The following is a 46,761-nucleotide window of genomic DNA, read 5'->3' as shown; positions in this document are numbered from 1 at the left end:
CGGAGTGAACCCACCATCCGCGGGATTTATCTCCAATAGCACCCAGCTTGCCAAGCTCTTCGGCGACCTGGTGGCGATAACTCAAAGAAGTGGTGTCCTCAATGGCCAGCAACTCGGGAAACTCCTGAGCCAACTTGACGGTTTGCATGGCGCCAGCCTTTCTGATCGCCTCGGCAGAGACGTTGGGATTGCGGATAAATCGGTAAGCGCCTTCCTGCATGGCTTCACTACCCTCTGATGAGATGGTTATTGATTTACCAGAATGTTTTGCCAATTGGGCGGCGACGTTAACCAAGCGGGCAGTACGGCGAGGATCACCCAGCGCCGCCGAAGAGAACACAGATTTAGCCCAGTCAGCCGCACGATGAAGAGCAGAAGTTATCATGATCGTTACCATGTTAGGAGGTCACATGGAAGATCAGATCCTGGAAAACGGGAATGGTTCCGTTCAGGGCGCTACTTGTGTATAAGAGTCAGTCTACACCCAGCGCGGCACACGTAACCGCAAGGCGGACGATAACCAGGATCGCAAGTGCTTCGATAACCAGTACTGGCGGATGGAAGGCTATGCCCTGGGCGAACACCTGGCCTATGGCGGCTTCGAAGAGGCCGACATTGTGATCGGTGCCGACCCGGCCAAGGTCGTCTAAGCCATGAGTTCACCCGGTCAGCGCCACAAGCAGCGCGTGCAAGCCATGCAGGGGGCCGAACAGGCTGCCTGCTCCGGCATCGCTACCGGCGCGGTGGCCGACAGCCTGCACCTGCAGCTGATTGCCCTGGAACAGGACATCGTTCGCCTGCGCAAGCTGGCCCGCATCGGTGACCGGGTGAACCTGAAACGCGATGAGCTGATGCCCAAGTATCGCCCCTATGTGGAGCGCTATTTGGCCGCCGTCAGCGAGTCAGGCGAGCCCTATCAGAACGAGCTGTTCCAGCGCCTCATCATCTGGGCTTTCGATGTGGGCGACTTCGACGCCGGCATCGCCTGGGCGGATCTCGCCATCGCCCAGGGCCAACGCACCCCGGCCAACATCAAGCGCGACTGGGCCCACTTCGTGGCCGACACCGTGCTGGAGTGGGCCGAGAAGCAGGCGGCCGAGGGGCACGCCGTCGAGCCCTGGTTCTCCCGGGTGTTCGACAAGGTGCGCAACGAGTGGCGCCTCAACGAACGGCTGACCGCCAAGTGGTTCAAAGCGGCGGGTTGCTTGCTGCTGCGCGACCACGATGGCCAGCCCCGCCCCAGCGCCGTTGGGGACAGCGCCACCCTGGAGCAGGCAGACCACTGGCTGGCCCAGGCCGACAAACTGCACGGCAAGGTGGGCGTCGGCACCTTGCGCCAGAAGATTGCCATGCGCCTGCGGGCGCTGAATCCGGAGTAACCGACTCTCCGCGCCGTCGCACCCCGGCGGGGAGGATAGGCCAGCCGCAAGGCTCGCGCCGAATCCTGCGATCCGTGGCTACAGGGGTGCACCTTTTCTCGCCGCGCCATCGGCGACCCGGGCAACCGGGCAACCGGGCAACCGGGGCAGTGGTGTTCACATTGGCAAGCATCAACAGGGGGTCAGACATGTTTGCAGGCAAGGACATCGACTACAGCGCCGCCACTATCCGCAATGACGGGTTCTGGCCGGATGTGGCCGTCGCCGACTTCGAGCGCCGCCGCGCCCTGCCTGCCGATCTGGACCAGCAGACCACTGGCGCCGCCTTGCTGGCCGCCGTCTCTGAGATAAACCTGCAGCTCGCCAGCCACCAGGCCGCACTGCTGGCCAAGGGTTATGCCAGTGCCGCCGCCGTGCCGGGGCCGAGCCTTGACGATGGCGCTGACTCCGGCAGAAACGCCCTGACAGAGCAGTACCTGGCTGCCGTCTTTGCCCGCGCCAAGGCAGCCTTGCTGCCGGAGTTCGCCAGCGTCACCGAGCGGGCCACCGCCAACAACCAGGTGGAGCGCTCCCCGGACCAGCGCGCCCAGTTGCTGGCCGAGAGCCAGCAGCTGGTGCGCAGCATCAAGGGCAAGCACCGGGCGGGGGTATCGCTGATATGAGCACAGCCATGAACGAGCAGCAGGCCCAGGGATACTTCCTGCAGGCGCTCCACGCCGAGTTACTGCGGGTGCTGCCGGCCAAGTGCCACAAGCGCCTGGATAGCTGGATGGAGAACGGCACCATCAAGCTCGAACCCAGGAACATGGGGCCCACCGGGGTGGATGTAGCCTGGCTCACCTATCAGGCGGTGTTCACCATAGAGCAACTGCCGTTTCGAGAGCTGGATCCGGCCATTCTGCTGGCGGCCGTCGCCGCCTGGGTGCAGGAACACGACGACTTTCGCGAGCAGTTCGAGCTGCCTGATCCAGAGTACGCCGTCACCCCGAACGACGAGCAGACTGCGGACCTCGAGATCCAGCTCCCCTTCGCCGAACCGCTGCGCCTTATCGAGCACCCGCAAGGGCCCATCAACTGGCTCGGCAAGCGCTGGAACGTGGCCCCCTATGACATCTGGGTAGCCGAGCACATCGACCTGAACGTAGGTGATACCGGCCAGCACCGGGTCGGGAGCCAGGCATGATCACCATCACGCTCGACGCGCACCGCGGCAAAGACCAGCTCAACCTGCTGGCCCTGCCACCCAAGAAGCGCAAGCGTCTGGTGTGGCGAGCCGCCAACGAGATGAAGAAGCTGGCCGCCCGTAACGTGCGCCAGCAACAAGACCCCAATGGCAATGCTTGGGCACCGCGCAAGCGGGGCAAACGCAAGATGTTACGTGGCCTGCCCAAGCTGTTGCAGATCCGCGAGCCTCGCCAGGACGTGGCAGAGCTGGGGTTCACCAAGGGCACCATGAGCGCCCACGCAGGGGTCATCGCCAACACCCACCAGAAGGGGCACACCTACAAGGTGACGGCCGCCAGCCGGCGCCGCATTGCCCCCAGTGATGTGGGCAAGAACAAGCAGGCCAGCAAGGCACAGGCCCGCAAGCTGCGCGAGCTGGGATTCAAGCGTCCTGGCAAGCGCAAGCGGGCATACCGCTCGGCATCGCTGGGTTGGATCACCGCCAATCTCAACTACGCCCAGGCGGGGTTGCTCATCAAGAAGCTCAAGGACGAACCCGTGAAAGAGAGCTGGGAGATCCAGCTACCAGCCCGCCCGTTCCTGGGCGCCAACACCAGACAACGGCAGCAGGCCTTCGCCCGCGCCTTGCAGAGCATCGATTACGGCTGGGACGTCAACAAGCAAGACATCAAGGGGAAATAACGGCATGTGGCCTTATGTACAGATCAACAACTTGAACCAGATGCAGGGGCCAGTGACCGAGGTCGAGCGCCACCTGTTGTTCATCGGCAGTGCCGCCAGCAACACCGGCAAGCTGCTCTCACTCAACACCCAATCGGACTTTGACACCCTGCTGGGTGAGGGTGACAGCGAGCTCAAGACCAACCTGCTGGCCAGCCGTGACAACGCTGGCCAGAACTGGACGGCGGCCGCCTACGTGCTGCCGGAAGATGGCGACTGGCTGGCCGCCGTGCGAACCGCCCAGCAGACCCAGTCGTTTGAAGGTGTCGTGGTGCTGGGTCAGGAGTGGGACCAGGCAGGCATCAATGCCGCCCATGCTCTCAACCAGGAGCTGATCGCCAAATGGGGGCGCTGGCAGTTCATGCTGCTGGCGGTACCGGGCATCGTCTCCGCTGGTGAGGGTGGCCAGGACTGGAGCGAATACGAAACCACGCTGGCCGCCCTGCAAGACGGTATCGCCGCGAGCTCGGTTTCTCTGGTGCCGCAACTGTGGCCCAACCTCGCCGGCGTCTATGCCGGTCGCCTGTGCAACCGGGCGGTGAGCATCGCCGACAGCCCCTGCCGGGTGAAGACCGGTGCCCTGGTGGGCCTTGGCAACAAGCCGGTGGACAAGGCCGGGATCACGCTGCCGCTTGCCACCCTGCAAACCCTGGAACAAAACCGCTACTCGGTACCGATGTGGTATCCGGACTATGACGGCACCTACTGGGCCGATGGCCGCACCCTGGACGCCGAGGGCGGCGACTACCAGGTGATCGAAAACCTGCGGGTGGCCTACAAGGTAGCTCGCCGGATGCGCCTGCGAGCCATCGCCCGCATCGGGGACCGCTCGTTCAACTCCACCCCGGGCAGTACCGCGGCCGCCATCATGTATTTCGGCAAAGACCTGCGCGAGATGGCCAAGGCTACCACCATCAACGGCCAGCCGTTCCCGGGCGACATCGCCTCCCCCAAGGATGGCGACATCAGCATCCAGTGGACCGCCAAGAACCTGGTATCCGTCTACGTGGTGGTGCGCACCGTGGACTGCCCCAAGGGGATCACAGTCAACATCATGCTCGATTTGAGCCTCAACAACGGGGAGGGCTAACCCATGACCAGACGCATTTCAGGCCAGAGCTTCGACACCACGCTGATGGGCACCATGGTCCATGTCGAGAAAGCCAGTCTCTCCATCACCGACAACAGCGCCGTGGCCCAGACCCGGGGGATACCGGATGGCTTCGTCGATGGCGATGTTGCCGCCGAGGTGGAGTTCGAGCTCGATGCCAAGAACTTCACCCTCCTGAGCGATGCAGCCAAGCGGGCCGGTAGCTGGCGCGGCATGGCACCGGACGACGTGCTGTTCTACGCCGACACCGGCGACGAAACCATGAAGGTGGAGGCCTTCGGCGTGAAGCTGCAGATCTCTGACCTGCTCGACGTCGATCCCAAGGGGGGCAGCAAGGGGGTTCACAAAATCAAGGGGTTCGTCACCTCCCCCGACTTTGTTCACATCAACGGCGTGCCTTACCTCTCCCAGGAAGACACCCGCCACCTGCTGGGTTAAGGGGGGAGCTTGGACGACATCGACCGCGCCACCCGTCACGCCGCCCGCATGCTGGCAGCCCAACTGGCCAATCAAGTGGGCAAGGGCAGTTACCAGGGGGAGAGCCGGCACCTGTGCGAAGAGTGCGACGACCCCATCCCGGAAGAACGCCGCCGCCATGTACCTGGGGTGCGCCTGTGCGTCCCCTGCAAGACCCGCCTTGAGAGGCTGGGCCGCTAATCAGAGCCACGGACATGAACAACATGCCTCATAAAGACCCGACCCTAGCCACCGCCTTGCTGGCCTGGCTGATGGACAACTGGCCCGCCGTCTATGGGGCCCTGCTGGCACTCGCCATCGCCTTCCTGCGCATCACCTACGCAGGCGGACGGGGTCGCCGTCGGCTGATCGAATCCCTGTTGTGCGGCCTCATCACCTTGGCGGCCGCCACCGGGACCCACCTGCTCGGGATCCCCCAGGAGGCCACCCCGTTCCTGGGCGGTGTTGTAGGGCTGCTTGGGATCGACATCATCCGGGACCGGGCTGCACTGATGTTTAGCAAGAAGGAGGACAACAATGCCGCGCAGTGACTGCCATCCCCAAATGGCCGCCTTTCTCGACCTGATCGCCTATGCCGAGGGCACCAAGGGACTGGGCGACGATGGTTACAACAAGCTGGTCAACCCGGGCGGGTTCTTCCAGGACTACCGCGAACACCCCGATATGTTGGTGCGGGTGAATCCGACCCTGCACAGCACAGCCGCCGGGCGCTATCAGTTCCTGTCACGCCATTGGCGCCACTACCAGGCGGCTCTCGGCCTGCCGGACTTTGGCCCCGCCTCCCAAGACACATGGGCCATCCAACTTATCCGCGAGCGCAAGGCACTGGACGACGTGATCAAGGGGCGTATCCCCCAGGCAATCGCCAAGTGCGCCAACATCTGGGCCAGCCTGCCCGGTGCCGGCTACGGCCAGCGCGAACACAAGCTGGCTGATCTGCTGGCCAAGTTCACCGAGTTTGGCGGGGTACTGGCATGAGCACTTTCAGCAAGGTGCTGGGGATAGTGGGCCTGCTCCTGGTGCTGGCGCTTTATGTTACCCATCGCCGCACGGTGGATATGCAGCGCACCCTGACCGAGCAGCAAACCACGATCACCAATCTGCAGACGGACAACGACCAGCAGGCCACCGAGCTCCAGCGGCAGCAGTTGATAACGAAGGGCCTGCGCCTGCTGCTCAACAACCAGAACGCCGCCTTGGCCAAGCTCGACAACCAGAACAGGAAAACAGCCGATGAACTGCAACAAGCCCTGGCCACGCCGCCGGCGGGCCGCCCGGATTGCGCTCGCGAGCATTTGCCTGGTGGCGCTTTGCGCCTGCTCCAGCCAACCCACGACAGTGGTGCAGACCCGGGTGGTCAAGCGGCTGCCACCGCCGGGGCTGGTGCCCAACTGCCCGGAGCCTGAATTCACGGGGAGCACCTACGGCGACGCCGTGCAGTTTATCCCCACCTTGCAGACGGCGCTGCGCCGCTGCCAAACCCAGATCACCACCCTGACCAACTGGATTGAACAAGAGGAAACCACCCCATGAGTACACCGATCATCACCCTGGAAGTCGCAGGCAAAGAGCTGAAGTTTGCCCCCACCATGGTGGCCTACAACGGCTTTCTCAACGACATGATGCCCAACGACAAGGTGGCACCGGCCCACAACTACCTCAAGAAGATCGTCTGCCAGGAGAGTAAGGCCGCGCTCGACGAGCTGCTCAAGCGGCCAGGCGCCGCCCTGCAGTTGGCAAACGCAGTCAACGCCGAGTTCGCCCCCGAGCTGGACATCACCGTAAAAAACTGACGGCGCGTGCCGAGGCCATCGAGCGCAACCAACTGGAGCAGGTGCTGGCGCTGCGGCGTTACTACCTGCCCCATGAAGAAGACGACCTCGACAGCCTGGCTCGCGCCATGTGGTTAGACAAACAACACCGAGAGTCCAACGCCGCCGCCGTGGCCGAGGGCATTGCCATAGCATTCAACGGGTAACGACTGATGGCCTGGATGGAAAAACTGATGATGCAGGTGGCCCTGGTTGACCAGGTCACCAAGCCCCTTGCTGGCATCAACGCCCAGATGGACAAGGTCAGCAAAGCGGGTCGCCAGGGTTGGAGCAATATGGCGATGGGCGCAACGACCGTCGCAGCCGGCGGCATGGCGATCCAGGCGGCCCTGGGGCCTGCCATCCAGATGGATCAGGCGCTGCAAGACCTGCATGCCGCCGGTGTGGGGGACGCTGCGCTCAAGCAACTCAGCCACACCGCGCTCAAGTTCAGCGTGGATTACGGCAAGTCCGCCATCGAGGTGCTGGGTTACACCGCCGAAATGCGCCGCGCCATGCCGGCCCTGCCAGAAGCCATGCTGGACAGCGTGACCAAGACCTCCGCCATCCTGGGGGCCGCCACCAAGTCCGATGCAGAGACGGTCGGCCAGTATTTCCGCATGCTCTACAACAACCAGCGCCAGGCAGCAGACGCCATGGGGCCGGATGTGTGGGCTCAGCAGGTGGCCGGAATGACCAGCATGGTCACCAGCCAGTTCGGGGTAGGCATGGACAAGCTAATGGCCTCAGTTGAAGGCATGCACTCCCTGCCATCCACCATGGGGGTAGCGATGGAGGAGCAACTGGCCATCCTGGCCATGTTGCAGACCAGGATGAGCGATGGGGATGCTGTCACCCAGTTCACCAACCTGCTAGAGGGGGCCACCAATGCCCAGAGCAAGCTGGGGGTCGCCATGCTGGACAGCCAGGGGCAGTTGCTGCCTATCCAGAAGATCCTGCAGAACATCCAACCGCTGATCGACAAGATGGGGGGCGCCAAGGCCTGGGCCCTGCTCGACGATGCCGGATTGGGGGATGGCGCCCTGTTGCTGCAACAACTGATCGGCGATGCCACCACACTGGACAAGACACTGGGCAACCTGCGCGGTGTGAGAGGGCTGGATGCGGCGAATGCCAAGGCCAAGACCATGGCCAAGTCATGGGAGCGGCTGAACGCGTCCTGGGAGGCGATCCGGATTGCCGGGTTCAGCTCCATCATGCCCGCCATCAATGCCGTGCTGGGCACCTTCGCCGATGGTGCAGGCGTGGTGCTGCGCTGGACTCACCTTTTCCCGAACCTGACCAAGGTGATCAGCTATGCCATGCTCGCCATCGTAGGCCTGAGCATGATCACCGGCACCTGGATGTTGGTAGCAGGGCTGGCCAAGTTGGCCACCCTGGGGATGGGCATCGCCTGGACCATCATCATGGCGCCGCTCAACCTGCTCAAAGCGGGGCTGGTTGCCTTTCGTGCCATCCTGCTGGCGGTCAATATCGCCATGTATGCCAACCCAATAGGCCTGATCATTGCCGGGATAGTGCTGCTGATCGGCGCTGTTGCAGCGGTCATCTACTACTGGGATGACCTGAAAAAAACCTTCTCAGACTGGGGCGTGTTCCAGTTGCTCGGCAAGTCCATCGACTGGCTGATCGACAAGCTCAACATGATCCCGGGCGTCAACATCGAGGCAGGCTCAATGCCTGACCTCAACCTGCCCAACCCAGAGAACCTCAATGCCCCGCTTGCCCGCTATCGCCAGGGCAGTCAGAGCAACATCCCATCCGGTGGCATTGGCCAGCAATTGATCCAGGCCAACGCGGCGGCGACCACGGCCAACCAGAAACCGGCCAAGGCCATGCATATCGGGGAAGTGCACAACCACTTCCAGAACCCGATGACGCCGGGGGAGATGGAACAAGAACTGTGGATGACCACCCCATGAGCGATCCCAGGTACATCGACATCCTGGTCGTGGACGGCGCCTGGCAGCTCGATGCCGGTGGTCAGCCGCGTCTGACCCAGGATCGGCACAGCATCGGCCAGGACATCAAGCACCGCATCATGGAGTCGGGACTGGCCCGCAAGCTCATCGGCGAGCGCAGCCCCACCCTGCGCGCCGACGTGATGACCGAAATCGAACTGCTGGTCGAGAACGACGAGCGCCTGATCCCGGGCACCATCCTGATCAGCGAAGAGGCGCCGGAGCGCATCCTGGTCACGGCCCGCACCTATGAATTTGGCGATCTGGAGGTAACCCTGTGAACCTGCGCCCCACTGTGGATTTTATGGCCCTGCTGGCGAAAAGCGGGGTGCCGACAACCGAGCAGGCCATGGAGACCGAGCTGAAAAAGGAGGTGGAGGCCGCCGGCTCCCTCATCACCAACGACAGCGACGTGTCCCCGTTCTGGCGTCTGGTGCGCGGCGTGGTCATTACCCCGGCGCTGTGGCTGATCCGCACCCTGCTGGCTGGCCATGTGCTGCCGGCCAGCTTTGCCGCCACCGCCAACGATACCTATCTCGACCTCAAGGCCTGGGATGTGGACCTGACTCGCAAGGCCGCCCAGAAGACCCGGGGACTGGTCAACTTCGTCAAGGTCAACCCGGCCGAGGCCGTTACCATTCCGGCCGATATCTGGGTCACCACCGAGCGCATCAACGGCACCCTCTATCGCCTGAAACCGCTGCAAGAGATGGTGAGCCCCGCCGGTGAGGCCGTGGCCAAGGTAGTCTGTGAGGCCGAGTTCGCCGGGGTCGCCTGGAATCTGGCACCCGGCTATTACAACCTGCTGAGCAAACCGGTGGCCGGTATCCTGTCAGCCCGCAACGCCGACCGGGACTGGATCACCACCCAGGGCGCCGATGCCGAGAGCAACGACGCCCTTGGCCTGCGCATCCAGAACCAGTTCTCGGCGGTGGGCCGCTATCACATCGACGCCATCTATCGCTCCATGCTGGCCAGCGTGGCGGGGATCCGCGCCGATCACATCTTCTTCGAGCACGACGCACCGCGGGGCCCGGGTACCGCCAACGCCTTCATCCTGCTGGAGGTGGGGACCACCCCCGCCAGTCTGATCGACAAACTCAACGACTACGTGAACAACCAGGGCAACCACGGCCATGGCGATGACCTGCAGGTGATGGCCATGCCGGAGACCGAGTACGCCCTGCACCTGGAACTGTGGCCGGTCGAGAACCTGACCGCAGAACAACGGCTCGCGCTGACCCGGGATGTGGAACTGATGGTGAAGGCCGCCTTCCGCCAGTCTGCCGATTACCCATCGGTGACCCGCACCTGGCCGCAGTCCCGCTTCTCCCTGAGCCAGCTTGGACGCGAACTGCACCAGACCTTCCCTGAACTGAAGAGCCTGCACTTCGCCGAACTGGATATCGTCTCCGGCCTCGACATCCCCCGCCTGACCGATCTGGAGGTGTTCCTCCATGACTAAGGCCACCGAGCTCAACCACCAGGACAAAGCCCCGCAGGTGCCGGAGGGCTCGGCCCCCTGGTGGGAAGATGGCAAGACCATCGCCGAGGGGGTGCAAGAACCTGCTTTCCTGGCCAGAGGCATCATGTCGTTCTGGCGTCGCGTGCGCGGCTGGCTGCTGCAACCGCTGACCCAGCAAGACCCGATGACCTGTTCCGAGTCCATGCTGGCGCTGATCGCCTGGGAGCGAGATATCACCCGCTTCAAGGGGGAGCCGCTAACCCTGTTCCGTAAGCGGGTGAAGTACGCCTTCATCAACGCCCAGGACTCGGGCGAGGTAGCGGGCTTCAAGCGCATATTTGAACGCCTGGGCATCGGCTGGTGCGAGCAGCGCGAACGCCAAGAAGGCACCCCATGGGACGTCATCACCATCGAGGTGGCCGACAGCGCCTTGGCCGCCAATCAGCAACTGATGGAGACCCTGATCCAGCACTACGGCCGCACCTGCCGCCGTTACCGCTTCCAGGTGCTCTATCCCGCCATGGGCTACCTGCATGCTGGCCGCATTGACATGGGTCACCAGGTATTTGCCGCAACTCTCAATAAACCCGCCTGCAAGGGGTACTTGCGCGCCGGTCAAATCCATTTCATTCAACACGTTTACGGGGCAAGCCTGCCCCACAAGGAGTCCTGATGAGCCAGGTCATTACCAACGCATTCGAACAATATTGGCAGTCTAGCCTGGCCGCAGAACAACCGGTCGTACTGGATGAATTCATCCTGGCTGATATCCCGAATCTGGATATCACCTCCCCCATTGACCCGGACACCGGCCTGCCGCCGGAAAGCCAGATCGTGCACCGCCAGAACGTGGACCAGCGCGGCCGCATCAACAACAACGCCGTGGCCTACACCATCGTGATGGATACCACGGTCGGCGACTTCTCGTTCAATGCCATGTATTTGCGCAACAAGGCGAACGGCGTGATCGGGATGATTGTCTACAAGGGGCGCGAGACCAAGCTCAAGACCGACCAGACTACCGGCCAGACCGGTAACTCCCTGGTCAAGTCGATGCTGATGGGGTACGACCAGGCCGCCGAGGCCACCCTCACCAACGTGGACGCCGGCACTTGGCAGATTGACTATGCCGCCCGCCTGCGCGGGCAGGATGAAGACCTGCGCCAGCTGGCCAGCCAGCTCTATGGCCATCACACCTTCATCGGCGATGGCTTCAAGGTGGTGCAACACGACGGCGGTCATCAGGTCACCCCGGGCGTAGCCATCGTCGGCGGCCTGCGGGTCGAGCTAAGCCAGCCGGAAGTCATCTACCCGGGTTCCAAGCCGATCGGCGTCTGGGTCGACGTGCACCGCGCCGGTTCGCTGCTGTCTGAGCATCAGAACATCTTCACCATCATCACCAGCGTGGCCGACCTGACCGACCATCTGGATAGCAGCGGCTATCAGCACTACGTGGCCAAGCTGGGCACCGTGCAGGTAGACGGCACCATCCTTGATGTCCGAGGGCTGAGTGGCATCAGTGCAGAGCTTATGGGGTTCCAGCAAGCAGGCACTGGCTCTGTTCCTCGCACATCACAAGACAAGATGCGGGAGAAGATTACCCCGCAAGATTTCTTGGCGGCTGGTGATGGGGTTACCAATGACACCGCTGCGTTTACCAAGCTCGAAGCCAATTACATCGGGCTAGAAATAGACCTACTGGGCAAGACGTACTACGTCGATTCCCCTTTCTACGGCAATAAATACTACAACGGGCTGTGGGTTGGCCCTTTCGGTACTGGTACATCTCGCACGCGCTGGCAAGGCGCTCAAATGACCGGTGCTGGTCGCATCGTGTTTGGGGATGGAGCTTTAGCATCACTTCCTGAAAATTACAGCATGGGTGAATCTGCCACGGTAGTCGCTGTGGGTTACGGCGCTATGGGCAAGATGACTCAAGTCAAGAAGGCCATTGCTATTGGGACAAACTCCCAAGCTGAAGGCACTATTTCCCGTGACAACATATCCATTGGCGAGGACGCCCTCCGATTTGTGCAGTCCCGCACACCGGACTATGACCAATCTCAACAGCAGGGCACCCGAAATATAGCTATGGGTGGGAACGCCGGTCGATTTATCTATGAGGGTATCCGAGACATCGCAATCGGTAGGAATGCGGGCCAGTGCTTAGTAAACAGCGTCAACTCGACTATTGTTGGGTCTAACGCTGTTGCAGGATGTGCCCCCATCGGCCTGTCTGGTGTTATTGAAAACTGGGCCCCTAACAACGGACCTGATGGCGTAACTGCATTCGGGGCTTTAGCCCTTGAGCGCACTATTACAGGATTTAATGCGGCTGTTGGCGAACGTGCTGCTGAGAGTCTAGTAGCGGGGCGCGGCAACGTAGTAATGGGTCCATTGGCATTAAGTAACGCAGAGATTGACAGTGGATTTAATGGCAAACAGCTAACTAACCTGAATATCAACGGAACGTATTCGCACTCGGGGAATACGCTAACTCTTACGTTTGCGGGTCATGGTGTTTCTGTTGGTTTCACTGTCGGTATTCGTCTGCTCGATGGTGGCTCGCAGACGTTCCAAGGTGATATCGCGCCAGCCGTGGTCGTCTCTGTTATTGATGCCAACACCTTTACTGTGTACCACCCCACCTCTCGTACCGCGTCTGGTACAGCGACTCTATATTGGAGGATCAACCTCACTGACGCACCTAAAGCAGAATTTAACTGCGTGTATGGTGCATTAGCTGCGAACAGCCTGCGCGTTGGTTCTGAGAATTCCGTATATGGCTATCGCGCAATGTTTGAAGCCAATAGTGCAGCATCGCCATCCAGAAACACTGTCTATGGTTTCATGGCGCTAACCGGTTGGACTGACCCGCAGAGAATGACTGCTGTAGGTTATTATGCGCTGCGGATCAAACAGGATGGCTCGGTGGCCACGGGTACTGGCAATAACTGCTCAGGGTTAGGGCAGAATACTCGTATATCTGGGGACAACCAAGTCCAGCTTGGGGATGCCGCAACCACAACATACGTCTACGGTACGGTACAGAATCGCTCTGATGAACGCGACAAAGCCGACATAGTAGAAACCAGTCTTGGCATCGAGTTCATCATGGGCTTACGTGCTGTCGATGGTCGTTGGGATATGCGCGATGACTATTTCGAGGAGTACGAGCAGCAGGTTGGTATCGACGAGAACGCACAACCTGTTTTCGAAACACGCCTCCGCAAAATACCGAAGGACGGGAGCAAGAAACGCACCCGCAAACACCACTGGTTCATTGCCCAAGAAGTCAAAGAGCTTTGCGACAATCTTGGCGTGGAGTTCGGTGGCTATCAGGATCACTCAGTGAATGGCGGCTGTGATGTGTTGAGTCTTGGCTACGACGAGTTCATTCCACCTATGACAAAAGCCATTCAGCAGTGTTGGCAAAGGATGGATGAAATAGAACTGCGGCTGAAGACTCTGGAGGGTGGAGCATGATTGATCTCTCCCCTCTTTATCACGCCATTGCAGCCGTCGCGCTGCAATGTGCGGTGGGATTGGTGTTTGGCGATTGGTTCACGGGTGGTGTGCTGGGCTGCCTCTGGTTCATCGCCCGTGAACATACTCAGGCAGAGTATCGCTGGATTGAACTATTCGGCCGCGGAAAACGCGCCAATATGCCATGGTGGGGCGGCTTTGATTGGCGGGCATGGAATATTGCGAGTCTACTCGACTGGATTATACCGGTGGTCGCTTGCATCGCTGTCTATTGGGTCGCCAAGTACAGATGCTGAATCCTGATACATGGAGTGGAGGCTTAGTTTTGGGACGTTACCTCACAGTCACGCCATATCAACACGGCATCGGCCAACAACAAGGGGACCAGCACACCCTGCCCGCCCCCAATGCCATCAAGGCCATGGCCGCCAAGCTGCAGGATGGCGCCGATCCCTTGCTGCCGGCTGGGCAAATTCACGCGGTGGCCTGGATGGTCACCGGCAGCAGCGAGGCAGAACTGGCCGCCGCACTAGCCCCGGTATGTGCCATTCTGCCGCTGCCGGAGTGGTGCGCCACCCTGCGCCGCCTCACCGCCAACAACGACATCATGACTCAGTCGACGGCGGCAATGGTGCCACGCTGGAAGGCCGACGAGCCGCTGATCTGGGATCCGCTGCGCCGCCAAATGATGCTGACGGCTGCCAGAGATGCCTTGCAGGAGAGCGAGAACAACTCGCCGGCCCCCGCATCAACCAAGGCCAAACTGGCCGCCCTCACTGAAAAGCGGGCAGCCCGTATCGCCGAACTGGACGACTCGCTGGCCAGCAAGCCAAGCCTTGCCGGATTGCTGTGGAGCTGGCATGGCATTGGCGAGCCAGCCAGCCTGGCAGCCCAACTGCTCGAGAGTGCCCATCCGGACCACAGCCACAGCATGACCGTCGGCGCCCTGCTGCTCTCCTCGTCCCCGCTCACCTTCTGGCAGGAGTTAACCCCATGAGCCGAACCGCCATGCTCACCCTGGACGGTGAGCCCATCGTGATGAAGTCGATGCGGATCTCCGCCTCGATGCAGTTTCAGGACAAGGACCAGAGCGGCCAGACCAGCTCAACCAGCAGCGCCGAGCAGGGTGAGAAGGCCAAGGAGCTCGATGTCTCGGGGCTGGTGCCGTTCAATGATGAGCAGACCCTGAGCCGCCTGTTTGAGCTGGCCGATGCCAAGGGCGACGGTGGCAAGCGCCATATCTACCGGGTCGGCTCACTGCTGGCCAAGTCGGTGAAGGTGCGCCAGGCCAAGTTTGCCAGCCGCATCACCGCCAGCGAGCAAGAGGGCCTGCTGGCGTGGCAGGTGCAGTTCACCCTGCGCGAGCATAACTCGGTGCCGGAGAAGCGCGAGCAGCGCCTGCCGAAGGTCCCCGCCACCGTGGGGCAAGGCACCGCCAACGCTACGCCGGCTAAAGCCGACAGCACCACCACCCCAGCCAGCGAGCAGGAACAGCTGAGTTCGACGGAGAAGATGATCAAAGGAATAGATAAAGCGCTGGGGGATATTCTCGCGTGAAACTCTCGACCAACCTGACCCTGAGCGGTAAACCGGTCCACCTAGTTGACCATGATATCGTGCTGGATCTCTCCACGGGTGGCCGCGCGGCGCTGACCATCGAGGGCACCGCCACCAAGGGACAGACTCTGACCGTCGATACCGGCTACAACGGCGAGCTGCGCCGCTGGTTCACCGGCTACGTGTACGATGTGCAGCCAGCCGCCAACGGCGCCAGCAAACTGCTCTGCCGCGAACTAGCCGGGATGCTGGGCAGCAAGTTCCCGGTCAGCATTCAGCATGCCACCCTGCGCAGCCTGTTGGCTTGGCTGACCGACCAGACCTCCCTCACCTTCCTGCTGCCGGACGGGGTGGGCTATACCGACACCCCGATCCCCAACTTCACCAGCGCGGGCACCGGCTATCAGTTGCTTGACCATGCGGGCCGCGCCTTCTCGGTGCCGGGCTTCATCTGGTATCAACAGCCGGATGGCGCCATCTTCGTGGGCAGCCATGCCCACAGTCGCTGGGCAGACAAGGCGGTGGAGCTGGATCCGGCCTTCTCGGCCAAGCAGGCGGGCAACACCATCACCCTGGCACCTATCCCCGCCATGCGCCCGGGGGCCATCGTCAACGGCCAGCGGGTGGAGCGCGTCAGGCTCAAGGGTGACGAGATGACCCTGACCACCGCCACACCAGGTAAACCGGTGAAGTCGCCAGAGCGGCGCAAGATGGAGGGCGAGTTCCCCGAGCTGGCCGACAAGATGCACCTGCCGAAGTTCGGGCGGGTCGAGGCCATCAGCGACCAGGCCAGCGCTGGGCAGCTCAATGATCCGTTTCGGCCACGCTATGCGGTGGATGTGCAACTGCTCGGCGAGGATGGCGAGCCAGATGAAGGCACGCCGCTCTATCGGGCGGTACCGCTGCCGGTGATGTTCGGTGGACCCGAGCAGGGGCTGCTGCAGTTCCCCATCGAGGGGACCCTCGTCGAGCTGGGGTTCGCCTTTGGCCGTGCCGATCGCCCGTTCATCCGCACCGTGCTGGGCACTGGCTGGCCCCTGCCGGACATCGTCCCGGGCGAGCAGCTGCAGCAGCAGCGGGCCGAGGTGTTCAGCCGTACCGACAGCGTGGGTAACCAGAGCCGCCACACCGACCGGCGCCAGCACGACAAGGCTCTGCAGATGATCCGCGAGGCAGATGAATACCTGGGCGAGTTCGGCCAGCACCAGCTGACCACCCTGGCCAACAGCGTCGAAGAGATCGGCGCCATGAAGCGCATCGAGGCGCTCGGGGATATCGAGCTGCTGACCGCCGAGGATATGATCCTGGGCAGCGCCGGCAACATGAGTCAGACAGCAGGGGGTAACCTGGATGAAGACATCGCCCTCGTTCGCCGGGCGCTCGCCGGTGAGCTGCAGCACTTCGAGGCGCCCAAGTCGTGGATGGGGAGCGACGGGGTGAACATCTTCCGCCTGCTCAACCAGCTGATGAACGTGGTGGAGCAACTGGCCACCACCGCAGCCAGCCATAACCACGGCGGGTCACCGCCAACCAACGCCGCGGCATTCTCGGGGCAAAGTCAGCAGGCCGCCGAACTGGCCAGCACCCTCTCCCCCATCATCGAGTAACCCCCAAAACGAAGAAGGCCCCACAATGTGGGGCCTTCGTCTATCTGCCTGACAGCGCCTGAGCATGGCCAGGGAAGGGCGCCGCATGAATGGGCGCCATCGGGCAGGGCAGCATCATACGTGAAGCCTGAGCACGCTCACAGCCTCCCAGCGCACGACGGAAACCCCACGGCGGCGCCTGCGCCACGGAATCCGCGCTCATCCGCTCCCGCCTGCGCGGCTCGCCAATAAAATTTTTGCAAAAGTGGGTTACCGCAAAACCATAGAGCCAGACCGCGCCACATCAAGGATCTGCGGCTTGGTGAGGATCTGAAAGGATCGAAGGAAATTGCAGGGTTTTACAGTTCGGCCCGGCTTTGGATAACGAAGTCGAAAGCGCAACTCATTGAATGTATTGGGGTGGACGTACTTTCCGTGGGAATTTTAATGATCGGGGGAGGATCGAGAAGGGCTTGAGGTGAGACGGGAAGGCTTTATATTTCAGCCAGTTAAGCCCAAACGGGCATGAATAGAGAACTGAAATTTTGAAAAGGGGTCTGCGGCATGGGTGCACTGGCCAACCTGCGCCACAGAAAACAGGTTTTCTATGAAATGTGTCCGGTCACGATGACCAGCTTGTAAGGGGGAATGGCGACACTGCCGCCCCGATCATCCAAACCACTGTCGCCACTTCATCGCCACTTGGTGATTACTGAGGGACGGAAAAACTTAAGGCCACCCTCACGGATGGCCTTAAGTCATTGAATTTGTTGATGGTGCCCGGGGTCGGACTCGAACCGACACGTATTGCTACGGCGGATTTTGAATCCGCTGCGTCTACCGATTTCGCCACCCGGGCAGCTGCGAGGGATTATACGAATGGCGCTTGGCCATGCAAGGTGTTTTTCTTGCCCTCACCGTTGTTTGCTCATTTATTCAACGCCTTGCCGATGCCAGGCCAGTTACATAGAATGCCCGCATCATATTAATGGAATAATCATCATGGCCAAGCGCAAGACCCCCTCCCCTCTCCAGCCTGCTCCCCGGCATCCGTCCGCCGGTCTGCTGCGCCGTCTCGGCGCCCTGCTCTATGACTATCTGGTGGTGATTGCCCTGCTGATCATCGCCGGCTTCATCGGCATGGGGGTGGCCCACCTGCTGCTGGCCACCGGCATGGCGCACGTTCCCGAGGGCAAGGATGCCGCCTGGCTGCTCACCAGCCCCCTCTACAGCGCCTGGCTGGCCTTCGTCATCTGCGGTTTCTACACCTGGTTCTGGGTCCGCGCCGGCCAGACCATCGGCATGCGGGCCTGGCGCCTGCGCATCCAGAACCTGGACGGCAGCAACATTCGCGTCACCCAGGCCCTGATCCGGCTCGCCACCTCGGCCTTTGGCCTGGGCAACCTGCTGTGTGTGTTCAATCGCGCCCGCCCCCGCGCCTTCCAGGACATCTGGGCCGAGTGCGAGGTGGTGGTGCTCGGCAAGACGGAAAACCTGGAGCAGCTCAATCGCTGATCCCAAGACGGCAACGAAAAAGGGCACCCCGAGGTGCCCTTTTTGTTGACCAGAACTGACGGCTTGCAGCCCAGAAACCTTGACGGAAACGGTGCATCGAGAGCAATGGCCGCCTGTTGTCAGCAGCCCGCCGTCCTTCAGGCCGCTACTGCTTGCGGCTCAGGATATAGAAGGAGATGCCGCCAAACAGCAGGCTGGGTGCGATGGCCGCGAGGATGGGCGGGACCGCATAGACCAGGCTGACCGGGCCGAACACCCTGTCGCTCACATAGACCGCGAAGCCGGTCATGATCCCCATCAGCATCCGCGCCCCCATGCTCACCGAACGCAGCGGGCCGAAGATGAAGGAGGAGGCGAGCAGTATCATGGCCACCACGGAGAGCGGTGAGAGCAGCTTGCGCCACATCTCCAGCTTGTAGCGTCCGGCATCCTGCTTATTGGCATCCAGATAACCGATGTAGTCCCGCAGCCCCGAGATGGGCAGGTTCTCGGGATCGATGCTGACCACCCCGAGCTGCTTGGGGGTCAGCTCGGATTGCCAGGCCATCTGGGCATGCTGTTCGTCCTGGATCCGGGTGGGATCGTCAAACCGGGTGATGTGCACCTGCTTCAGCAGCCAGTGGTGATCCTCGAACACCCCCTCCTTCGCCTGCACCACGTCGATCAGGTTGCGGGACGGAGTGAAGCGGTAGAGGGTGATGCCGGTCAGGGCGCCATCGTTGCGCACCCCGTTGATGTTGACGAAGTTGTTGCCATCCCGTGCCCAGACCCCGTAGGCCGAGACCGTGAGTCGCCCTTCCGACATGGCCCCCGCCTTGATGTCATCTGCCATCCGCTTGGCGGCCGGTGCGACGTACTCGCCCATCAGCCCCACCAGCAGCATCAGGGGAATGGCGGTCTTGAGCGCCGCCATGACGATGCTGATCTTGGAGCGTCCCGCCGCCTGCATCACCACCAGCTCGGAGCTGGTCGCGAGCTGGCCCAGGCCGATGAGGCCACCGAGCAGGGCCGCCAGGGGGAAGAAGAGCACCGCCTCCTTGGGCATGGAGAGCAGCACGTAGTAGAGGGCGTTGAGCATGTCGTAGTTGCCTTCTCCGACCGCCTTCAACTGCTCCACGTACTTGATGAGCGCGGCCAGCCCGACCAGGGTCAGCTCGCACAGCAGGATCGACATGAAGATGACCCTGCCTATGTATCTATCGAGAATGCCGAACATCAGCAGAGACTCCCAGGTTGCAGCATCATGCTGACTTTCTCTTGAACAATTGCCCTTTGACCCCGTTCCACCAGCTGGTGCCCTGCAGGTTGAGAGGCAACCCTATCAGCAGCAGATAGACCAGGGGCACCAGGAACATCCCGGGCCAGTGGGGCAGACGCCCGCTGTCGATGGCCGACCGGGCGGCACTGAGCAGCAGGAAATAGGAGAGATAGAGCAGGATGGCCGGCAGCAGCTTGGCGTAACGCCCCTGACGGGGATTGACCCGCGCCATCGGCACCACCAGGAAGGTGAGCACCAGTATGGAGAGGGGCAGCGACAGGCGCCACTGCAATTCGGCCATCAGCTGGTTGTCCTGGGTACCGAGCAATGCCAGGGTCGGCTTGGCCGCCGCCTTGCGGTTGGATCGCTCCATCTCCTGCTGGCGGATCACCAGGCTGTATTCACGGAACTCCGAGACCTGGAACTGCTTGCCGGTGAAATGCCCCTCGTAGCGCGAACCATCCTTCAGGGTCAGCCACTGCAAGCCGTTGCTGTCGGCGGTCACCTGCCCCTCGTTGGCCACCACCACTGACGGGGGTGAGCCACCCTCGGCCCGTTGCAGCACGAAGATTTTCTGCAACTCCGACCCCTTGTCGTTCAGATCCTGGATGTAGGCCACCAGACGCCCCTTGTCGAGCTCCATGAAGCGGCCGGCCTGCAGGAAAGAGATACCGGGATCGGCCTTGAACTCGTCGATCACCTGGTACTCCCGCTCCTTGGCCTGGGGGGCGACCCAGCCGGTGTTGAACGCCGCGACGGCGGCGGTCAGCAAGGCCAGCACCAGGGCGCTGCCCATGATGAAACGGTGACTGAAACCCACCGCGTGCATCACCGTCATCTCGCTTTCCGCGTACAAACGGCCGTGAGCAAACAGAATGGCTAAAAACAGACTGATAGGCAGCATCAACAACGCCATATTCGGCAGGTTGAGCAGCAGGAGGGTGGATACCAGGCGCGTCGGCACCTCACCATCGGCGGCATCGCCAATGATCTGGATAAATTGCTGGCTGACGAAGATAAGCAGCAGCACGAACAGCACCGCCAGCTGGGTTTTCAGGGTCTCCCTGAACAAATATCGGAAAACGATCACAGTCATTCCCAAGTAAACTTGTGTTTTTAGTCGAATGCCTGAAAAATAGGGCCCTATATTGGATTTTTACCAGTTTGAACTGCGGAGCCTGTGACTGTTCGCTCCGCCTCTGATACCCCAACAAGCACCGCATTATTCAATAAATGGTGCCTTTTGTCTTTAGGATGTAGGAGATTCCATGGAGTTCAGTGTAAAGAGTGGCAGTCCTGAGAAGCAACGCAGTGCCTGCGTCGTGGTCGGCGTTTTTGAGCCCCGCCGCCTCTCTCCGGTTGCCGAACAGCTGGACAAGATCAGCGACGGCTACCTCAGCTCGCTGCTGCGCCGTGGCGACCTGGAAGGGAAACCGGGCCAGATGCTGCTGCTGCATCAAGTACCGGGCGTGCTCAGCGAGCGCGTACTGCTGGTCGGGTGCGGCAAGGAGCGCGAACTCGACGAGCGCCAGTACAAGCAGATCATCAACAAGACCATCACCACCCTGAACGAAACCGGCTCCATGGAAGCGGTCTGCTTCCTGACCGAGCTGCACGTCAAGGGTCGGGATACCTACTGGAAGGTGCGTCAGGCGGTGGAAACCACCAAGGCGGGCCTCTACAGCTTCGATCAGTTCAAGACCAACAAGGCCGAACCGCGCCGTCCGCTGCGCAAGCTGGTCTTCAACGTGCCGACGCGTCGGGAACTGACCATAGGCGAGCGCGCCATCAACCACGGCCTGGCCGTGGCGAAAGGGGTGCGCATCTGCCGCGACGTGGCGAACATGCCGCCCAACGTCTGCAATCCCGCCTACCTCGCCTCCCAGGCCCGCCGTCTGGCGGATGCCTATGACAACATCACCACCAGGGTGGTGGGGGAGCAGGAGATGGCCGAGCTCGGCATGAACTCCTACCTGGCAGTGGCCCGCGGCTCCGAGAACGAAGCCATGATGGCCATCATCGAGTACAAGGGCAACGCCGACGCCAAGCCCATCGTGCTGGTGGGCAAGGGGCTGACCTTCGACTCCGGCGGCATCTCCATCAAGCCGGCAGACGGCATGGACGAGATGAAGTACGACATGGGTGGCGCCGCCTCCGTGCTCGGCACCATGCACGCCCTGGCCCAGTTGCAGCTGCCCATCAACGTCATCGGCGTGCTGGCAGGCTGCGAGAACATGCCGGGGGGCAACGCCTACCGCCCCGGTGACATCCTCACTACCATGTCCGGCCAGACCGTCGAGGTGCTCAACACCGACGCCGAAGGCCGCCTGGTGTTGTGTGATGCCCTCACCTATGTGGACCGCTACGATCCCGAGACCGTGATCGACGTAGCGACCCTGACCGGTGCCTGCATCATCGCCCTGGGCCACCATACCTCTGGCCTCTTGGCGAACCACAACCCCCTGGCCCACGAGCTGCTCAACGCCTCCGAACAGGCCGGCGATCGCGCCTGGCGCCTGCCCCTGTTCGACGAGTATCAGGAGCAGCTGGAAAGCCCGTTCGCGGACATGGCCAACATCGGTGGCCGTCCGGCCGGTACCATCACCGCCGCCGCCTTCCTGTCGCGCTTCACCAAGAAGTACAACTGGGCCCACCTGGATATCGCAGGGACCGCCTGGAAGAGCGGCAAGGAGAAGGGCTCCACCGGCCGTCCTGTGCCCCTGCTGACCCAGTTCCTGCTCAACCGGGCCGGCGTGGCGGACGTCGAAGACAAGGAGTGATCCCCTTCCCCATCGACTCGAAGAGCGATGCGAGAAGGCGTTACCCTGTATCACAAGGAAGAGGCCTGCCTCTTCCTTGTTTCATTGAGAGAATCCGGGAAGTCCGTGCCAGACGCGGCTCCCGAAGACGGCCAATCGCTGTCCGTCACAGCCAAACGGGACCGACCTGATGAGCCAAGTGACCTTTTACCTGATGAGCCAGCCCGATGATGCGGATGCCTCCGCCGTCGAGCGCCTCGCCTGCCAGCTTGCGGCCGATGGCTGGAGCGCAGGCCACCTCTATCTGCTGTGCGAGGACGAGGCCCAGGCCCTGCGTCTGGACGAGCTGTTGTGGCAGTTGCCGCCCGATCGCTTCGTGCCGCACCAGTTGCAGGGGGAGAGCGGTCAGGCTCCGGTGGAGATAGGCCATCAGCCGCCACGGCGGCGCTATGCCTGCCTCATCAACCTGGCCCGGCAGACACCTTTGTTTGCAGGACACTTCGCTCAAGTGGTAGATTTTGTCCCCACTGACGAAACGCAAAAGCAGCAAGCCCGCGAGCGCTACAAGCATTATCGCCAGGCGGGCCATACCCTCGAGATGAGGGATCAGCCCGTCCTTGCCGCACCGGATCCGGCGCAGCCCTGACTGTGCCACCCTCGATCCACGACGAATCAACACCAGACTCCATCCATCCAGAATACGGCGAGACCATGGAAAAGACTTTTAATCACAACGCCATCGAACAGGCGCTCTATCAGCACTGGGAAGCCCAGGGTTACTTCAAGCCCCACGGCGACACCAGCAAAGACTCCTTCTGCATCATGATCCCGCCGCCGAACGTCACCGGCAGCCTGCACATGGGTCACGCCTTCCAGCAGACCCTGATGGACACCCTGATCCGCTACAACCGCATGCAGGGCAAGAACACCCTGTGGCAGGCGGGTACCGACCACGCCGGTATCGCCACCCAGATGGTGGTTGAGCGCAAGATCGCCGCAGAAGAGGGCAAGACCCGCCACGATTACGGCCGGGAAGCCTTCATTGACAAGATCTGGCAGTGGAAGGAAGAGTCCGGTGGCACCATCACCCGTCAGATGCGCCGTCTGGGTGACTCCGTGGACTGGGAGCGCGAGCGCTTCACCATGGATGAGGGCCTCTCCGCCGCCGTCCAGGAAGTGTTCGTGCGCCTGTACGAAGACGGCCTGATGTACCGCGGCAAGCGTCTGGTGAACTGGGATCCCAAGCTCAACACCGCCATCTCCGACCTGGAAGTGGAAAACCGCGAGATCAAGGGCCACATGTGGCACCTTCGCTACCCGCTGGCCAACGGCGCCAAGACCGCCGAAGGCCAGGATCACCTGATCGTCGCCACCACCCGTCCGGAAACCATGCTGGGCGATACCGCCGTGGCCGTGAACCCGGAAGACCCGCGCTACAAGGCGCTGATCGGCCAGCACATCCTGCTGCCGCTGGTGAACCGTCTGATACCCATCGTTGCCGACGAACACGCCGACATGGAGAAGGGCACCGGCTGCGTGAAAATCACCCCGGCCCACGACTTCAACGACAACGACGTGGGCAAGCGCCACAACCTGCCGATGATCAACATCTTCACCCTGGACGCCCACGTGCGTGCCGAGGCCGAAGTGGTCGATACCAATGGCAACCCGAGCACCGCCTATGACGCCGCCCTGCCGACCGAGTTCGCCGGGATGGAGCGCTTCGCCGCCCGCAAGGCCATCGTCGCCAAGCTGGACGAGCTGGGCCTCCTGGCCGATATCAAGGATCATGTGCTGCAACAGCCTTACGGCGATCGCGGCGGCGTGCCCATCGAGCCCATGCTGACCGACCAGTGGTACGTGCGCGTGGCCCCCATGGCCAAGACCGCCATCGAGGCGGTGGAAGATGGCCGCATCCAGTTCGTGCCGAAGCAGTACGAAAACATGTACTTCTCCTGGATGCGCGACATTCAGGACTGGTGCGTCTCCCGTCAGCTGTGGTGGGGTCACCGCATCCCGGCATGGTATGACGATGCCGGCAACGTCTACGTGGGCCGCAACGAAGAGGAAGTGCGCGCCAAGCACAGCATCCCGTCCGTGACCGTGCTGCGTCAGGACGAAGACGTGCTCGACACCTGGTTCAGCTCCGCCCTGTGGACCTTCTCCACCCTGGGCTGGCCGAACAACACCGAGGCGCTCAAGACCTTCCACCCGACCGACGTGTTGATGAGCGGCTTCGACATCATCTTCTTCTGGATTGCCCGGATGATCATGATGACCATGCACTTCATCAAGGACGAGAACGGCCAGCCGCAAGTCCCGTTCAAGACCGTCTACATCACCGGCCTCATCCGTGACGAAGAAGGCCAGAAGATGTCCAAGTCCATGGGCAACGTGCTGGACCCCCTCGACATGATCGACGGCATCTCCCTGGAAGACCTGCTGGAGAAGCGCACCGGCAACATGATGCGGCCGCAGATGGCCGAGAAGATCGCCAAGCGCACCGCCAAGCAGTTCCCGGAAGGGATCGAGGCCCACGGCACCGACGCCATGCGCTTCACCCTGGCGGCGCTCGCCTCCACCGGTCGTGACATCAACTGGGACATGAAGCGCCTGGATGGCTACAACAACTTCTGCAACAAGCTGTGGAACGCCTCCCGCTATGTGCTGATGAACACCGAAGATCAGGATTGCGGCTTTGCCGGTGGCGAGATGCAGTTCAGCCTGGCGGATCGCTGGATCCAGTCCCAGCTGCAAGTGGCCATCCGTGACTTCCGTACCGCCCTCGATACCTACCGCTTCGACATCGCGGCAGGCGTCTTGTACGAATTTATCTGGAACCAATTCTGTGACTGGTATCTGGAGCTGACCAAGCCGGTGCTGACCAAGGGTTCCGAGGCCGAGCAGCGCGCTGCCCGCCACACCCTGGTGACCGTGCTGGAAACCCTGCTGCGCCTGGCTCACCCGATCATCCCGTTCATCACCGAGACCATCTGGAAATCGGTCGCCCCGCTGGCCGGCGTACACGCCGACACCATCATGATTCAGGCTTTCCCGGAATTCGACGCCGCCAAGGTGGACGACGCCGCGATGGCGGATCAGGAGTGGGTGAAGGAGTTCATCGTCAGCATCCGCAACATCCGCGCCGAGATGAACGTGGCCCCGAGCGTGCCCCTCAACGTGCTGCTCCAGTGCGATGCCAAGGATGCCCAGCGCGCCGCTGACAACGAGGCCTTCCTCAAGTCGCTGGCCCGTCTGGAATCCATTCGCGTGCTTGGCGCAGGTGAAACCGCCCCGCTGTCGGTCAAGAAATTGATCGGTGCCACCGAGCTGATGATCCCCATGGCCGGTCTCATCGACAAGGAAGCCGAGCTGGCCCGTCTGGCCAAAGAGGTGGCCCGTCTGGTGGGCGAGTGCGGCCGCATCGAAGGCAAGCTCGGCAACGAAGCCTTCGTCGCCAAGGCGCCGGAAGCGGTCATCATCAAGGAGCGCGAGAAGCTGGAAGATTACCGCCTCCAGTTGACCAAGCTGGAAGCCCAGCAGGCCGAGATCGCCGCGCTCTAAGCCACAGCGCAACATGACAAGCCCCCGTTTATCGGGGGCTTTTTCATGTCAGGGGCTCAGTGCCCCCTTTCCTGCCCCGCGGTTTTATCCCTCCCGCCGGGGCGATATTCAAAAATTCACGAGCCAAATCACCTCCTTTCACAAGCGCAGAGCCCGCAAATTCATTACACTGCCAGCGGTCTTTTCTATCGGGAGTGCTGCTGCAGTATGGAAATATTGATCCTGTTTGGATTGATTTTGCTCAATGGCGTCTTCGCCATGTCGGAAATCGCCATCGTGACGGCACGCAAGGCACGTCTCGCCAAAATGGCGAGCGAAGGGAGCCGCTCCGCCACCATCGCCCTCAAGCTCGGGGAAGATCCGACCCATTTCCTCTCCGCCGTGCAGATCGGCATCACCAGCATCGGTCTGCTCAACGGTATCTATGGCGAGTCCCTGCTGGCCCAGCCCTTCGCCCTCTGGCTGCAGGAGTGGGGGCTCTCCCCCAAGAGCAGCAGCCTGCTCGCCACCGTCATCGTGGTCGTGCTGGTCACCTATCTCTCTATCGTGGTAGGGGAGCTCGTGCCCAAACGCCTCGGACAGCTCAGCGCCGAGCGCATCGCCTGTCTGGTAGCCCGCCCCATGCTCTGGCTGGCGACCCTGACCCGTCCCTTCGTCTGGTTGCTCTCCGCCTCCACCAACGCCAGCCTGCGGCTGCTGCGGGTCGATCAGCGCAGCAGCAACAACGTCACTCAGGAGGAGATCCACGCCATGCTGGTGGAGGGCTCCGAAGCGGGGGTGATCGAGGACCATGAGCACACTATGTTGCGCAACGTGTTCCGCCTCGACGAACGCAGCCTGGCCTCCCTGATGGTGCCGCGCAGCGACATCCGCTATCTGGACCTGTCACTGCCGCTGGAAGTGAACCTCCAACGTCTGGTGGAGTATCGCCACAGCTTCTTCCCTGTCTGTGACGGCAGCCTGTCGGATCTCGTCGGCATCCTCAACGTCAGCAAGGTGCTGCACGCCTACATCAAGGGAGAGCCCATCGATCTGGCGGCGCTGACCCAGGACGGCAGCCTGCTGCCGGAGACCCTCAATGGCCTGGAGCTGCTCAACCACTTCCGTACCCACTCCGAGCACATGGTGCTGGTGGTGGACGAATATGGCGAGCTGCAGGGGCTGGTCACCCAGCAGGATCTGCTGGAAACCCTAGCCGGCGACTTCCAGCAGGAAGATGGGGAGGACAACTGGGCCTTCCAGCGTGCCGACGGCAGCTGGCTGCTCGACGGCCTCATTCCGCTGCCAGAATTGAAGGACTGTCTGGAGCTGGTTCGTCTGCCGGAAGAAGAAAAACATCACTATCACACCCTTGGAGGGCTTATCATGCTGCTCCTTGGCCGCCTTCCCCAGACCGGAGACCTGGTCACCCTGGAACAGTGGCAACTGGAAATCGTGGATATGGACGGCCTGCGCATCGACAAGGTACTTGCCATGCCCTTGACCGACCAACCCAGCTAACCTGCGGAGTTTGCATGTATGGAGCAGTTTTACCACCTGGCTCACGCCTTTATGCATCAGGATCTGGCGACACTCTCTGATCCCAAGATGGTCTTCATGGTCTATGTCGTCCTGCTGACCTTCCTGGTGCTCGAGAATGGTTTTATCCCCACCGCCTTCCTGCCAGGGGATACCCTGCTGATCCTGACCGGCGTGCTGATCTATCAGGGGGTGTTGCCGATGGCGGTGGTCCCGCTGCTGATCATGGCGACCTTCGTCGGTACCTGGCTTGGCTACATGCAGGGGCGTTTCCTCGGCCACACCCGGATGTATCACAGGCTGATGTCCCACCTCGATGACAAGCACAAGGAGAAGGTACACTACCTGCTCAACAAGTACGGCATCATCACCCTGATCACCGCCCGCTACATCGCCTTCGTGCGTACCGCCTACCCCTATATCGTCGGCGCCAACGAGATCCCCCAGGGGCGCTTCCTGGTGGTCAACCTGATCAGCTCCATCATGTGGATCTGCCCCCTGGTCGGGCTGGGTTACTACCTGAGCCACACCAAGCTGGCCGCGCAGTATGAGTCCCAATTTCTCAGCGTCATTATCTACCTGCCGGTCGTGCTGCTGGTGGGCGGCCTCATCGCTCTGGTCTGGCGCTGGTGGAGCAGACGCAAGCCCCGCATCTCCAGAGAGTGAGACAAACCATAGGGTCGCCCACAGGCGGCCCTTTTTTATGGAAAATAGTGGCGAATTCCCCCAGCTCGCTCTTGTAAAGCAGGGACAAAAATGAGTGAATCTAGCGCCTTTTTTCGCTGTGGATGGAGTTGGTTGTATGGGGTGTTGGATTCGCGCAATCGCGCTGGTAGGTGGATTGATGGGACTGCTGGGTTCGCAGACAGCCCTGGCGACCCCCGACCCGGCCAAGCTGCAGCTCAAATCGGGCAGTGCCCTGGTGATGGACGTCAACACCGGCAAGACCCTGTATCAGAAAAACCCCACCCGGGTGCGCCCCATCGCCTCCCTCACCAAGCTGATGACGGCGCTGGTGGTGCTGGATGCCCGCCAGAACCTCAATCAGACCCTGACCATCGATCAGAACGACAGAGACAACATCAAGCACACCTATTCACGGGTGCGCATGGGCACCCAGGTCAGCCGCCGCGACGCCCTGCATCTGGCGCTGATGTCCTCCGAGAACCGCATGGCCTCGGCGCTTGCCCGCCACTACCCGGGGGGTCGCCAGGCCTTCATCCGCGCCATGAACAACAAGGCCAGACAGCTCGGCATGCGCAACACCCGCTACTATGACTCCACCGGTCTCTCCACCCGCAACGTCTCCACCGCCCAGGATCTGGCCAAGCTTCTCTCTGCGGCCTATCGACAGCCGCTGATCCGTGAATTCACCCAGGACACCAGCAGGGAGATGCGCTTTCACAAGCCGGCCTACAGCCTGATGTTCAACAATACCAACCCGCTGGTGAAGAACCCGGACTGGGATGTACGCCTCTCCAAGACAGGCTATACCGACGAAGCGGGCCGCTGCCTGCTGATGCGTGCCAAACCGGATCGTCAGGAGCTCGCCATCGTACTGCTCAACTCGGTGGGCAAACGCACCCCTGTCGGGGATGCCAACCGCATCCGCAAGTGGCTGAAAAGCTGATTCTTTCTACGAAGACATGAAAGGATGCCGCGGCATCCTTTTTTATTGCCCGCCAAATGCCTCAGCAGGCCGCCAGAGGGCGCCAGCCCCGCACAGCATAGATGCGCATGGTGCGGGCACCCAGGTCGCCACAGGCACGGCCACGGGATGCATCAGCAGCCTGCCAGGCAAGATACGTCGAGAGTGGTGACCCAGGGGCACGTGCAGCCAGGGGGAACCGTCCCCCGTGTGAGCGTCAGGGAGAAGGACACGAGAGAGACAACCCCATGATGGGGAGGAGGATATCGCCCATAAAAAAACAGCCCCGACTGACGTCGAGGCTGTCTGTATGGTGCGCCCGAGAGGATTCGAACCTCTGACCACCTGGTTCGTAGCCAGGTACTCTATCCAGCTGAGCTACGGGCGCTCACAACTTGTTGCACTGCTTGAAATATGGTGCGCCCGAGAGGATTCGAACCTCTGACCACCTGGTTCGTAGCCAGGTACTCTATCCAGCTGAGCTACGGGCGCTCATAAATTGTTGCACTGCTTGAAACATGGTGCGCCCGAGAGGATTCGAACCTCTGACCACCTGGTTCGTAGCCAGGTACTCTATCCAGCTGAGCTACGGGCGCTCATAAATCATTGTATTGCTTGAAATGGTGCGCCCGAGAGGATTCGAACCTCTGACCACCTGGTTCGTAGCCAGGTACTCTATCCAGCTGAGCTACGGGCGCCCTGTTTTCAAACGATAAAAAAAGCTTACTCAACAGTAAGCCTTCTTTAGTGCCGACTTGCTGATGGTCAACACATGACTCCAAGAGTCAAATATGGTGCGCCCGAGAGGATTCGAACCTCTGACCACCTGGTTCGTAGCCAGGTACTCTATCCAGCTGAGCTACGGGCGCAAAATGGCGGAGAAGGGGGGATTCGAACCCCCGATGCGGGTATAAGCCGCATACTCCCTTAGCAGGGGAGCGCCTTCAGCCTCTCGGCCACCTCTCCGTTTGCGGGGCTGATAATACTTCACAGGGATTTTTAGTCAAACACTTTTTTGGAGAAAACAGAGCGTTCGCTCAGCATTTGGCCAAAGAGTGGAATATTCAAGCAATATCGACACTTACCCAGTAGTTACGCGCTCTGCAGGCCGATTTGCAGGCCCCTGAAAAACAAAAGGCGACATCCGGGATGTCGCCTTCAGACAGCCATGAAATGGCTTAGAAATTCGGTTGGCCCGGGACTTTCTCGGCCTGTATCCGCATGTAGATCTCTTCGCGGTGTACGGAAACCTCTTTCGGTGCATTCACACCGATACGAACCTGGTTCCCTTTTACGCCCAGTACGGTAACGGTTACTTCGTCACCAATCATCAGGGTTTCCCCTACACGACGAGTCAAAATAAGCATTCGCTTGCTCCTGTATCCTGTTTTGTATTTATATCGATATGCGCCATTATCTTACAAAGATACCGATATGGTAAATGGTTGAAACTAAATCAATCAGGGATTGTTTCCCAAGGGCTGCTCATGAGGCTCTTGATCCAACCCGAACGCCGAGTGCAACGAACGCACGGCCAGCTCCAGGTACTTCTCGTCAATCACCACGGATATCTTGATTTCAGAGGTGGAGATCAGCTGCATGTTGATCCCTTCCTCACCCAATACCTTGAACATGGTGCGCGCTACACCAGGATGATTCCACATGCCGACCCCGACGATGGAGACCTTGGCGATCTCTCCGTTGCCCTGCACGCAGGCGGCCCCCAGCTCGCTGGCGGTCTCCTCCAGCAAGGCGCGGGCCCGGCGATAATCATCGCGATTCACCGTGAAGGTGAAGTCGGCGGTACCATCCCCCATGGTGTTCTGCACTATCATGTCGACATCTATGTTGGCGTCGCTGATCGGATTCAGGATCTGCGCGGCCACGGTCGGCCTGTCCGGCACACCCAGAATGGTCAGGCTGGCCTCGTTGCGATTGAACGCAATGCCGGATACCAGGGGTGCTTCCATCCTCTCACCTCCATATGTGATTAAGGTTCCCTCTCCGTCGACGAAACTCGACAGCACCCTTAGCGGCACGCGGTACTTGCCCGCGAACTCGACCGAACGGATCTGCAACACCTTGGCTCCGAGACTCGCCATCTCGAGCATCTCCTCGAAGGTGATGGTATCGAGGCGACGCGCCTTGGGCTCGATGCGCGGATCCGTGGTATACACCCCGTCCACATCGGTAAAGATCTGGCACTCATCTGCCTTGATGGCCGCAGCCACGGCCACCGCGGTGGTATCCGAACCACCTCGGCCCAGGGTAGTGATGGCATTATGCTCATCGCGCCCCTGGAAACCGGCAATCACCACCACCTTGCCGGCACCGAGTGCGGCTTCCACCTGCTCGGTGTCGATACGGGTGATGCGCGCCTTGCCATAGGCGGAATCGGTGTGGATGCGGACCTGATCACCGGTCATCGAGACTGCAGGGCAACCGCGCTTGTTGAGCGCAATCGCCAGCAGTGCAATGGAGACCTGCTCACCGGTGGAGATCAGCACATCCATCTCGCGCCGGTTGGCATCCTGGTCCAGCTGCTGGGCCATGCCCAGCAACCGGTTGGTTTCGCCCGACATGGCGGAGACCACCACCACCACATCATGTCCCTGGGCACGGGTCAGTTGAACCCGCTCAGCAACTGCCTCGATCCGCTCCAGCGTGCCGACCGAGGTGCCACCGTACTTCTGTACATAGAGTGCCACAGATCACCTCGCCCGCTTACAGGCGCTCTTCCAGCCAGGAGTGAACGGATTGCAGCGCCGCCGGCACCGCCTCAGGCTGGGTACCACCCGCCTGTGCCATGTCGGGACGACCACCGCCCTTGCCACCCACCTGCTGGGCCACCAGATTGACCAGCTCACCAGCTTTGACCTTGCCGGTCAGGTCATTGGTCACGCCCGCGATCAGGTTGACCTTGCCATCACTGCTGGTTGCCAGCAGCACGACACCGGATTTCATCTGGTTCTTCAGCTCGTCCAGCATGCCGCGCAGGGATTTGGGGTCGACCCCTTCTAGGGCGGCAACCAGCACCTTCTGGCCATTGATGTCGATGACCTGGCTCAGCAGGTCGTTACCCGCCTGCGCCGCCAGCTTGGCCTTGAGCTGTTCCAGCTCGCGCTCCATCATCTTGGCCTTGTCCAGTACCTGGCGAACCTTGTCGGCGATGGAGAACTGATCGCCCTTCACCAACGCGGCGGCCTCTTCGATCTGTTCACCCAGCTGGTGCATCAGATCGATGGCGCTCTTGCCGGTGACCGCTTCGATACGACGCACGCCAGCCGCGATGCCGCTCTCGGCAATGATCTTGAAGAAGCCGATGTCACCGGTGCGCTTGGCGTGAGTACCGCCGCACAGCTCGGTGGAGTAGTCGCCCATGCGTACCACACGCACATCGTCTTCATATTTCTCGCCAAACAGCGCCATGGCACCGGCTGACTTGGCCTCTTCCAGCCCCATCAGCTGGGTGGCCACCTCGTGGTTGGCACGGATCTGGGCGTTGACGAGCTCCTCGATCCGGCGAATGGTCGCCATGGTCAGCCCTTCGAAGTGGGAGAAGTCGAAGCGCATGCGCTCGGCGCCCACCAGGGATCCTTTCTGGGTCACGTGCTCACCCAGCGCCTGGCGCAAGGCCGCGTGCAGCAGGTGAGTCACGGAGTGGTTAAGGGCGATGGCCTGACGACGGTCGCCATCGACCACGGCCTCGACCTCGGCTCCCTTCTCCAGGGTACCCAGTTCCAGATAGCCCTTGTGGATGATAGCCTTGCCCGCTTTCTGGGTGTCGGTGACGGCGAAGATGCCGTCATCCACCTTGAGGATGCCGCTGTCACCCACCTGACCGCCGGACTCCGCATAGAAGGGGGTCTCCGCCAGCACGATCACGGCCTCTTCACCAGCGATGAGGCCATTGACCTCGACACCATCCTTGTAGATACCGACCACCTGGGTGTTCTGGCTCAGCTGCTTGTAACCGGTAAAGGGGGTCTCGAAATCGAGCTTCAGCACGTCGTTGTAGTTCACGCCGAAACTGGAAGCCTCTTTCGCGCGGGCGCGCTGCTTCTCCATCTCGGCCTTGAAGCCCTCTTCGTCGATGCCGATCTCGCGCTCGCGCACCACATCGGCGGTCAGGTCGGCCGGGAAGCCGTAAGTGTCATAGAGCTTGAACACCACTTCACCCGGGATAACCTTGGCATCACCGAGGTTGGCCAGGACGTCTTCCAGCAGCAGCAGACCTCTGTCCAACGTGCGGACGAATTGCTCCTCCTCGATGCGCAACACTCGCTCGACCAGCGGCAGCTGGGCGATCAGTTCTGCCGCCACATCCTTCATCTGCACGGCCAGCTCGGCAGCCAGCTTGTAGAAGAAGACGTCGGTAGCACCCAGCTTGCGGCCGTGACGCACGGCGCGGCGGATGATGCGGCGCAGCACGTAGCCGCGACCTTCATTGGAGGGCATGACACCGTCAGCCACCAGGAAGGCGCAGGAACGGATGTGGTCCGCGATGACGCGCAGGGACTGGTTGCTCAGATCCGTGGTGCCGACAATCTCGGCCGCCTTCTTGATCAACGCCTGGAAGATGTCGATCTCATAGTTGGAGTGCACTCCCTGCATGATGGCGGAGATACGCTCCAGACCCATGCCGGTATCCACGGACGGACGGGGCAGCGGCTCCATGGTGCCGTCAGCCTGACGGTTGAACTGCATGAAGACCACGTTCCAAATCTCGATGAAGCGGTCGCCATCCTCGTCCGGTGAACCGGGAGGGCCACCCCAGATGTGATCGCCGTGGTCGTAGAAGATCTCGGTGCAGGGACCACATGGGCCGGTATCGCCCATGGCCCAGAAGTTGTCGGATGCATAAGGAGCACCCTTGTTGTCACCGATGCGCACGATGCGATCGGCCGGCACGCCGACCTCTTTTTCCCAGATGTCGAAGGCTTCGTCGTCAGTCGCGTAGACGGTCACCAGCAGGCGCTCTTTGGGCAGCTTGAGGGTACCGGTCAGGAATTCCCATGCAAACCGGATGGCGTCCTGTTTGAAGTAGTCACCGAAGCTGAAGTTGCCCAGCATCTCGAAGAAGGTGTGGTGACGGGCGGTATAGCCGACGTTTTCCAGGTCATTGTGCTTGCCGCCAGCCCGCACGCAACGCTGGGCCGTGGTGGCACGGTGATAGGCACGCTTGTCGGCGCCAAGGAACACGTCCTTGAACTGGTTCATCCCTGCGTTGGTGAACAGCAGGGTCGGATCGTTGTGCGGTACCAGCGAGCTGGAAGAGACAACCTGGTGTCCCTGGGTGCGGAAATACTCGAGAAACGCAGCGCGAATCTCTGACGTGGACATGTACATGGAAAATCCTGCTTGATTCGAATACGGACTTTTAACCGCATTAATGTAAGTTTTCTGCAGGGTAAAGTAAAACGTGGGGACCCTTGACGGGTGAAATAGCCCCCAAGGGGCCAGCGTTTGGCAGCAGCACCCGCAAGGACGTCACAACAGGGGAGCTTCGGGATGCCTCGCTCGACCACAGGGCCGCCATCGACAGACCCGGCGAAGGGCTGATATTCCCCACCAGCCGCACCGCACACCAGTTGCTATAGATGTTCAACCTCGGCGCGCCACTATTGCTCACCTTGCATGGCTGAGAGGGCGTAACGGGCTTGTTCCTGGGTAAAACCACGCCCCATCAGATATTTGAGCCACTTCATGCGCAGTTTGAAGTCGGCAAGGTCGGTCGCCTTTGCCCGACGCGACAACAACGCAAGCGCCAGTTCGAACCAATCAAGCTCGGGTTGATCCAGGGCCGCCTCGATCTGGGTGTCTTCCAGCCCCTTGCGGCGCAGGTCGAAGCGGATCCTGAGCGGACCATGGCCTTTGGCCGCACCAGCACGCACCGCCATGGCACCGTAACGATCGTCATTGACCCAGCCATAGCCACGGCAATGGTCGAGTACAACGGCGACCACCTCCTCCTCGAATCCCTTCTGACGCAGGCGTCTGGCCAGCTCGGACTCCGCACTTTCGCGGCGAGCAAGACTGCGCATGGCAAAGGCGCGGGCGGCGGCGACCAGCTCTTCAAAGGTCAATTCGACGGGCTCGCCCGTTTCGTTCACTGATTCATCCACCATAAACAACAAGGCCGGGTATCAACCCGGCCTTTCCTCATTCCTTATTCGAACTCTTGTTCGTTTTCGGCTTCAAACTCGTCGTATTCTGCAGCCGTGGCCTTCTCTTCCACCGGCGCAGCGCCGGAGAGCAGCAGCTCGCGCAGCTTCACTTCCACCTCGGCAGCCAGTGCCTTGTTTTCGGAGAAGAGCTTCATCACGTTGGCTTTGCCCTGGCCGATCTTTTCGCCGTTGTAGCTGTACCAGGCCCCCGCCTTGTCGATCAGCTTGTGCTTGACGCCGAGATCCACCAGCTCGCCCTCCTTGGAGATACCGGCACCATAGAAGATCTGGAACTCAGCCTGCTTGAAGGGTGGCGCCACCTTGTTCTTGACGACCTTGACGCGGGTTTCGTTGCCGACCACCTCGTCCCCTTCCTTGATGGCGCCGGTACGACGGATGTCCAGGCGCACGGAGGCGTAAAACTTCAGAGCGTTACCACCGGTGGTGGTCTCCGGGCTGCCGAACATGACACCAATCTTCATCCGGATCTGGTTGATGAAGATGCACAGGCAGTTGGCGTTCTTGATGTTGGCGGTCAATTTACGCAGCGCCTGGGACATCAGACGAGCCTGCAGGCCGACATGGGAGTCACCCATTTCGCCTTCGATTTCCGCTTTCGGGGTCAGGGCCGCCACGGAGTCGACGATGATGACGTCGACGGCATTGGAGCGCACCAGCATGTCGCAAATCTCCAGTGCCTGTTCACCGGTATCCGGCTGGGAGATGAGCAGGTCGTCAACGTTGACGCCCAGCTTGGCGGCATAGATAGGATCCAGTGCGTGCTCCGCATCGACGAAGGCACAGGTCTTGCCCTTCTTCTGGGCTTCGGCGATCACCTGCAGGGTCAGCGTAGTTTTACCGGAGGATTCCGGACCGTAGATCTCGACGATACGACCGCACGGCAGACCACCGATCCCCAGCGCCACGTCCAGAGAGAGAGAGCCGGTGGAGATGGCTTCGATATCCATGGTCTTGCTGTCGCCCAGACGCATGATGGAGCCTTTGCCAAACTGCTTTTCGATCTGGCCCAGCGCAGCCGCCAGTGCCTTCTGTTTGTTCTGATCCATGCCAATCTCCGCTGGGAATCGTGAGTAAGAAGTGAAGTTGGGCTAAGTATACTGTTTATGCATACAGTATCAAGCCCAATTTATTTGAGCAGTGCCAGGAGTCCGGACAAGGCCTGTCTGACCGCCTGCTGGCGCACCTGATGGCGATCCCCATCGAAACGGGCAAGCAGGGAGTGGTGACGACCGGTACGATCTGCCCAGGCAAACCAGACAGTGCCGACCGGTTTCTCCTCGCTGCCACCACCAGGCCCGGCGATACCGCTGATGGCCACGCAGATACCCGCATCGGAGCGGGCCAGGCAGCCCCGGGTCATCTCCAGCACCACGGGTTCGCTGACGGCGCCGTGGCGCAACAGGCTGTCGATGCTGACGCCGAGCATCTGCTGTTTGGCTTCGTTGGTGTAGGTCACGAAACCGCGATCGAACCAGGCAGAGCTGCCGGCAGTATCCGTGATGGCAGTGGCAACCCCGCCGCCGGTGCAGGATTCCGCCGTGGCGGCCAGCCAGCCTCTGGCCAGCAGTGCCTCGCCCAATTCCCGGGATAAGCGGGAGATCTCTGCTTCAAGTCCCATCATCGCGTCCTCTTCCGGCCTCTTCCAGGCGAAATATGGCGCTCATTATGCAGTTGCCCCGCTCCTCGGGCAACCGACCCCGGGGCCACTGCGTCAGCAAGTTGTCGTCGCTTAAGCTCCAGTACATGGCTGCTCGTTATCATGTTCCAACACCGCCATGCATGCGGTTTCCATCCCATCAGACCAAGGAGAAAGCCGGATGAAGCATCCGTTCAACGTCGCCATGATAGCCCTCGCAATGTGTATCGCCACCCATGCCTTTGCCACCGAGGGCACCGCCGAGCTGCAGAGCGAGACCTCCCTGGCCCAGGAGCTGAACCTCTCCAGCGCCCAGGTGGAGCAGATCAAGGGGCTGCGCGAGCAGGCCACCAGGGAGCTGGGCTCAATCAAGCTCGACGCAATTGGCCAGGACGTCATCGTCAACATGATCAAGTCCGGCAAATGGGATGAAGTGGCGGCGAGAAAGCAGTTGCAGACCATCAGCGACGTACAGGCCGAGGCCCGCTACCATCGCGCCCACTACCTCTTCGAGGTGAGCCGGGTGCTGACGCCCGAGCAGAAAGCCAAACTGCACGAGATGCTGAGCGGCGACGAAGCCATGTACTGAGGGCGACACTCTCCCCGTCTCTCCCATCCCCGCATCCGTGCGGGGATGCTATTTCTCCTCCCCCATGCCTCTTCTCGGCCAGGCTCCCCCCAGGCCACTCTGGTCAGCATCAGCCGGATGCACAGATCCGCGACGGGACGCCAGCTTTGCCCCCAAGACGGAGATTCCTCCTCACCATCTTGCCTCGAGCATGTAGAATGGCCCCCAGATTCAGACCCATGACGGCAGACGTTTGCCCGCAAGAGCACCTTCTGGAATAGCACATGACAGCACAATACCAAGCGCCAGGCGCCAACTTGAGCGCCCACACCCCCATGATGCATGGGTGTCTTTGCATTGATATACAAGCATTTTTTACAACTAAAACCAAAAACATACATTTAAACCTACACTTATAGTTTTTGCCCCTCCCCCTCTCCCAAGATCCACACCCCCGTCCACAAATTCCTGCCCTTGAGGCCGCAATCCCTCCGTCACCACTTATAAGCACCCTCAATCGGGGCCTTGAACCGAGGGCAAGTCCTCGCTGAACTCCCCCTCTACACAGGCAGACCCCCAAGCGGTACTCAAAATGCGATAGCAGTACTGGTCACCACATTCCCCTTCAACCAGTGCTACATGCAGTGAATCCCCCGTATTGTCTCCAGTCGATAGAAGCGATGACCGTTTCTTGCCTGTAGGGATGTTCCCTTTGTTGACTGTGTCGGAGGAGTTGATTGAGAATGTCTTACTGGTAGCTTTATCGTGAAGTGAAAACATAGATAACCAGCCTGTTAGCTTCGCTACGAATGGAATTCGAAATAGGTAGCTCTTTCGTGTTCAAAGTAGGGTCAATTTAGTTGCGGGGATTCAAATGATTAGCAAGGGTTCCGAATGGCATAGATGGGAGCCGCATATTCATGCTCCCGGTACTGTGCTCAATAACCAATTTGGCCATACAGATCCATGGGGGACCTATCTCACAACCCTAGAGAGTTTGACGCCACAGATCGAAGCGATTTCCGTCACTGACTATTACGTCACGGACACCTACGAAGAATTCCTCAAGCACAAAGCTGCTGGCCGCTTGCCTGGTGTGAAACTGATATTCCCCAACATTGAGCTGCGTCTCGATGTGGCCGCAAAATCTGGTTTTGTGAACATCCATCTCTTGGTAAGCCCGGAAGATCCCGAGCATCTCACCGAGGTGACGCGTATTCTTAAGCGTCTCCAATTCCACGCTCACAATGACCGCTTTGACTGCACTCGCGACGAACTGATCAAACTAGGAAGGCGTGCCGATTCGACTATCACTGACGATAGTGCAGCTCTTCGACATGGAGCAACACAGTTCAAGGTCAACTTTGACCAGTTGCGCAAAGTTATCCAAGAAAGTGACTGGGCGAAGAAAAACATTTTGATCGCGGTTGCAGGAAGTGCCGGTGATGGCACGTCGGGTCTGCGCCAGGCTTCCGACACAACGGTTCGTCAAGAAATTGAAAAGTTCGCTCACATTATCTTTTCAAGCAGCCCTGCACAGCGCGAATTCTGGCTCGGTCAGCGCTCTGGTGTGACCGTGAATGACTTGCGCAGCAGATATGACGGTTGCAAGCCCTGCCTGCATGGTAGCGATTCCCATGACCAAAAATCAGTAGGACAACCTGTCGATAATCGTTTTTCTTGGATTAAGGGTTCGCTGGAATTTGATGCCCTTCGCCAAGCATGCATCGATCCCGAGGGCCGTGCTTATGTCGGAGAACAACCACCTCATTCAGCTATGCCATCTCAAGTCATCTCTCACGTTCGGATCGAGGGAGCAAACTGGTCTCAAACACCCGATATACCACTAAATCCAGGCCTCGTAGCAATCATTGGTGCACGTGGCTCTGGTAAAACCGCGTTAGCAGACATCATTGCGGCAGGCTGTGATGCGATCTCTCCATACGGATGGAACGCTGACGAGAACATTAGTCCATCCTTTCTTGTGCGTGCACGCCAACTCATTGGCAAAGCTTCGACAACGCTCACCTGGGGTGGTGGGGCAACGGCTACGCGTTCACTTGACGGCAGCGACGCAAATGGCCACCTTACTTTTCCACGAGCCCGCTATCTATCTCAGCAGTTTGTCGAGGAGCTTTGCTCGGCAAAAGGGGTTTCGGACGGTCTTGTTGATGAGATTGAGAGAGTTATCTTCGAGTCTCACTCGCAAGATGATCGCAATGGAGCTATCGACTTCTCCGGGTTTAGAGATCAACTTACTGAACGGTTCCGACAGGCACGTGAGCGCGAAGCCGATGCAATAAGTGATATTTCAGAGCGAATCGCCGGGGAGATAGAGAAGGAAAGCCAAGTTGCAGGCCTAATGGGCCAAGTAGCCCAGAAGAAAAAGCTTATAGATGGTTACAACGCCGACCTCGCCAAGCTGGTTGTCAAAGGAACGGAGGCTCACGCGACCCGCCATACGCAGCTGAGCCTAGTGGCTCAAGCACTTCGTAGCAAAATTCAAAGCTTTACCAATCAACGTCGAACATTTGCGGCTTTGCAGGATGAGGTCCGAAGCATGCGTGCGACAGGTGCACCAGAATTACTACGCCAAGTCCAAGCACGCCATGCCAATAGTGGCCTTAGTTACACGCAGTGGGACGAGTTTCTACTGATTTATAAAGGCGACGTGGATCAGAGTCTGTCTAGCTATATCGCCTGGGCGGATGGTGAGATTTCTAAACTAAATGGTGTTCCGCCCGCGCCAGGCGATCCAAACGTCCCACTTATCGCTGATACCGTTGATCTATCAACTCTTCCTTTAGCTCCAATCATTGCTGAGATGACTCGACTTGAAACGCTGTTCAGCGCCGATAAGTTGATTCGCGATCAATATTCCGCTCTCACCGGACGTATATCTCAGGAACGTACAGCTCTTCAAACTCTTGAAACTCGACTTGTCGATACACAAGGCGCGGAGGCTCGCCGAAGGGCTTTGCAAACTGAGAGAAATGACACCTACGGCAGAATCTTTGAGGCAATAATTAAAGAGCAGGATGCTTTAGCCAGCCTCTATGCGCCATTGATGGCACGTCTCGCTGCATCGTCTGGCACACTCAAAAAACTCAGTTTTTCGGTTCGCCGAGTAGCTGACGTTGAAGCTTGGGGCTTGGTTGCCGAAGAGAACCTTCTTGACCGACGAAAAACCGGGCCATTCAATGGACGCGGAACGTTGATCTCTGTGGCCACTCAAGAACTGAAAGCTGCTTGGGAAGGGGGTTCAGCAACTGAGGTGCAAAAGACGATGGAGACCTTCACGGAGAAATACGGGAAGGATTTGATATCCCATGCCCCCTATGTACAGAGCCAACAGGTTGAACTCCGCACTTGGTCGAAACAGTTTGCACAATGGCTTTTTAGTACCGACCACCTGACAGTCCGGTATGAAATTGCCTACGATGGTGTCGATATCCGGAAACTTTCCCCTGGTACGCGGGGCATCGTGCTGTTACTACTCTATCTGGCTCTTGATGACACAGATGATCGTCCCCTGATCATCGATCAACCTGAGGAAAACCTCGATCCAAAGTCAGTGTTCGATGAACTGGTGTCACTCTTCATTGCCGCTAAGGCGAAACGACAGGTGATTATGGTCACGCACAACGCAAACCTCGTGATCAATACCGATGCGGATCAAATCATCGTGGCAAGGTCCGGTCCAAATACCCATGGTGGTCTTCCGCCGATCAGCTATGTATCAGGTGGGCTGGAGAATGAAGGAATTCGTAAATCCGTGTGCGAAATTCTGGAGGGAGGAGATACAGCATTTCAAGAGCGAGCAAGACGACTGCGTGTCCGTCTCGATAGATAGATTTTTGATAATAGGTCTCATGGGATCACCTATTATTGGCCTTTTGCGGACCCATTATGCTCCCTTTTCGGCACGTTGTTTGATATGACACGGGCTGTAAACCATGCAAGAAACCAAGATCCCCTTCGGTGAACATGATGGTGTTCTGTTGCGAGCCTTCGAGGTTGCAAACGCGCTCGCATGCAACGTTGTCTGTCCTGGATGCCGGAGACCATTGAATGCCGCCAACGGAGGCCTACCCTGAATCCCGCCCCCGTTTCAAAAACAGTTTAAGGAGCAATGGCAGAAAACATGATCAACAAAGAACGGGGGGCTCATTGCCCCCCGTATTTAGGTCACTCGTCGTCCTCATCATCAGGACGTTCGTCGTACCCCCGGCTTTGCCAGTAAGCATCATGCTCAGGGTTTAACTGACGTGAATGGTTATCGTCATCATCTTTTTTGGACATCACAGGCTCCATGCCGTTATGGTCATCCATGGCAGTGCGCTACCGCAAGCCAAGGCAGAAATGCTGTTACTTACGATTCGGGTTCATTTCCTTGCCACGATTCCCCTGATTCTGGTCGTACTGACGATTGGTCCCAGGTGAGCCAGAATTTTTATTCTGCATGTTGGCGGCATTATCTGCGGGTTTGATGGGGGATAGCTTTGACATAGAAGACTCCTTAAACGTTGATGGCCGTCAGTGCAATGTTGTACTGACAAGACTCATCATCAATCAGTGCAATGCACTAAAAAGCCCTTCCAAATAAAAAATCGATAGTTTCGGAGAATTCTTTTGCGACTCCATATTCCGCATCGATATGCAGAGCAAGTTTAACCAGTTCACTTGGTTCTTTTTCAGCAGCCAAGATGATGTGAAGTGCATGCCGTGCTGCAACATCCAACTCGCCATCTAAGTAGCTACGTAGCATGAGGTCTGACCGAGAAAGGCTGGCACTACGAGCAACGTTACAGCTCAATAGCTCCACATTCCCCTCCAATAAGGCCTGTGGTAACACCTCAAATGGGTTATCCAATTTGTTTTTTCGGAGGTCTATATCAGGTGTCGCAAGCACATTGACGAAGGTTGCTGCATTCACGTTCAAATGGACAAGCTCCAACAACGATTGTCGATTCATCACGATTAGGTCAGCAAATGTTGCTGCTTTTCTCCGTGCCTCTGCATTAACAAAGATCGATTTAACCATGGCTGGATCAGGGAAAATCGCTAGCAACAACGTTGCATTAAACAAAGTTGTTAGCTCGCACTCTGGTAGACTTCTGCGGTTTCGATGGGATATACGCTCGGCATCAACATGAATCAATCCATTGCGAACCAAGCTGTTCAACTGATCTTTAAGCTTGGGGAAGTCTCCCAACTTTAGTCCAAACAAGTCTTTGACAGCACCTGCCAAGGTGTATGGGCTCATTATTGACAAGCACCTCGTAACAGTGACTCCGTGGATGGAGGCAAGCTCTTCTCATCTTTGTAACCTGCAACGTATCGCGCCCGCTTTAACCAATCCCCCTCGCAATCATGACTCCGGTCATATTCATCGATCACGCCCTTGCAATAGCCAGCCCTTAATGCTTCAGACAGTGACGTTATCAAGGCAGCTTTGAACGTGTACTGCTGATTGTTCTCATAGATCTGGATAGCTTCAACGCAACCTTCAATCAAAGTTGTCCGATTAGTCTCAGCCATCACCATCTTGGGCAACATCAGGATGAGTAACATTGGGACATAACGTAGCATCATCGCGCTTGCTCAACGGTTGGGGTAGAACGAAGGGATTGAAAACGAGGAGCTGCCAGATAGAGCGCTACCAGTAACAACAAACAATCTAAACGTTCATAGATTGCATCGCCGTGATACTCGCTAACATCGCCTACAAGCAACGTTGCATCAGCAACAAAGATGATGCCTACTGTTGCAAGCTCGACCACGTATACCCACCCCCAATATTGCAATGGTCGCAACAATCTCTGCCTGTAGGGCGTTGAACAATACTGGCAGTACCGCCAATGACGCCACAGCAAAAAGATCAGTAACAGCAACGTTCCCTTCTCAACAATGTCCATATCAGCTATCCCCTCGCCATATTCGAAGATGGCCGAAAAGAACGTCACAACGTAGCCTCCCCCAAGGCCCAGCAGCAGAAACCGCCCGAGCCAATAACACAACCGCTGGCACAAGCTCATCAAACGGTTATCACATCGTTGTAGCAACGAAGGTGATTCGGCATGGAACGTTGCATTACCAGATATCTGGCCAGACTCTGCGTGCAAGGTCTTCATGTAAGTACACCATCCTTGGGTGATATTTGATCCCTAAAGGGGAGGCATCAAGCCTCCCTAATCTTCCCGACAGATCTCACGCCCATGCCTCGCACAGCGCCTCGGCCTGGGCCAGCACCAGCTGGGTGGCCTCCTCCTGGCTGTCGGGCGGGTACTTGTACTTGCGCAGGATTCGCTTGACCAGCAGCCGCAGCTTGGCACGCACGCTCTCCCTGCTGCTCCAGTCCACCGTCACGCTGCTACGTAGGCTCGCCGTCAGTTCATGGGCGATCTTGGCCAGGATCTCGTCCCCAAGCGCCCTGACCGAGGCCTCGTTGTTGGCCAGCGCATCGTAGAAGGCCAGCTCGTCGTCGTTGAGCCCGAGCTGCTGGCCACGGCCACAGGCGCTGGCAAACTTCTTGGCCATCTCGATCAGCTCCTCGATGACCTGGGCGGTCTCGATGGAGCGGTTCTGGTAACGCTGGATCACCTTGCCGAGCAGCTCGGAGAACTTCTTCTCCTGGGCCAGGTTGGTCGAGAGGCGGCTCTTGATCTCCCCCTCCAGCAGGCGCTCGAGCAGCTCCACCGCCAGGTTGCGTTCGGGCAGGTTGCGCACCTCGGCGAGGAAGTCCTCATCGAGCAGGCCGATGTTGGGCTTGTCGAGCCCCACCGCCTCGAACACATCCACCACCTCGCCAGACACTACGGCGTTGCCGATGATCTGGCGGATGGCCAGCTCCCGCTCCTCGTCGGTCTTCTTCTTCGCCGTGAGCTCCTTCTTGGTGAGGATCACCTTGACGGCCTGTAGGAAGGCCACCTCGTCGCGTACCGCCCTAGCCTCGTCCAGCGTGCAACAGAGGCTGAACGCCTTGCTCATGGCCAAGGCATGGTCGGCGAAGCGCTTCTTGCCGTCCTCCTGCCCCAGCACATGGTTGGCGGCACCGGCCAGCAGCTTGTGGCCACCGGTCAGGTAGTCGCCGTAGTCAAAGCCATGCAGCAGGGCCCGCAGCACGTCGAGCTTCTCCTCCAGCACCGCATAGGCCTCGTGGGCATCCACCGTTGGCTGCCCGCGCCCCTTACTGCTGGTGTACTCCTTGATGGCCGCCTTGAGCTCGTTGGCGATGCCGATGTAATCGACCACCAGCCCACCCTGCTTGTCACGAAACACCCGGTTGACCCGCGCTATCGCCTGCATCAGGTTGTGCCCCTTCATCGGCTTGTCGACGTAGAGGGTGTGCATACATGGGGCATCGAAGCCGGTCAGCCACATGTCGCGCACGATCACCAGCTTGAGCGGGTCGGCAGGGTCCTTGAAGCGCGCCTCGAGCCGCTTCTTGACCTTGCCCGGATGGATGTGAGGACGCAGCAGCTGCTTGTCCGAGGCACTGCCGGTCATCACGATCTTGATGGCGCCCTGCTCGGGGTCGGGATCGTGCCAGTTGGGGCGCAGCGCCACGATGGCATCGTAGAGGTGGACGCAGATCTCGCGGCTCATGGCCACCACCATCGCCTTGCCATCCTGCGCCTGGCCGCGCTCCTCGAAGTGGGCGACCAGATCGGCGGCCACCTGCCTGATGCGTGGCGTGCTGCCCACCACCTTCTCCAGCGCCGCCCAGCGCGATTTGAGCTTGGCCTGCTCGCCCTCCTCCTCGTCTTCGGCCAGCTCCTCCACCTCGTCGTCGATGTGGGGCAGCTCCTCCTGCTTGAGGGAGAGCTTGACCAGCCGCGACTCGTAGTAGATAGCGACCGTCGCCCCGTCCTCCTTGGCCTGCTGCATGTCGTAGACGTGGATGTAGTCGCCAAACACCGCGCGGGTGTCCCGATCCTCACCAGAGACCGGGGTGCCGGTGAAGGCCACGAAGGTGGCATTGGGCAACGCATCGCGCAGGTGCTGGGCATAGCCCACCTGATAGCGCGACGCGCCTTCTGCCACGCCCGCCTGAGCGACCTTGAGGGTGGCACCGAAGCCGTACTGGGTGCGGTGCGCCTCGTCGGCGATCACCACGATGTTGTGACGCTCTGACAATACCGGGAACAGATCCTCGTCCTCCCCCGGCATGAACTTCTGGATGGTGGTGAAGACGATGCCACCGGAGGGGCGGTTGCCGAGCTTGGCGCGCAGATCCCCGCGCGTGCCGACCTGCACCGGCTGCTCACGCAGCAGATCCTGCGACAGCGAGAAGACACCAAACAGCTGGCCATCGAGGTCGTTGCGATCGGTGATGACCACGATGGTCGGGTTATCCATCGCCGTCTCTTGCATCACCCGCGCCGCGAAGCAGGTCATGGTGATGCTCTTGCCGCTGCCCTGGGTGTGCCACACCACGCCCCCCTTGCGGGTGCCCTCTGGCCGCGACGCCTGCACCACCTGAGCGATGGCCGAGCGCACCGCGTGGTACTGGTGGTAACCGGCGATCTTCTTGACCAGGACGCCGTCCTCCTCGAACAGCACGAAGAAGCGCACGTAGTCGAGCAGCAGGGCGGGCGTGAGTATGCCGCGCACCAGGGTCTCCAGCTCGCCGAAGGGACCGAATGGATCGAGGGTAACCCCGTCCACCGTGCGCCACTGCATGAAGCGCTCTGCATTGGCCGACAGCGACCCCATGCGCGCCTCGCTGCCATCGGAGATGACCAGGATCTCGTTGTACTGGAACAGGTCCGGGATCTGCGCCTTGTAGGTCTGCAACTGCTCGAACGCCTTCCAGATGTCGGCCTGCTCGTCGGCGGGGTTCTTGAGCTCCAGCACCACCAGCGGCAGGCCGTTGAGGAACAGGATGATGTCGGGGCGGCGGGTGTGGTGGGGGCCCTTGATGGAGAACTGGTTGAGGGCGAGCCAGTCGTTGGCGGCCGGATCGGCAAAGTCGGCGAGGCGCACAAAGTCGCCCACTGTCTCCCCGCCGCGCTGATACTCGACCCTGACCCCACCCACCAGCAGACGATGGAAGGCGCGGTTAGCCATCAGCTGGGCCGGGGTGTCAAGGTTGAGCACCTGGCGCACGGCATCCTCGCGCGCCCCGGCTGGCACCTTGGGGTTGAGCCGTTGTATCGCCTCGCGCAGCGCGTCTTCCAGCACCACCTGACGAAAATCGCTGCGCCAGGGGTTATCCGAATCCGGGGCTACGTCGGTAATCCCCCCATTTTTTGGAGCACTCAAAAGTAGAGGTCATGCGGCCTGTGCCAAGCGCTGTTTCGGCGTGTAGCCGCCCAGCGCCATATTGGGCCGCTCATGGTTATA

45 protein-coding genes, 7 tRNA genes and 1 pseudogene are annotated in these 46,761 nt (G+C 59.9%); 33 read left to right on the top strand and 20 right to left on the bottom strand.

All coding sequences use genetic code 11. From position 1 onward, the window contains the following. The coding region (locus PG883_RS13065) for an IS4/Tn5 family transposase DNA-binding protein (protein WP_270807283.1) at nt 1-385 on the bottom strand (385 nt) is incomplete at its 3' end. Nucleotides 386-479: 94 nt separating this feature from the next. Here PG883_RS13065 and PG883_RS13060 point away from each other — a divergent pair. The 23 genes and pseudogenes from PG883_RS13060 to PG883_RS12955 form a co-directional block, all read left to right on the top strand. Beyond that, nucleotides 480-650 (top strand): annotated as a pseudogene (locus tag PG883_RS13060) (major capsid protein); the annotation flags it as partial. A 3-nt stretch (nt 651-653) separates the two neighbouring features. After that, nucleotides 654-1,379, top strand: a complete 726-nt coding sequence (locus PG883_RS13055) for a phage terminase small subunit (protein ID WP_270807282.1) — start codon at nt 654-656, stop codon at nt 1,377-1,379. A gap of 188 nt (nt 1,380-1,567) precedes the next feature. After that, a complete protein-coding gene (locus PG883_RS13050; RefSeq protein WP_201964406.1) occupies nt 1,568-2,041 on the top strand; it encodes a head completion/stabilization protein in 474 nt (157 codons plus the stop codon). Beyond that, on the top strand, nt 2,038-2,562 hold the full coding sequence (locus PG883_RS13045; RefSeq protein ID WP_270807281.1) for a phage tail protein: 525 nt from the start codon (nt 2,038-2,040) through the stop codon (nt 2,560-2,562). The genes PG883_RS13050 and PG883_RS13045 overlap by 4 nt, the downstream gene beginning before the upstream one ends. Next, nucleotides 2,559-3,245 carry a phage virion morphogenesis protein gene (locus PG883_RS13040; RefSeq protein ID WP_270807280.1) on the top strand — a complete coding sequence of 229 codons (687 nt, stop codon included), beginning with the start codon at nt 2,559-2,561 and terminating at the stop codon, nt 3,243-3,245. Before PG883_RS13045 ends, PG883_RS13040 begins: the two co-directional genes overlap by 4 nt. Before the next feature lie 4 nt (nt 3,246-3,249). Further along, a complete protein-coding gene (locus tag PG883_RS13035; RefSeq protein WP_270807279.1) occupies nt 3,250-4,374 on the top strand; it encodes a DUF2586 domain-containing protein in 1,125 nt (374 codons plus the stop codon). 3 nt (nt 4,375-4,377) lie between these two features. Continuing rightward, a complete protein-coding gene (locus tag PG883_RS13030; RefSeq protein WP_039040909.1) occupies nt 4,378-4,833 on the top strand; it encodes a phage protein in 456 nt (151 codons plus the stop codon). Between the two features lie 9 nt (nt 4,834-4,842). Next, entirely contained in the window at nt 4,843-5,052 is a 210-nt protein-coding gene (locus PG883_RS13025) for a TraR/DksA family transcriptional regulator (RefSeq protein WP_201964402.1), read from the top strand. A 23-nt stretch (nt 5,053-5,075) separates the two neighbouring features. Beyond that, a complete protein-coding gene (locus PG883_RS13020) occupies nt 5,076-5,402 on the top strand; it encodes a phage holin, lambda family (protein ID WP_039040942.1) in 327 nt (108 codons plus the stop codon). Then, nucleotides 5,389-5,850, top strand: coding sequence for a glycoside hydrolase family 24 protein (locus PG883_RS13015; RefSeq protein WP_270807278.1), 462 nt, complete (start codon nt 5,389-5,391; stop codon nt 5,848-5,850). Before PG883_RS13020 ends, PG883_RS13015 begins: the two co-directional genes overlap by 14 nt. Further along, on the top strand, nt 5,847-6,278 hold the full coding sequence (locus PG883_RS13010) for a hypothetical protein (RefSeq protein WP_270807277.1): 432 nt from the start codon (nt 5,847-5,849) through the stop codon (nt 6,276-6,278). Before PG883_RS13015 ends, PG883_RS13010 begins: the two co-directional genes overlap by 4 nt. Beyond that, nucleotides 6,175-6,405 (top strand): Rz1-like lysis system protein LysC, encoded by a 231-nt coding sequence (gene lysC / locus PG883_RS13005; protein WP_232098106.1) that lies wholly within the window; start codon nt 6,175-6,177, stop codon nt 6,403-6,405. Before PG883_RS13010 ends, lysC begins: the two co-directional genes overlap by 104 nt. Continuing rightward, complete coding sequence (locus PG883_RS13000) at nt 6,402-6,665, top strand: putative phage tail assembly chaperone (RefSeq protein WP_270807276.1); 264 nt, start codon at nt 6,402-6,404, stop codon at nt 6,663-6,665. The genes lysC and PG883_RS13000 overlap by 4 nt, the downstream gene beginning before the upstream one ends. Nucleotides 6,666-6,706: 41 nt before the next feature. Beyond that, complete coding sequence (locus tag PG883_RS23950; RefSeq protein WP_223933147.1) at nt 6,707-6,850, top strand: DUF6890 family protein; 144 nt, start codon at nt 6,707-6,709, stop codon at nt 6,848-6,850. Between the two features lie 15 nt (nt 6,851-6,865). Further along, entirely contained in the window at nt 6,866-8,626 is a 1,761-nt protein-coding gene (locus PG883_RS12995) for a phage tail tape measure protein (protein WP_270807275.1), read from the top strand. Continuing rightward, nucleotides 8,623-8,946 (top strand): DUF2590 family protein, encoded by a 324-nt coding sequence (locus PG883_RS12990; protein WP_270807274.1) that lies wholly within the window; start codon nt 8,623-8,625, stop codon nt 8,944-8,946. Before PG883_RS12995 ends, PG883_RS12990 begins: the two co-directional genes overlap by 4 nt. Then, nucleotides 8,943-10,130 carry a baseplate J/gp47 family protein gene (locus PG883_RS12985; protein WP_270807273.1) on the top strand — a complete coding sequence of 396 codons (1,188 nt, stop codon included), beginning with the start codon at nt 8,943-8,945 and terminating at the stop codon, nt 10,128-10,130. The genes PG883_RS12990 and PG883_RS12985 overlap by 4 nt, the downstream gene beginning before the upstream one ends. Further along, nucleotides 10,123-10,803 carry a phage tail protein gene (locus PG883_RS12980; protein WP_270807272.1) on the top strand — a complete coding sequence of 227 codons (681 nt, stop codon included), beginning with the start codon at nt 10,123-10,125 and terminating at the stop codon, nt 10,801-10,803. Before PG883_RS12985 ends, PG883_RS12980 begins: the two co-directional genes overlap by 8 nt. Next, nucleotides 10,803-13,616 (top strand): phage tail-collar fiber domain-containing protein, encoded by a 2,814-nt coding sequence (locus PG883_RS12975; protein ID WP_270807271.1) that lies wholly within the window; start codon nt 10,803-10,805, stop codon nt 13,614-13,616. Before PG883_RS12980 ends, PG883_RS12975 begins: the two co-directional genes overlap by 1 nt. Then, complete coding sequence (locus PG883_RS12970; protein ID WP_270807270.1) at nt 13,613-13,912, top strand: hypothetical protein; 300 nt, start codon at nt 13,613-13,615, stop codon at nt 13,910-13,912. The genes PG883_RS12975 and PG883_RS12970 overlap by 4 nt, the downstream gene beginning before the upstream one ends. A 29-nt stretch (nt 13,913-13,941) precedes the next feature. Further along, the gene (locus PG883_RS12965) at nt 13,942-14,613 is read left to right on the top strand and encodes a hypothetical protein (RefSeq protein WP_270807269.1); all 672 of its coding nucleotides are present in this window, start codon (nt 13,942-13,944) and stop codon (nt 14,611-14,613) included. Beyond that, the gene (locus PG883_RS12960; protein ID WP_270807268.1) at nt 14,610-15,173 is read left to right on the top strand and encodes a baseplate complex protein; all 564 of its coding nucleotides are present in this window, start codon (nt 14,610-14,612) and stop codon (nt 15,171-15,173) included. The genes PG883_RS12965 and PG883_RS12960 overlap by 4 nt, the downstream gene beginning before the upstream one ends. Continuing rightward, nucleotides 15,170-16,780: a hypothetical protein gene (locus PG883_RS12955; protein WP_270807267.1), complete on the top strand. Its 1,611-nt coding sequence runs from the start codon at nt 15,170-15,172 to the stop codon at nt 16,778-16,780. Before PG883_RS12960 ends, PG883_RS12955 begins: the two co-directional genes overlap by 4 nt. A gap of 753 nt (nt 16,781-17,533) precedes the next feature. On the opposite strand, the gene PG883_RS12950 is transcribed toward PG883_RS12955, so the two are convergent. Continuing rightward, nucleotides 17,534-17,618: transfer RNA gene (locus tag PG883_RS12950), tRNA-Leu, on the bottom strand. 143 nt (nt 17,619-17,761) lie between these two features. Here PG883_RS12950 and PG883_RS12945 point away from each other — a divergent pair. Further along, a complete protein-coding gene (locus PG883_RS12945; protein WP_010672963.1) occupies nt 17,762-18,274 on the top strand; it encodes an RDD family protein in 513 nt (170 codons plus the stop codon). A 145-nt stretch (nt 18,275-18,419) separates the two neighbouring features. Here the strand turns inward: PG883_RS12945 and lptG are convergent, their stop codons facing one another. Continuing rightward, the gene (lptG, locus tag PG883_RS12940) at nt 18,420-19,490 is read right to left on the bottom strand and encodes an LPS export ABC transporter permease LptG (RefSeq protein ID WP_041210919.1); all 1,071 of its coding nucleotides are present in this window, start codon (nt 19,488-19,490) and stop codon (nt 18,420-18,422) included. Nucleotides 19,491-19,515: 25 nt separating this feature from the next. After that, nucleotides 19,516-20,628: an LPS export ABC transporter permease LptF gene (lptF, locus tag PG883_RS12935; protein ID WP_029313726.1), complete on the bottom strand. Its 1,113-nt coding sequence runs from the start codon at nt 20,626-20,628 to the stop codon at nt 19,516-19,518. Nucleotides 20,629-20,800: 172 nt separating this feature from the next. On the opposite strand from lptF, the gene pepA reads away from it, so the two are divergent. The 6 genes from pepA (at nt 20,801) to pbpG (ending at nt 29,003) form a co-directional block, all read left to right on the top strand. Continuing rightward, on the top strand, nt 20,801-22,312 hold the full coding sequence (pepA, locus tag PG883_RS12930; RefSeq protein WP_010672960.1) for a leucyl aminopeptidase: 1,512 nt from the start codon (nt 20,801-20,803) through the stop codon (nt 22,310-22,312). Between the two features lie 169 nt (nt 22,313-22,481). Next, complete coding sequence (locus PG883_RS12925; RefSeq protein WP_010672959.1) at nt 22,482-22,937, top strand: DNA polymerase III subunit chi; 456 nt, start codon at nt 22,482-22,484, stop codon at nt 22,935-22,937. A gap of 65 nt (nt 22,938-23,002) precedes the next feature. Next, a complete protein-coding gene (locus tag PG883_RS12920; protein ID WP_181023109.1) occupies nt 23,003-25,855 on the top strand; it encodes a valine--tRNA ligase in 2,853 nt (950 codons plus the stop codon). 207 nt (nt 25,856-26,062) lie between these two features. Next, on the top strand, nt 26,063-27,355 hold the full coding sequence (locus tag PG883_RS12915; protein WP_103858828.1) for a hemolysin family protein: 1,293 nt from the start codon (nt 26,063-26,065) through the stop codon (nt 27,353-27,355). An 18-nt stretch (nt 27,356-27,373) separates the two neighbouring features. Then, entirely contained in the window at nt 27,374-28,039 is a 666-nt protein-coding gene (locus PG883_RS12910) for a DedA family protein (protein WP_103858829.1), read from the top strand. Nucleotides 28,040-28,175: 136 nt separating this feature from the next. After that, nucleotides 28,176-29,003 (top strand): D-alanyl-D-alanine endopeptidase, encoded by an 828-nt coding sequence (gene pbpG / locus PG883_RS12905; protein WP_029313722.1) that lies wholly within the window; start codon nt 28,176-28,178, stop codon nt 29,001-29,003. 329 nt (nt 29,004-29,332) lie between these two features. Here pbpG and PG883_RS12900 read toward each other — a convergent pair. The 9 genes from PG883_RS12900 to alaS all read right to left on the bottom strand — a co-directional run bounded on the left by PG883_RS12900 (nt 29,333) and on the right by alaS (nt 34,370). Beyond that, nucleotides 29,333-29,409 (bottom strand) — tRNA-Arg (locus tag PG883_RS12900). 27 nt (nt 29,410-29,436) lie between these two features. Continuing rightward, nucleotides 29,437-29,513, bottom strand: a tRNA-Arg gene (locus PG883_RS12895). Nucleotides 29,514-29,540: 27 nt separating this feature from the next. Further along, nucleotides 29,541-29,617, bottom strand: a tRNA-Arg gene (locus tag PG883_RS12890). A gap of 25 nt (nt 29,618-29,642) precedes the next feature. Continuing rightward, a tRNA-Arg gene (locus PG883_RS12885) sits at nt 29,643-29,719 on the bottom strand. A gap of 94 nt (nt 29,720-29,813) precedes the next feature. Further along, a tRNA-Arg gene (locus tag PG883_RS12880) sits at nt 29,814-29,890 on the bottom strand. Between the two features lie 4 nt (nt 29,891-29,894). Next, nucleotides 29,895-29,987: transfer RNA gene (locus PG883_RS12875), tRNA-Ser, on the bottom strand. Between the two features lie 212 nt (nt 29,988-30,199). After that, nucleotides 30,200-30,388 (bottom strand): carbon storage regulator CsrA, encoded by a 189-nt coding sequence (gene csrA, locus PG883_RS12870; RefSeq protein WP_005315760.1) that lies wholly within the window; start codon nt 30,386-30,388, stop codon nt 30,200-30,202. A gap of 93 nt (nt 30,389-30,481) precedes the next feature. After that, nucleotides 30,482-31,729 carry an aspartate kinase gene (locus PG883_RS12865; protein ID WP_103858830.1) on the bottom strand — a complete coding sequence of 416 codons (1,248 nt, stop codon included), beginning with the start codon at nt 31,727-31,729 and terminating at the stop codon, nt 30,482-30,484. A 16-nt stretch (nt 31,730-31,745) separates the two neighbouring features. After that, nucleotides 31,746-34,370: an alanine--tRNA ligase gene (gene alaS, locus PG883_RS12860; RefSeq protein ID WP_103858831.1), complete on the bottom strand. Its 2,625-nt coding sequence runs from the start codon at nt 34,368-34,370 to the stop codon at nt 31,746-31,748. Nucleotides 34,371-34,453: 83 nt separating this feature from the next. Between alaS and PG883_RS12855 the strand changes: the two genes are divergently transcribed. After that, nucleotides 34,454-34,621, top strand: coding sequence for a hypothetical protein (locus PG883_RS12855; RefSeq protein WP_154670440.1), 168 nt, complete (start codon nt 34,454-34,456; stop codon nt 34,619-34,621). 21 nt (nt 34,622-34,642) lie between these two features. On the opposite strand, the gene PG883_RS12850 is transcribed toward PG883_RS12855, so the two are convergent. The 3 genes from PG883_RS12850 to pncC form a co-directional block, all read right to left on the bottom strand. Then, the gene (locus tag PG883_RS12850) at nt 34,643-35,149 is read right to left on the bottom strand and encodes a regulatory protein RecX (RefSeq protein ID WP_103858832.1); all 507 of its coding nucleotides are present in this window, start codon (nt 35,147-35,149) and stop codon (nt 34,643-34,645) included. A 41-nt stretch (nt 35,150-35,190) separates the two neighbouring features. Continuing rightward, nucleotides 35,191-36,255, bottom strand: coding sequence for a recombinase RecA (gene recA / locus PG883_RS12845; RefSeq protein WP_010672819.1), 1,065 nt, complete (start codon nt 36,253-36,255; stop codon nt 35,191-35,193). 80 nt (nt 36,256-36,335) lie between these two features. Beyond that, complete coding sequence (pncC, locus tag PG883_RS12840) at nt 36,336-36,827, bottom strand: nicotinamide-nucleotide amidase (protein WP_029313644.1); 492 nt, start codon at nt 36,825-36,827, stop codon at nt 36,336-36,338. 199 nt (nt 36,828-37,026) lie between these two features. On the opposite strand from pncC, the gene PG883_RS12835 reads away from it, so the two are divergent. Both PG883_RS12835 and PG883_RS12830 read left to right on the top strand, forming a co-directional pair. After that, nucleotides 37,027-37,434: a Spy/CpxP family protein refolding chaperone gene (locus PG883_RS12835; protein ID WP_103858833.1), complete on the top strand. Its 408-nt coding sequence runs from the start codon at nt 37,027-37,029 to the stop codon at nt 37,432-37,434. An 853-nt stretch (nt 37,435-38,287) separates the two neighbouring features. Continuing rightward, on the top strand, nt 38,288-41,266 hold the full coding sequence (locus tag PG883_RS12830) for a TrlF family AAA-like ATPase (RefSeq protein ID WP_270807266.1): 2,979 nt from the start codon (nt 38,288-38,290) through the stop codon (nt 41,264-41,266). Between the two features lie 515 nt (nt 41,267-41,781). Here the strand turns inward: PG883_RS12830 and PG883_RS12825 are convergent. The 4 genes from PG883_RS12825 to PG883_RS12810 form a co-directional block, all read right to left on the bottom strand. Further along, on the bottom strand, nt 41,782-41,922 hold the full coding sequence (locus PG883_RS12825; RefSeq protein ID WP_270807265.1) for a hypothetical protein: 141 nt from the start codon (nt 41,920-41,922) through the stop codon (nt 41,782-41,784). A gap of 76 nt (nt 41,923-41,998) precedes the next feature. Continuing rightward, nucleotides 41,999-42,679, bottom strand: coding sequence for a hypothetical protein (locus PG883_RS12820; RefSeq protein ID WP_270807264.1), 681 nt, complete (start codon nt 42,677-42,679; stop codon nt 41,999-42,001). Nucleotides 42,680-43,004: 325 nt separating this feature from the next. Then, the gene (locus PG883_RS12815) at nt 43,005-43,547 is read right to left on the bottom strand and encodes a hypothetical protein (RefSeq protein ID WP_270807263.1); all 543 of its coding nucleotides are present in this window, start codon (nt 43,545-43,547) and stop codon (nt 43,005-43,007) included. Between the two features lie 76 nt (nt 43,548-43,623). Beyond that, on the bottom strand, nt 43,624-46,680 hold the full coding sequence (locus PG883_RS12810; protein ID WP_270807262.1) for a type I restriction endonuclease subunit R: 3,057 nt from the start codon (nt 46,678-46,680) through the stop codon (nt 43,624-43,626). Nucleotides 46,681-46,761: the final 81 nt, after the last annotated feature.

Origin of the sequence: Aeromonas sp. QDB25 (assembly GCF_027707725.1) — a bacterium.
In the GTDB taxonomy this organism is placed as follows: Bacteria; Pseudomonadota; Gammaproteobacteria; order Enterobacterales; family Aeromonadaceae; genus Aeromonas; species Aeromonas caviae.
Note: the sequence above shows the minus strand (reverse complement) of the source record. Positions and strands in the feature narration are given on the sequence as shown.

Bases quoted from the DNA above. Each gene is read 5' to 3' on its own strand.
- PG883_RS13000 (WP_270807276.1), top strand. From the start codon at position 6,402: ATGAGTACACCGATCATCACCCTGGAAGTCGCAGGCAAAGAGCTGAAG.
- recA (WP_010672819.1), bottom strand. From the start codon at position 36,255: ATGGATCAGAACAAACAGAAGGCACTGGCGGCTGCGCTGGGCCAGATC.
- PG883_RS12825 (WP_270807265.1), bottom strand. From the start codon at position 41,922: ATGTCAAAGCTATCCCCCATCAAACCCGCAGATAATGCCGCCAACATG.
- csrA (WP_005315760.1), bottom strand. From the start codon at position 30,388: ATGCTTATTTTGACTCGTCGTGTAGGGGAAACCCTGATGATTGGTGAC.
- PG883_RS13045 (WP_270807281.1), top strand. From the start codon at position 2,038: ATGAGCACAGCCATGAACGAGCAGCAGGCCCAGGGATACTTCCTGCAG.
- pepA (WP_010672960.1), top strand. From the start codon at position 20,801: ATGGAGTTCAGTGTAAAGAGTGGCAGTCCTGAGAAGCAACGCAGTGCC.
- PG883_RS13040 (WP_270807280.1), top strand. From the start codon at position 2,559: ATGATCACCATCACGCTCGACGCGCACCGCGGCAAAGACCAGCTCAAC.
- PG883_RS12815 (WP_270807263.1), bottom strand. From the start codon at position 43,547: ATGAAGACCTTGCACGCAGAGTCTGGCCAGATATCTGGTAATGCAACG.
- PG883_RS12920 (WP_181023109.1), top strand. From the start codon at position 23,003: ATGGAAAAGACTTTTAATCACAACGCCATCGAACAGGCGCTCTATCAG.
- pbpG (WP_029313722.1), top strand. From the start codon at position 28,176: ATGGGGTGTTGGATTCGCGCAATCGCGCTGGTAGGTGGATTGATGGGA.
- PG883_RS12960 (WP_270807268.1), top strand. From the start codon at position 14,610: ATGAGCCGAACCGCCATGCTCACCCTGGACGGTGAGCCCATCGTGATG.
- PG883_RS13050 (WP_201964406.1), top strand. From the start codon at position 1,568: ATGTTTGCAGGCAAGGACATCGACTACAGCGCCGCCACTATCCGCAAT.
- lptG (WP_041210919.1), bottom strand. From the start codon at position 19,490: ATGTTCGGCATTCTCGATAGATACATAGGCAGGGTCATCTTCATGTCG.
- PG883_RS13030 (WP_039040909.1), top strand. From the start codon at position 4,378: ATGACCAGACGCATTTCAGGCCAGAGCTTCGACACCACGCTGATGGGC.
- pncC (WP_029313644.1), bottom strand. From the start codon at position 36,827: ATGGGACTTGAAGCAGAGATCTCCCGCTTATCCCGGGAATTGGGCGAG.
- PG883_RS12915 (WP_103858828.1), top strand. From the start codon at position 26,063: ATGGAAATATTGATCCTGTTTGGATTGATTTTGCTCAATGGCGTCTTC.
- PG883_RS13035 (WP_270807279.1), top strand. From the start codon at position 3,250: ATGTGGCCTTATGTACAGATCAACAACTTGAACCAGATGCAGGGGCCA.
- PG883_RS12945 (WP_010672963.1), top strand. From the start codon at position 17,762: ATGGCCAAGCGCAAGACCCCCTCCCCTCTCCAGCCTGCTCCCCGGCAT.
- PG883_RS13010 (WP_270807277.1), top strand. From the start codon at position 5,847: ATGAGCACTTTCAGCAAGGTGCTGGGGATAGTGGGCCTGCTCCTGGTG.
- PG883_RS12995 (WP_270807275.1), top strand. From the start codon at position 6,866: ATGGAAAAACTGATGATGCAGGTGGCCCTGGTTGACCAGGTCACCAAG.
- alaS (WP_103858831.1), bottom strand. From the start codon at position 34,370: ATGTACATGTCCACGTCAGAGATTCGCGCTGCGTTTCTCGAGTATTTC.
- PG883_RS12830 (WP_270807266.1), top strand. From the start codon at position 38,288: ATGATTAGCAAGGGTTCCGAATGGCATAGATGGGAGCCGCATATTCAT.
- PG883_RS12835 (WP_103858833.1), top strand. From the start codon at position 37,027: ATGAAGCATCCGTTCAACGTCGCCATGATAGCCCTCGCAATGTGTATC.
- PG883_RS13055 (WP_270807282.1), top strand. From the start codon at position 654: ATGAGTTCACCCGGTCAGCGCCACAAGCAGCGCGTGCAAGCCATGCAG.
- PG883_RS12975 (WP_270807271.1), top strand. From the start codon at position 10,803: ATGAGCCAGGTCATTACCAACGCATTCGAACAATATTGGCAGTCTAGC.
- PG883_RS13020 (WP_039040942.1), top strand. From the start codon at position 5,076: ATGCCTCATAAAGACCCGACCCTAGCCACCGCCTTGCTGGCCTGGCTG.
- PG883_RS12970 (WP_270807270.1), top strand. From the start codon at position 13,613: ATGATTGATCTCTCCCCTCTTTATCACGCCATTGCAGCCGTCGCGCTG.
- PG883_RS12990 (WP_270807274.1), top strand. From the start codon at position 8,623: ATGAGCGATCCCAGGTACATCGACATCCTGGTCGTGGACGGCGCCTGG.
- PG883_RS13015 (WP_270807278.1), top strand. From the start codon at position 5,389: ATGCCGCGCAGTGACTGCCATCCCCAAATGGCCGCCTTTCTCGACCTG.
- PG883_RS12980 (WP_270807272.1), top strand. From the start codon at position 10,123: ATGACTAAGGCCACCGAGCTCAACCACCAGGACAAAGCCCCGCAGGTG.
- lptF (WP_029313726.1), bottom strand. From the start codon at position 20,628: ATGACTGTGATCGTTTTCCGATATTTGTTCAGGGAGACCCTGAAAACC.
- PG883_RS12910 (WP_103858829.1), top strand. From the start codon at position 27,374: ATGGAGCAGTTTTACCACCTGGCTCACGCCTTTATGCATCAGGATCTG.
- PG883_RS12820 (WP_270807264.1), bottom strand. From the start codon at position 42,679: ATGAGCCCATACACCTTGGCAGGTGCTGTCAAAGACTTGTTTGGACTA.
- PG883_RS12850 (WP_103858832.1), bottom strand. From the start codon at position 35,149: ATGGTGGATGAATCAGTGAACGAAACGGGCGAGCCCGTCGAATTGACC.
- PG883_RS12925 (WP_010672959.1), top strand. From the start codon at position 22,482: ATGAGCCAAGTGACCTTTTACCTGATGAGCCAGCCCGATGATGCGGAT.